Source organism: Streptomyces sp. 3N207, assembly GCF_052246355.1.
Taxonomy (GTDB): domain Bacteria; phylum Actinomycetota; class Actinomycetes; order Streptomycetales; family Streptomycetaceae; genus Streptomyces.
This window is the reverse complement of record NZ_JBQQBV010000025.1, coordinates 57,672-112,507: the sequence shown is the minus strand read 5'-3', so window position 1 is coordinate 112,507 and position 54,836 is coordinate 57,672. Positions and strand designations below refer to the sequence as shown.

At 72.3% G+C, this 54,836-nt stretch carries 50 protein-coding genes and 2 pseudogenes; 30 read left to right on the top strand and 22 right to left on the bottom strand.

Annotation, left to right across the window (positions count from 1 at the left end; translation table 11 throughout):
- Positions 1–93 precede the first annotated feature (93 nt).
- A complete protein-coding gene (locus ACTWP9_RS30240; protein WP_443249498.1) occupies positions 94–1,260 on the top strand; it encodes a glycoside hydrolase family 26 protein in 1,167 nt (388 codons plus the stop codon).
- 167 nt (positions 1,261–1,427) lie between these two features.
- Here the strand turns inward: ACTWP9_RS30240 and ACTWP9_RS30235 are convergent, their stop codons facing one another.
- From ACTWP9_RS30235 to ACTWP9_RS30200, 8 genes are read right to left on the bottom strand one after another with little or no spacing between them, the layout of a single operon-like run.
- Positions 1,428–2,636 (bottom strand): GNAT family N-acetyltransferase, encoded by a 1,209-nt coding sequence (locus tag ACTWP9_RS30235; protein WP_443249497.1) that lies wholly within the window; start codon positions 2,634–2,636, stop codon positions 1,428–1,430.
- The gene (locus tag ACTWP9_RS30230; protein WP_443249496.1) at positions 2,633–3,412 is read right to left on the bottom strand and encodes a hypothetical protein; all 780 of its coding nucleotides are present in this window, start codon (positions 3,410–3,412) and stop codon (positions 2,633–2,635) included. Before ACTWP9_RS30230 ends, ACTWP9_RS30235 begins: the two co-directional genes overlap by 4 nt.
- 5 nt (positions 3,413–3,417) lie before the next feature.
- On the bottom strand, positions 3,418–4,647 hold the full coding sequence (locus ACTWP9_RS30225; protein WP_443249495.1) for a glycosyltransferase: 1,230 nt from the start codon (positions 4,645–4,647) through the stop codon (positions 3,418–3,420).
- The gene (locus ACTWP9_RS30220; RefSeq protein ID WP_443249494.1) at positions 4,644–5,414 is read right to left on the bottom strand and encodes a polysaccharide deacetylase family protein; all 771 of its coding nucleotides are present in this window, start codon (positions 5,412–5,414) and stop codon (positions 4,644–4,646) included. Before ACTWP9_RS30220 ends, ACTWP9_RS30225 begins: the two co-directional genes overlap by 4 nt.
- Entirely contained in the window at positions 5,404–7,143 is a 1,740-nt protein-coding gene (murJ, locus tag ACTWP9_RS30215) for a murein biosynthesis integral membrane protein MurJ (RefSeq protein WP_443249493.1), read from the bottom strand. Before murJ ends, ACTWP9_RS30220 begins: the two co-directional genes overlap by 11 nt.
- Positions 7,140–8,633, bottom strand: a complete 1,494-nt coding sequence (locus tag ACTWP9_RS30210; protein WP_443249492.1) for an O-antigen ligase family protein — start codon at positions 8,631–8,633, stop codon at positions 7,140–7,142. The genes murJ and ACTWP9_RS30210 overlap by 4 nt, the downstream gene beginning before the upstream one ends.
- Positions 8,630–10,264: an exopolysaccharide biosynthesis polyprenyl glycosylphosphotransferase gene (locus ACTWP9_RS30205; RefSeq protein WP_443249491.1), complete on the bottom strand. Its 1,635-nt coding sequence runs from the start codon at positions 10,262–10,264 to the stop codon at positions 8,630–8,632. Before ACTWP9_RS30205 ends, ACTWP9_RS30210 begins: the two co-directional genes overlap by 4 nt.
- Positions 10,261–11,481: a glycosyltransferase gene (locus tag ACTWP9_RS30200; RefSeq protein ID WP_443249490.1), complete on the bottom strand. Its 1,221-nt coding sequence runs from the start codon at positions 11,479–11,481 to the stop codon at positions 10,261–10,263. The genes ACTWP9_RS30205 and ACTWP9_RS30200 overlap by 4 nt, the downstream gene beginning before the upstream one ends.
- Positions 11,482–11,715: 234 nt before the next feature.
- On the opposite strand from ACTWP9_RS30200, the gene ACTWP9_RS30195 reads away from it, so the two are divergent.
- Positions 11,716–12,216 (top strand): anthrone oxygenase family protein, encoded by a 501-nt coding sequence (locus ACTWP9_RS30195; RefSeq protein ID WP_443249489.1) that lies wholly within the window; start codon positions 11,716–11,718, stop codon positions 12,214–12,216.
- 12 nt (positions 12,217–12,228) lie between these two features.
- Here ACTWP9_RS30195 and ACTWP9_RS30190 read toward each other — a convergent pair whose 3' ends face one another.
- Together ACTWP9_RS30190 and ACTWP9_RS30185 are read right to left on the bottom strand one after the other, a co-directional pair.
- Positions 12,229–13,899, bottom strand: coding sequence for a hypothetical protein (locus tag ACTWP9_RS30190; protein WP_443249488.1), 1,671 nt, complete (start codon positions 13,897–13,899; stop codon positions 12,229–12,231).
- A gap of 347 nt (positions 13,900–14,246) precedes the next feature.
- Positions 14,247–14,573 carry a hypothetical protein gene (locus ACTWP9_RS30185; RefSeq protein WP_443249487.1) on the bottom strand — a complete coding sequence of 109 codons (327 nt, stop codon included), beginning with the start codon at positions 14,571–14,573 and terminating at the stop codon, positions 14,247–14,249.
- A 262-nt stretch (positions 14,574–14,835) separates the two neighbouring features.
- Between ACTWP9_RS30185 and ACTWP9_RS30180 the strand changes: the two genes are divergently transcribed.
- The 5 genes from ACTWP9_RS30180 (at position 14,836) to ACTWP9_RS30160 (ending at position 18,643) form a co-directional block, all read left to right on the top strand.
- Positions 14,836–14,961 carry a hypothetical protein gene (locus ACTWP9_RS30180; protein ID WP_443249486.1) on the top strand — a complete coding sequence of 42 codons (126 nt, stop codon included), beginning with the start codon at positions 14,836–14,838 and terminating at the stop codon, positions 14,959–14,961.
- Positions 14,958–15,545 carry an SRPBCC family protein gene (locus ACTWP9_RS30175; RefSeq protein ID WP_443249485.1) on the top strand — a complete coding sequence of 196 codons (588 nt, stop codon included), beginning with the start codon at positions 14,958–14,960 and terminating at the stop codon, positions 15,543–15,545. Before ACTWP9_RS30180 ends, ACTWP9_RS30175 begins: the two co-directional genes overlap by 4 nt.
- A gap of 75 nt (positions 15,546–15,620) precedes the next feature.
- Entirely contained in the window at positions 15,621–16,076 is a 456-nt protein-coding gene (locus ACTWP9_RS30170; protein ID WP_443249484.1) for a MauE/DoxX family redox-associated membrane protein, read from the top strand.
- Positions 16,077–16,235: 159 nt separating this feature from the next.
- Positions 16,236–17,858: a radical SAM protein gene (locus ACTWP9_RS30165; protein WP_443249483.1), complete on the top strand. Its 1,623-nt coding sequence runs from the start codon at positions 16,236–16,238 to the stop codon at positions 17,856–17,858.
- The gene (locus tag ACTWP9_RS30160) at positions 17,855–18,643 is read left to right on the top strand and encodes a class I SAM-dependent methyltransferase (protein WP_443249482.1); all 789 of its coding nucleotides are present in this window, start codon (positions 17,855–17,857) and stop codon (positions 18,641–18,643) included. The genes ACTWP9_RS30165 and ACTWP9_RS30160 overlap by 4 nt, the downstream gene beginning before the upstream one ends.
- 215 nt (positions 18,644–18,858) lie before the next feature.
- Here the strand turns inward: ACTWP9_RS30160 and ACTWP9_RS30155 are convergent, their stop codons facing one another.
- The 3 genes from ACTWP9_RS30155 to ACTWP9_RS30145 all read right to left on the bottom strand — a co-directional run bounded on the left by ACTWP9_RS30155 (position 18,859) and on the right by ACTWP9_RS30145 (position 22,016).
- Complete coding sequence (locus tag ACTWP9_RS30155) at positions 18,859–19,506, bottom strand: class I SAM-dependent DNA methyltransferase (protein WP_443249481.1); 648 nt, start codon at positions 19,504–19,506, stop codon at positions 18,859–18,861.
- A 113-nt stretch (positions 19,507–19,619) separates the two neighbouring features.
- Positions 19,620–21,119, bottom strand: coding sequence for a serine/threonine-protein kinase (locus ACTWP9_RS30150; RefSeq protein ID WP_443249480.1), 1,500 nt, complete (start codon positions 21,117–21,119; stop codon positions 19,620–19,622).
- A 306-nt stretch (positions 21,120–21,425) separates the two neighbouring features.
- A complete protein-coding gene (locus ACTWP9_RS30145; protein ID WP_443249479.1) occupies positions 21,426–22,016 on the bottom strand; it encodes a TetR/AcrR family transcriptional regulator in 591 nt (196 codons plus the stop codon).
- Positions 22,017–22,138: 122 nt separating this feature from the next.
- Here ACTWP9_RS30145 and ACTWP9_RS30140 point away from each other — a divergent pair, with 122 nt between their 5' ends.
- Both ACTWP9_RS30140 and ACTWP9_RS30135 read left to right on the top strand, forming a co-directional pair.
- Complete coding sequence (locus ACTWP9_RS30140) at positions 22,139–23,479, top strand: erythromycin esterase family protein (RefSeq protein ID WP_443249478.1); 1,341 nt, start codon at positions 22,139–22,141, stop codon at positions 23,477–23,479.
- Between the two features lie 317 nt (positions 23,480–23,796).
- Positions 23,797–24,477 (top strand): LuxR C-terminal-related transcriptional regulator, encoded by a 681-nt coding sequence (locus tag ACTWP9_RS30135; RefSeq protein WP_443249477.1) that lies wholly within the window; start codon positions 23,797–23,799, stop codon positions 24,475–24,477.
- A 122-nt stretch (positions 24,478–24,599) separates the two neighbouring features.
- Here the strand turns inward: ACTWP9_RS30135 and ACTWP9_RS30130 are convergent, their stop codons facing one another.
- The gene (locus ACTWP9_RS30130) at positions 24,600–24,791 is read right to left on the bottom strand and encodes a hypothetical protein (protein WP_443249476.1); all 192 of its coding nucleotides are present in this window, start codon (positions 24,789–24,791) and stop codon (positions 24,600–24,602) included.
- Positions 24,792–24,822: 31 nt separating this feature from the next.
- Between ACTWP9_RS30130 and ACTWP9_RS30125 the strand changes: the two genes are divergently transcribed.
- The 10 genes from ACTWP9_RS30125 (at position 24,823) to ACTWP9_RS30080 (ending at position 35,093) form a co-directional block, all read left to right on the top strand.
- Positions 24,823–26,055 (top strand): glycosyltransferase, encoded by a 1,233-nt coding sequence (locus tag ACTWP9_RS30125; RefSeq protein ID WP_443249475.1) that lies wholly within the window; start codon positions 24,823–24,825, stop codon positions 26,053–26,055.
- Positions 26,056–26,090: 35 nt separating this feature from the next.
- Entirely contained in the window at positions 26,091–27,269 is a 1,179-nt protein-coding gene (locus ACTWP9_RS30120) for a class II D-tagatose-bisphosphate aldolase non-catalytic subunit (protein WP_443249474.1), read from the top strand.
- Positions 27,266–28,192, top strand: a complete 927-nt coding sequence (locus ACTWP9_RS30115) for a transglutaminase domain-containing protein (RefSeq protein WP_443249473.1) — start codon at positions 27,266–27,268, stop codon at positions 28,190–28,192. Before ACTWP9_RS30120 ends, ACTWP9_RS30115 begins: the two co-directional genes overlap by 4 nt.
- Positions 28,193–28,246: 54 nt before the next feature.
- Positions 28,247–28,798 carry a cupin domain-containing protein gene (locus ACTWP9_RS30110; RefSeq protein ID WP_443249472.1) on the top strand — a complete coding sequence of 184 codons (552 nt, stop codon included), beginning with the start codon at positions 28,247–28,249 and terminating at the stop codon, positions 28,796–28,798.
- Positions 28,798–29,937, top strand: coding sequence for a DegT/DnrJ/EryC1/StrS family aminotransferase (locus ACTWP9_RS30105; RefSeq protein WP_443249471.1), 1,140 nt, complete (start codon positions 28,798–28,800; stop codon positions 29,935–29,937). Before ACTWP9_RS30110 ends, ACTWP9_RS30105 begins: the two co-directional genes overlap by 1 nt.
- Before the next feature lie 56 nt (positions 29,938–29,993).
- The gene (locus ACTWP9_RS30100) at positions 29,994–31,184 is read left to right on the top strand and encodes a GNAT family N-acetyltransferase (RefSeq protein ID WP_443249470.1); all 1,191 of its coding nucleotides are present in this window, start codon (positions 29,994–29,996) and stop codon (positions 31,182–31,184) included.
- A gap of 57 nt (positions 31,185–31,241) precedes the next feature.
- Entirely contained in the window at positions 31,242–31,961 is a 720-nt protein-coding gene (locus ACTWP9_RS30095; protein ID WP_443249469.1) for a TIGR04282 family arsenosugar biosynthesis glycosyltransferase, read from the top strand.
- The gene (locus tag ACTWP9_RS30090; RefSeq protein ID WP_443249468.1) at positions 31,958–32,617 is read left to right on the top strand and encodes a class I SAM-dependent methyltransferase; all 660 of its coding nucleotides are present in this window, start codon (positions 31,958–31,960) and stop codon (positions 32,615–32,617) included. The genes ACTWP9_RS30095 and ACTWP9_RS30090 overlap by 4 nt, the downstream gene beginning before the upstream one ends.
- A gap of 99 nt (positions 32,618–32,716) precedes the next feature.
- Complete coding sequence (locus ACTWP9_RS30085) at positions 32,717–33,985, top strand: glycoside hydrolase 5 family protein (RefSeq protein ID WP_443249467.1); 1,269 nt, start codon at positions 32,717–32,719, stop codon at positions 33,983–33,985.
- Between the two features lie 58 nt (positions 33,986–34,043).
- The gene (locus ACTWP9_RS30080) at positions 34,044–35,093 is read left to right on the top strand and encodes a zinc-dependent alcohol dehydrogenase (protein ID WP_443249466.1); all 1,050 of its coding nucleotides are present in this window, start codon (positions 34,044–34,046) and stop codon (positions 35,091–35,093) included.
- A gap of 18 nt (positions 35,094–35,111) precedes the next feature.
- Here the strand turns inward: ACTWP9_RS30080 and ACTWP9_RS30075 are convergent, their stop codons facing one another.
- The 3 genes from ACTWP9_RS30075 to ACTWP9_RS30065 form a co-directional block, all read right to left on the bottom strand.
- Positions 35,112–35,231 carry an LPFR motif small protein gene (locus ACTWP9_RS30075; protein WP_443249465.1) on the bottom strand — a complete coding sequence of 40 codons (120 nt, stop codon included), beginning with the start codon at positions 35,229–35,231 and terminating at the stop codon, positions 35,112–35,114.
- Positions 35,232–35,302: 71 nt separating this feature from the next.
- On the bottom strand, positions 35,303–35,824 hold the full coding sequence (locus ACTWP9_RS30070) for a methylated-DNA--[protein]-cysteine S-methyltransferase (RefSeq protein ID WP_443249464.1): 522 nt from the start codon (positions 35,822–35,824) through the stop codon (positions 35,303–35,305).
- A 196-nt stretch (positions 35,825–36,020) separates the two neighbouring features.
- The gene (locus tag ACTWP9_RS30065) at positions 36,021–37,478 is read right to left on the bottom strand and encodes an FGGY family carbohydrate kinase (RefSeq protein WP_443249463.1); all 1,458 of its coding nucleotides are present in this window, start codon (positions 37,476–37,478) and stop codon (positions 36,021–36,023) included.
- Positions 37,479–37,624: 146 nt separating this feature from the next.
- Between ACTWP9_RS30065 and ACTWP9_RS30060 the strand changes: the two genes are divergently transcribed.
- The 3 genes from ACTWP9_RS30060 (at position 37,625) to ACTWP9_RS30050 (ending at position 40,672) form a co-directional block, all read left to right on the top strand.
- Complete coding sequence (locus ACTWP9_RS30060; protein ID WP_443249462.1) at positions 37,625–38,317, top strand: histidine phosphatase family protein; 693 nt, start codon at positions 37,625–37,627, stop codon at positions 38,315–38,317.
- A gap of 56 nt (positions 38,318–38,373) precedes the next feature.
- A complete protein-coding gene (locus ACTWP9_RS30055; RefSeq protein ID WP_443249500.1) occupies positions 38,374–39,114 on the top strand; it encodes a DeoR/GlpR family DNA-binding transcription regulator in 741 nt (246 codons plus the stop codon).
- A 70-nt stretch (positions 39,115–39,184) separates the two neighbouring features.
- The gene (locus ACTWP9_RS30050; RefSeq protein ID WP_443249461.1) at positions 39,185–40,672 is read left to right on the top strand and encodes an FGGY-family carbohydrate kinase; all 1,488 of its coding nucleotides are present in this window, start codon (positions 39,185–39,187) and stop codon (positions 40,670–40,672) included.
- Positions 40,673–40,776: 104 nt separating this feature from the next.
- Here the strand turns inward: ACTWP9_RS30050 and ACTWP9_RS30045 are convergent, their stop codons facing one another.
- Positions 40,777–41,652, bottom strand: coding sequence for a phosphotransferase (locus ACTWP9_RS30045; protein ID WP_443249460.1), 876 nt, complete (start codon positions 41,650–41,652; stop codon positions 40,777–40,779).
- 179 nt (positions 41,653–41,831) lie between these two features.
- Between ACTWP9_RS30045 and ACTWP9_RS30040 the strand changes: the two genes are divergently transcribed.
- Both ACTWP9_RS30040 and ACTWP9_RS30035 read left to right on the top strand, forming a co-directional pair.
- Positions 41,832–42,668, top strand: a complete 837-nt coding sequence (locus tag ACTWP9_RS30040; protein WP_443249459.1) for a polysaccharide deacetylase family protein — start codon at positions 41,832–41,834, stop codon at positions 42,666–42,668.
- Positions 42,669–43,246: 578 nt separating this feature from the next.
- Positions 43,247–44,452 (top strand): annotated as a pseudogene (locus tag ACTWP9_RS30035) (MFS transporter); the annotation flags it as partial.
- Between the two features lie 149 nt (positions 44,453–44,601).
- Here the strand turns inward: ACTWP9_RS30035 and ACTWP9_RS30030 are convergent.
- Entirely contained in the window at positions 44,602–45,744 is a 1,143-nt protein-coding gene (locus ACTWP9_RS30030) for a baeRF2 domain-containing protein (RefSeq protein ID WP_443249458.1), read from the bottom strand.
- A 282-nt stretch (positions 45,745–46,026) separates the two neighbouring features.
- Here ACTWP9_RS30030 and ACTWP9_RS30025 point away from each other — a divergent pair, with 282 nt between their 5' ends.
- The 5 genes from ACTWP9_RS30025 to ACTWP9_RS30005 all read left to right on the top strand — a co-directional run bounded on the left by ACTWP9_RS30025 (position 46,027) and on the right by ACTWP9_RS30005 (position 50,923).
- Positions 46,027–46,800 carry a PTS sugar transporter subunit IIA gene (locus ACTWP9_RS30025; RefSeq protein ID WP_443249457.1) on the top strand — a complete coding sequence of 258 codons (774 nt, stop codon included), beginning with the start codon at positions 46,027–46,029 and terminating at the stop codon, positions 46,798–46,800.
- Between the two features lie 59 nt (positions 46,801–46,859).
- Positions 46,860–48,431 carry a PTS ascorbate transporter subunit IIC gene (locus tag ACTWP9_RS30020; protein WP_443249456.1) on the top strand — a complete coding sequence of 524 codons (1,572 nt, stop codon included), beginning with the start codon at positions 46,860–46,862 and terminating at the stop codon, positions 48,429–48,431.
- Positions 48,432–48,523: 92 nt separating this feature from the next.
- On the top strand, positions 48,524–49,327 hold the full coding sequence (locus ACTWP9_RS30015; protein WP_443249455.1) for an alpha/beta fold hydrolase: 804 nt from the start codon (positions 48,524–48,526) through the stop codon (positions 49,325–49,327).
- A 139-nt stretch (positions 49,328–49,466) separates the two neighbouring features.
- Positions 49,467–49,733: a hypothetical protein gene (locus tag ACTWP9_RS30010; RefSeq protein ID WP_443249454.1), complete on the top strand. Its 267-nt coding sequence runs from the start codon at positions 49,467–49,469 to the stop codon at positions 49,731–49,733.
- A gap of 158 nt (positions 49,734–49,891) precedes the next feature.
- A complete protein-coding gene (locus ACTWP9_RS30005; protein WP_443249453.1) occupies positions 49,892–50,923 on the top strand; it encodes a glutathione S-transferase family protein in 1,032 nt (343 codons plus the stop codon).
- Between the two features lie 182 nt (positions 50,924–51,105).
- Here the strand turns inward: ACTWP9_RS30005 and ACTWP9_RS30000 are convergent, their stop codons facing one another.
- On the bottom strand, positions 51,106–51,474 hold the full coding sequence (locus tag ACTWP9_RS30000; protein ID WP_443249452.1) for a nuclear transport factor 2 family protein: 369 nt from the start codon (positions 51,472–51,474) through the stop codon (positions 51,106–51,108).
- A gap of 170 nt (positions 51,475–51,644) precedes the next feature.
- Between ACTWP9_RS30000 and ACTWP9_RS29995 the strand changes: the two genes are divergently transcribed.
- Entirely contained in the window at positions 51,645–53,105 is a 1,461-nt protein-coding gene (locus ACTWP9_RS29995) for a membrane-associated oxidoreductase (RefSeq protein WP_443249451.1), read from the top strand.
- Positions 53,106–53,114: 9 nt separating this feature from the next.
- Here ACTWP9_RS29995 and ACTWP9_RS29990 read toward each other — a convergent pair.
- Both ACTWP9_RS29990 and ACTWP9_RS29985 read right to left on the bottom strand, forming a co-directional pair.
- Positions 53,115–54,504, bottom strand: a pseudogene (locus ACTWP9_RS29990) (NADP-dependent succinic semialdehyde dehydrogenase).
- A gap of 52 nt (positions 54,505–54,556) precedes the next feature.
- Complete coding sequence (locus tag ACTWP9_RS29985) at positions 54,557–54,751, bottom strand: hypothetical protein (RefSeq protein ID WP_443249450.1); 195 nt, start codon at positions 54,749–54,751, stop codon at positions 54,557–54,559.
- Positions 54,752–54,836: the final 85 nt, after the last annotated feature.

Here is a 54,836-nt window from a genome sequence, read left to right as displayed (position 1 = left end):
CAGGAACGCGGACCGGCGGACCACCGGACAACGGCCCGGGGCGTGGACATCGGCCCGGCGCCGACAACGGCCCGAGGGCGACCAGGAGGAGCCATGCGCACCCACAGACGCGAGCGGATCAGGGCGGTCCTGTGCGGTGGAGCCGTCATCGCCGGGCTGCTGGCCTCCTGCACCGTGCCGCCGAGCGGCCGGCCGGGACCCGGCTCCGTACCGGGCGAGCGCCCCGCCCGCACCCCCGCGTCGGCCGCCACGCCCCGGGCCGAACCCTCCGGCTCCCCCTCCGCTCCGGTGTCCTCCGCCGACCCGCTGGTGGGCGCGTTCCTCGGCTCCGGCCCCGAGGGGGTGCGCCGGGTCCGGGGCATGGAGCGCTGGCTGGGCGGCACCCGGCTGCGCGCCGGGCACACCTACCTGCCCGGCCGCCTGTGGTCCGAGATCGAGGGCCGGCCCCGCCTCCTGGCACCGTGGGCGCGCTGGCGGCACGAGGAACCCGGCCGGCTGCTGGTGCTGAACGTGCCCATGGCGGACCACAACGAGGCCGGACTGTCCGACGAGCGGGTGCGCACACTGCTGCGCGAGGGCGCGGCCGGACACTTCGACGCCCACTACCGCACGCTGGCCGAGCGGCTGGTACGGCAGCGGCTCGCGGACACCGTCCTCGTACTGGGCTGGGAGATGAACGGCACCACCTACACGCACCGCTGCGGTCCCGACCCGGCGGCCTGGAAGGCGTACTGGCGCCGGATCGTCGCCACCATGCGCTCCGTGCCGGGCCAGCGGTTCCGCTTCGACTTCGCCCCCAGCCGCGGCCGGGACGCGATCCCCTGGACCCGCTGCTACCCGGGCGACGACGTGGTCGACGTACTCGGCATGGACGCCTACGACCAGCCCGAGGGCATGTCCTTCGAGGAGCAGGTACGCGAACCGTACGGACTCCAGGCGCACGTCGACTTCGCGGCGCGGCACGGAAAGCCCGTCTCGTACCCGGAGTGGGGACTCTTCCGCAACGGGGACAACGCCGAGTACGTCCGCCGGATGCTGGCCTGGATGGACCGGTACCGGCCGCTCTACCAGACGATCAGCGACTACTGCCCGCACGGCGTGTGGCAGTGCCGCCGGAATGTGGTCTCCTCCGCGATCTACCGCGCGGCGCTGATCGCCCGTCCGCGACCGCAGCCGGAGCCACAGCCGTGGTGGGAGCGGTGCTTCGGCATCGGCGACTACTGCGTACGCCTCGACTGGCTGGGCGCCCTGGCGGATTAGGGCTTGCCCCGCGGATCTCGCATGCCCGGCGCGGGGAACTGCGCGCCAAGCCATGGGGGTAGCTCCCTGCTCGAAGAGCCTGGGGGAGGACCCGCAGTCCGCGGTCGACGGACAGGGGCACGCCCTTGCCGGAACACGCCGGAGCGGGCCTGGCTGCTGTGCCGCCGTCACCGGCGGCCCAGCAGAGCGCGGACCCTGGCGGCAGCAGGCCGCTTCCGCAGCGCACCGGCCGCCAGTTCGCGTGCCGCCACCTGCGCGGCGAGCAGCTCCAGCGCGGGCGCCAGCTCCCGACGGGCCAGCAGATAGCGGCGGTTGACCACGGTCACCGGGCGCCACCGCAGCTTGTACGGCTCGGTGCCGCGCAGCAGGCTCAGCGTGCCCCGGCCGGTGGCGGCCGCGTACTGGGCATCGTGCCGCAGCAGCATGGTCGCGATGTCCACCCGCTGCTCGCGCAGCCGCGGATCGGCGCCGAACAGATAGCCGCACACCAGGTCCGGCGAGGTGAAGGCGACATCGCAGGCGGCGACCAGGCCGCCGATCCGGTACTCGGTCACCGCGGCGTCCCCGCCGGCCACCAACGCCTCGACGGAGCGCACCAGATGCGCCCCGAAACGGGACCGCAGATGCTCCGGCGTGACACCCCTGCCGCGCCACTGCCGCTCGTGCAGCCGCAGCATGGTGCGCACCGCGTCGGGCACCCGCTCTCCTGTCACCTCGTGCGCCTCGATCCCGAGTTCCTCGATACGGCGCAGCTTGCGGCGGGTGCGTTTGGCGCCGGCCGGTGGCAGCCGGCGCAGCATCTCCACCATCGGGATGCCGGGCAGTTCCAGACAGGCCGAGTCGGCAAGACACCTGCTGACCCCCGGCCAGGCCGCGTACAGCCGCTCGGCGGCGCCACCGGGACGCACCTCACGCAGATCGAGCACGGCGCTGCGGGTGGCCGCATAGAGGGCGCGCGCGAGCGCCCCGGCCGCTCGGGGACAGCTGTCGTCCAGCAGCACGTCCTGGTAGTCGGAGATGGTGCCGCCGAGAGTGACCAGCGCGGGCAGCGGCCGGTGCACGAGCATCAGCGGAGCGGCGGCGACCAGCCGGCCGTTCTCCCGGACCAGGACGACGCGCAGCCTGCCGCGGCGCCCGTACGACCGCCACCACGACCACAGCCAGGCGTGGCTCTGGAACGGGGTCGCCGAACGGTTACGGGCACGCAGCCCGTCCCAGTCGGCGGCCAGCGCGGCGAACTGCTCCTCGGCCCGGCACAGCGTCGCCGTCAGCCGGACCGGCGGCTGCCCGGAGGCGTCCCCCTGCCCGCCGCGCCACGGCGAGAGCACGGGACCGGCAAGCCTGCGGCGGGTGGGCGGCCGTAGCGGGGACGTCATCGGGCACCCTCCAACTCCGTTGCCGGCCGGGCCGGTGCGCCGGTCTCGTCCGCCGACCCGGCGACATCACCGGCGGCGGGCCCCGGCACCGTGGCGGTGCCGGCCGGTCCGCGCCGCTGCGGGCGGGCCAGGAGCGCCAGCCCGCCGAGCAGTCCGCCCGCACTCGCCCCCACCGACACGGCGATCGGCATCGACGGGGAGACCGGCCCGGCGGGCGGCGCCGCGTGCGCGACGGCGGTCAGCCGGACACCGGTCCTGTCGGCCGACCTGTGCGCCGTGCCGGTGAGGGAGCGGGCCACGGCGTCGGCGTAGTCGGCCGCCCTGTCCGGCCGAGGCGCGCTGCCGGTGATCCGCACCATCGGTGCGTCGGGCGAGGCCCCGGCACGCACTTGGGACCGCAGCGTGCCGCGTGGCAGCCCGGAGGCGGCCTCCGCGGCGTCCAGCACGAGGGCGTCCGTGGCGATCTTCCCGTACGCCTGCGCATAGCCCAGGGCCGACGCCGCCTCCGCGTGCGCGCCGGGGGAGACGAGCACATAGCTGGTGGCCTCGTAGCGCGGTTCCGCGACGGCCGCGTACACCGCCCCGCCCAGCACGCCCAGCGCCACGCACGCCGGCAGCGGCCACCACCCGGGCACCCGGCGTGGCCCGCGCCGGCGCGGTGCCGTCGGCGTTTCCGCAGGAGCTCTCGCTGTGCCGGCGACGGCCTCTTCCGGCGCGCTCTCGAAGGCCGGTGCCGCCTTTCCCGGTGCGGCCTTTCCCGGTGCGGCCTTGGACATGGAACTCACCTCGTTGTCAGGGGGCTGTGATGGGGGAGGGGCGACGGCACCCGGGAGGGGGCGCGCCGTCCGGTGGTGGGTACGGCCTTGCCGCGCGAGCTGGTGCCGAGGGCGGTGCGGTAGACCCGCACCAGGCGCTCCGCGCAGTGCGCGATGTCGTAGTGGCGGACCGCCGGGGGTACCGGCAGCCGCACCGGTCCGGCGGCCCGTGCCGCCCGCAGCGCGTCGGCCAGACCTTCGTGCGAGGACGGGAACTCACGGGCGCCCGGTGCCTGTTCGCCGGGCAGGTCCGCGACCGCCGGACATGCGGCGTACAGCACGGGCAGCCCGGCGGCGAGCGCTTCGACCACCGCCAGCCCGAAGGACTCCTCCGCGGACGGCGACACGAACACGTCCGCGGCCGCCAGCACCCCGGGCACATCGGGCGCCGGGCCGCCAGGCGCCGGCTGAGCACCGAGTCCTCCCGCGCACTCGCCCAGCAGCAGTACCCGGTCCGCGACGCCCAGCGCCTCGGCGCGGGCGCGCAGGGCCGGGCGCTCCGGGCCGTCACCGGCCAACAGCAGCCGCGCGCCGGGCACCTCGGCCACGGCGTCCACCAGAGCGCCGAAGCGCTTGCCCGGCACCAGCCGGCCGACCCCGGCCACCACGAAAGCGCCAGAGGGCAGGCCCAGTTGCCGCCGCACGGCGGCGCGTACGGAGGCGTCGAAACGGAAGCGGGCCGCGTCGACGCCGTTGGGCACCGTGCACAGCCGTGCCGCGGGTACTCCCCAGCGGCGCAGCCGTCCGGCGACGGTGCCGGAGACGGCGACGGTGGTGCTGCCGAGCCGTTCGGTGGCCAGATAGAGGGCGCGGACCGCGGGGGTGAGGGGGCGGCCCTCCAGCATGCTGTCGCCCAGCGAGTGCTCGGTGGCCACCACTGTGCGCACCCCGGCCAGCCGCGCCGCGATCCTGCCGTACACACAGGCCCGGTACAGATGGGTGTGCACCAGGTCGTAGCCGCCCGAGCGCACCAGCCGCACCAGCCGGGGCAGCGCCGCCAGCTCGCGGTTGCCCGTCATACCCAGGTGGGTCACTCGGGTGCCGTCGGCGCGGATGCCCTCCGCGACGGTGCCCGGTGCGGTGAGGGTGACGACCTCGCTGTGCACGGAGTGCGCCGGCAAGTGGCGTAGCAGCAGCCGCAGTTGCTCCTCCGCGCCGCCGACACCCAGCCCGGTGATGATGTGCAGCACCCTCATCGGCGTACACCGTCCCGGGGGACCGCCGCGGCGGGCGCCGGTGCGGCGGGCAGCGGCCTGCGGCGCAGCGGGTGCAGCACCTTCTTCAGATACAGCCGTACGGAGGTGTCCCGGGCATCGATGTGGGCACGCGGCAGTGCGTACATCCCGGTGAGCGGGCCCGGATCGATGGCGCACGCGTAGTGGTAACCAGCAGCGCGCACTGCCCCGACGGCGCGGCTGTCGAGCGTCCCGTACGGATAGCAGAACCCGGCCGGCGCCGTCCCGGTCAGCTCCACCAGCAGGCTGCGGCTGTGCGCCGTCTCGCTCTCCAGGGTGGCGTCGTCGGCCGTGGTCAGGTCGGTGTGGGCCAGCCCGTGCGAGCCGACCTCGATACCGGCTGCGGCCACCGCCCGGATGCCGTCGGCGTCCAGCAGCGGCTTGCGCGGGCCCAGTTCGTCCCAGACGTTGTCGTCGCCGAGCCGCCCCGGCAGCACGAACACGGTCGCAGAGCACTCGTACCTGCGCAGCAGCGGCAGGGCAGCGGTCAGGAAGTCGGCGTAACCGTCGTCGAAGGTGAGCCCCACCAGCCCGCCGCCCCGCCCCGCCGCGCGGGCCCGCAGCAACTGCCCCACACCCACCCCTCTCAGCCCCCGGTCCCGCAGCCAGCGCAGCTGCCGCTCCAGCCGCGCGGGCGAGACGGTGATGCGGTACGGGTCGTCGGCGCACTCGGCGACCGAGTGGTACATCAGCAGCCAGGGAGTTCGGACACGGGTGTCAGCGGCCATGAGTGACCCTCCGTTCGACGGCGGTGATCGTTCGGTTGACGGCGGCGAGCAGCTGCGGCAGCTCCGGCGCTCCCACCAGCAGCCCGACTGCCAGGAAGACGGCCGGCACGACCGCCCCGCCCGCGACGGCCCCGGCGAGAGGGGCCGAGAAGAGCGCGGCGGCGGCCCAGCCCGCGGTGGCAGCCGTGCCGGTGGCCACCAGCAGCCGCAGCAGCCCGGCCGCCACCCGCGGTACGTCGACGGCCACCACCCGGGCGCCGAGCCCGTGCAGCAGCAGCGCCGCGGTGACGGTGATGCCCAGCGCGTTGGCCGCCGCGATGCCCAGGACCCCCCAACTGCCCGCCGCCGCAACCCCGGTGCCCACGGTCACGGCGAGCCCGGCAGCCATCGCGGCGGCCGGGTACCAGGGCGGACGGCTGCCGGAGAAGAACGGGCGCACCAGGGCGCCGACCATGCTGTGCCCCAGCAGCCCGCAGCTGTAGACCCGCATCACCGCGGCGGTCGCGGCGGTGTCCCGCGTGTCGAAGGCACCGCGTTCGAAGAGCAGGCCGACGAGCTGCGGCGCGCAGGCCATCACGTACGCGGCGCCCAGCAGCACCACGATCCCCGCCAGTGTCAGATCCCGCTCCACCCGCCGCCGGGCCGCGGCCGCGTCGCCGTCGGCCATGGCACGCGCCACGACGGGGAAGGTGACGGTGCACACCATCAGCGAGAGCACCATCGGCAGTTGGGCCACCTTCTGCGCGTAGTTGAGGTGCGAGATGGCGCCCGCGGGCAGCGAGGACGCCATGAAGCGCTCGAAGAACACCTGCGCCTGCCGGCTCACCGTGAACGTGACGACCGGCGCCAGCACCCCGATGCCGACGAGCGCGCCGGTAGGTGAGTGCTCCCGCCCCCCGCGCGCCGCTCGCCAGGACCGGTCCCGAGCGGCACCCTCCGCCCGGGCGGCGGCCTTTCCGGGGGCGGCGTCCCTGGTGGGCAGTCGGCGCAGGAACGCGGGCAGCTGGACGAGCACCATCAGCGCTCCGCCGACGGCGACGCCCAGCGCCGCGGCCCGCACGCCCCACCGGCCGTGCCCGGCGAACATCACCGCGATGACGCCCGCGTTGTAGACCAGGTAGATCGCGGCAGGCGCCACGAAGTGCCGGTGCGCCCGCAGCGCCGCACTGAAATACCCCGCGAGACCGAAGGTGAGCACCGTCAGTGCCGTCAGCCGCAGACAGTCCACCGCGGTGCCGGTGTCGGGCAGGCCCGGCGCGAGCAGCCGTACCGCATACGGCGCGGCCAGCATCAGCAGCCCGGCGGCGCAGACCAGCAGCAGCGCGAGCCGGGTCAGGGTGGCTGCCACCAGCGCCCGTACGGGGTCGGTCTCCTCCGCCGTCCTGCCCCGCGCCTCCGCCTCCCGGGCCGCCCTGCGGGAGAGGGCGAGGCTGAAGGCGGGCACGAGAACCAGCGCCATGGCGTCCTCGATCAGCAGGGTGGCGGCCAGTTCGGGCACGGTCCAGGCGACGAGGAACGCGTCGGTGCCGGCATCCGCGCCGAAGAGCTGGGCGATGGCCTGGTCCCGCAGCAGCCCGCACAGCGATCCGGCTGCGGTGAGTCCCGCGGTCACGGCCGCTGCCCGGGCCAGGAACCGCCCGAGCCGCGGCGACTCCTCGCCGCCGGCTGCCACGGGCCCGGCGACCGGAGGGTCGGCCTCCGTGGCGGGAGCGGGACGGGGGCCGGTCATCGCGCGGGGCTCCCGTCCGTGTCCGGCTCCACCACCGGCGGCGGGCTCCCGTCCGTGTCCCGTTCCACCACCGGGGACGGGCTCCCGTCCGTGTCCCGTTCCACCACCGGCGACAGCGCCCACCAGGTGGCCAGCCCCAGCACCAGGGCGGTGAGGACGGTCGAGGGGCCGCCGATGTCTCCGTACAGGAATTCCACGCCCTGCCACACCAGCAGACCCGCGGCAACCGCGCCGCAGTCGGCAGCGCGGGAGGCCGGAGGGTCGCGCCGGGTGCCGCGCAGCCGCCGCAGGGAGCACACCAGCAGTGCGCCCCAGGAGCCCAGAAGCGCCACCGTGCCCACCAGACCCTGTTCGCTGAGCACCAGCAGATACATGTTGTGCGGTGACAGCAGCGGCTCGCGCTGGAAGGGCGTTCCGGCACCCGCTGCGTCACCGCCGGAGGAGAGCTCCAACGCGGCGTGTGCGTCGCGGTGTTCGGGAAAGCCCTTGGGGCCGACTCCGGTGGCGGGCGCCTGCCGCCAGATGTCCACGGCAGCACCCCACAGGGAGTACCGGTCCGTCACCGAGCGGTCCGGCGAGTTGGACACCTCGGTGATGCTCCGGGCCCGTTGGGTCAACTCCTGGGTGGCCACCCCGAAGCCCCCCACCAGCACCACACCGGCGGCCACCACCGCGGCCAGCACACACACCGTCGTACGGGCCCCGCGCAGCACGAGCAGCAGCAGGGCCGCCAGGGCCGTGGCGATCCACGCGCCCCGGCTGTAGGAGAGGGCGAGAGGGACGACGAGTACGGCGGCGCAGCCCAGCGCGCAAGGGCGCAGCCACCGGGGGGCGCCCGTCGGCGGGTGGAGGCCGCACGCCAGCGCCGTCACCAGTCCGTACGAGACGGCCGTGGCCATGCCCATCACGTCCAGCGCGCCGAAGGTGCCCACCGCGCGGACGTTCTCGCCCTGGTAGGAGGCACCGGTACCGGTGAGGGCCTGCACCACGCCGACCGCGCCCTCGATCAGTGCCAGCAGCACCACCGCCGCGCACACCAGCCGGGCGTCCCGCGCATTCCGCAGCGACAGCAGCACCGCGCCGGGCACCAGGACGAAGAGCTGGAGGTAGCGCACGAAGCCGGGCAGGCTCGCCGCAGGGTCGGCCGAGGCGATGGTCGTCACGGCGAACGCCGCGGCGGGCGCGCCCAGCACCAGCGCGGCGAGCGGCGTCAGCGCGCGGGGCGAAGAGCGGCCTGCCGTACGCCGGATGGCCCGGTCCCGCAGCAGCCCCAGCGCGCACCAGACCACCAGCACGCCCGAGCAGATGTCCGCGAGGGTCATACCGCTGTGCGCGCCCGGACTCGTACGGTCCGCCGGGGCGCACAGCAGCAGCACCGTCACCACGACCGGCACCGCCGGTCCGCTCGGCCCGATCCGCGCCAACCGGCCGACCGGCGTCCTTCCGCCGGTCCGCGACGGCAGTGCCGCACTGCCGGTCGCCGCGCTCACCGGCCCTCCAGGCGGAAGAAGGAGGTCGCCGTGTGGCAGATGATGCGGATGTCCTGCCACAGCGACCAGGTCTCGATGTAGTGGTTGTCGAACCGCGCCCGGTCCGCGATGGAGGTGTCGCCGCGCAGCCCGTGGATCTGCGCCAGTCCGGTGAGGCCGACCGGGGTGCGGTGCCGCTGCGCGTAGCCGGGGTGGAGCCGGCTGAACTGCTTGACGAAATAGGGGCGTTCCGGCCGTGGCCCGACCAGGCTCATATCGCCCCGGAGGACGTTCCACAGCTGCGGCAGCTCGTCGAGCGAGGTACGGCGCAGCAGCCGACCGACGCGGCTGGTGCCCGCATCGCCGGCAACGGTCCACCTGGTCGCCGCCTCGTGCTCGTCGGCGGGTCGTACGGTACGGAACTTCAGCAGGGTGAACGGGCGTCCGGCCCGACCGATGCGCTCCTGCCGGAAGAGCACGTCCGGGCCGTCGAGTACGCGTACCGCCAGCGCGCAGCCGGCCATCACCGGTGTCGCCAACAGCAGCGCGGGCACGCTCAGTGCGAGATCCAGCAGTCGTTTGCGCAGGCCGGTGCGCGGCCGGGGGCAGCCCAGGGCCAGCCGGTGGTAGGAGAACCCCCACAGATGGTGCTCGGCGGACCGCCTGCTGCCCGGCAGGGCGTGCCCGCCGTGTGCCCCCAGCGCGCAGCCGGGCCGTACCAGCCAGCCGGTCACTCCGCGCTCGCCCAGCAGCCGGGCCAGCGCCGCGGTGTGCGGGTCGTCCCAGGGCGACCGTACGAAGACGGCATCCTGCACCGCGCCGCGAGCGACCTCCCGCGACACCTCCTCCAGGGTGGCGACGACGGGGAGCGGGGGCCGGCCGGCGGCGTCACCCGTCGCCCCTTCGTGCCCCGTACCGAACCCACCCGGGTCCGCCAGCGCCACGGGCCGCAGTCCGTACCGAGGCCGTTCGGCGAGCGCGGCGGTCACCGCCCGTGCCGTTTCTCCCCGCCCCACGACCAGCGTGGCGCGCGGTCTGCGGCGGTTCCGGTGGCGGCGCACCCCGTGCACCAGGGCGCGGGCCGCGCACACCAGTACCGCGTTCGCGGCGATACCCGCCAGCAGTGTGGTGAGGCTCAGCGCCCCGGTGCCTCCGCACGCCGCGAGCACCGTGACCCCGACGCACCAGGCGACGGCGACGCGCCTGCTGAGCGCGGGGAGTTCGGCCAGCGCCTGCGGATCGAGCCCCGGCCGGTAGAGGCCCGCTCGCGCGCACAGCGCGGCCAGGCTCGCACAGGTGGGGGCCAGCAGCTGCGGTGCCACGTCCGGGCCCGCGCAGCTCAGCACGGCGACGGCGGTCGCCGCCACGTCGGCGGCGGCCAGCGGCAGAGCCGCACCGCGGCAGCGTGGGGTGGCGGCGCGGGGCGGCGGCGCCGCAACAGGTCCGCGCGCCGACGGTACCGAAGGCGTCGGCGACCGCCTGCCGTACGCGGCCGGCTCACGAACGTCGGTCCCCGCTGCTTCGGTACCCGCGCCTGAGGTCGGGCGGGGCAGGACGGGCGCGCTGCGGACCGGCCGCCCGACAGCAGCGTCCACCGGGCCGGTCGCCGCACCCGGCGGGCCCTGGCCGCTGTCGGTGCTGTCCGCGGTCATCGCGTACCCGCCCACTCCGCGACCGGGACAGCCACCGTCGCGCCCCGTTGCCGTAGCACCTCCCGGTACAGCTCCAGCACGGCGGCTGCCGTGGTGCGCACGTCGAACCGGGCCCGTACGTGCTCGCCGGCCGCCTGCGCCAACTCGGCGCGCAGCCCGGGGTCGAGCGTGAGCCGTACCACGGCGTCCGCGAGCGCGTCCGGGTCGGCGGGCGGCACCAGACAGCTGGTCTCCTGGCCGGGGGGCAGCAGCTCACGGGACCCGGCCACGTCGGTGACGACCACGGGGCGACCGCAGGCCATCGCCTCCAGCGGGGTCAGCGCCATGCCTTCCCACCGCGACGGCAGCACCACCAGGTCGGCAGCCGCGTACCAGTCGCACACCGCGTCGGCCGCGCCCGCGAAGACCACCCCGGGCGGGGCAGCGCGGCGCAACTCCTCCCGGTCGGGGCCGTCGCCGACCAGCACCAGCCGCGCCTCCGGGACCCTGGCCGCCACCCGCGACCAGGCGGCCAACAGAGTGCGCTGTCCCTTCTGTTCGCACAGCCGCCCGACGCACACCACCCGCACCGCCGACGGCGGCAGCTCCCGCAGCGCCGCGTGCCGCGCCATGCCGCCCTCCGCCTGCCGCGTGTCGGGAGCGGTGAAGCGCGCCGTGTCGACCCCGTTGTGCACCACGGCCCACCGGGCGCGCACCCCGGCCGCTGCACCGGCCTCCCGCTCGGCCTCGCTCACACACAGCACCCGGTCCGCCCACCGGGCCGCGTACCGCTCCCAGGCGCGGGCCAGCCGCGCGGTGCCTCCCGTGGCGGCCTCGAAGGACCAGGCGTGCGGCTGGTGGACGGTGGGCAGCCTGCCGCGCAGCGCCAGCCGTGCGGCGAGCCCGGCCTTGGCGCTGTGCGCGTGCACCAGGTCGGGGCGTACGGCACGGAGCAGCCGCTGTACGCCGTACACCTCGGCCGCGAGGTACGCCCCCGGCTCCCGGACGGCGGACCAGCGCACAGTGCGGGCACCCGCTGCCGCCGCCGCTTGTGTCAGCCGGCCGCCCGCGGGGCACGCCACGACGACGTGCAGCCCCGCGGCGACCTGGGACTCCGCGAGATCGGCGACAACGCGCGCCACCCCGCCCTCGACGGGCTGGGCGAGGTGCAGGACGGTCATCAGCCCCCGAGGCTCGCTGCCGCATGGTGCAGTGCGCTGTGCCGGCAATTCAGGCATGGACGACTCCGCCTCCCGAGATGAAGCAGAGTGACCTTGACAAAATCCGACTGTCGAACCTGAGCGGCGCGCCGGTTATCTTCTGGTTTTCACCGACTGATCCCACGCGTGGCGGGTGCGACGCCGGCACATCCCGCTGAGCGCCTCGACCATGGGGTGCCGCGCCCGTCCCCGGTTGACTGGACGTACTGCCCGCCGTCCGACTGGAGCGGGCACGACAGAGAGGGGACGGATGTGCGAGTGCTGCAAGGGTTGTCGCTGATGGGCGCCGTACTGCTGACCGGGTTGAGCGCGGGCGTCTACTACGGCTTCGCCTGTGCGGTGATGCCGGGACTGCGGCGCTCCGGGGACAGGTCGTTCGTGGAGGGGATGCAGCGCATCAACACGGCCATCCTGAACGGCTGGTTCCTGCTGCTGTTCGCCGGTTCGCTGCTGCTGATCGTCGCCGCCGGTTCGCTGCATCTGTGGGGCGGTGGCAGCAGGGGTGCGGTGCCGTGGATCGTGGCGGGGGCCGTGCTGTACCTCGCCGTCCTCGTGATCACCATGGCGTTCAACGTCCCGCTGAACGATGCGCTCGACGCCGGTGGCCTGCCGGACAGCGCGGAACGGCTGGCCGAGCTGCGCGAGCGCTTCGAGGGCGCGTGGAACCGGTGGAACCTGCTCCGCACCCTCTGCAACACGGCCGCATTCGGGTGTCTGGCCTGGGCCCTGGTGCGGTACGGGAACGGGAGCTGAGCCCGTGCCGTCCTACTTTCCTCGGCGGCGGCCGAACCGCAGCGCCCGGGCCAGCACGTCCAGCGCCTCGTCGGCCCAGCCGATGGAGTGCAGACCCGAGGTGACATTGTTCGGCGGGCGGTTGATGAGGGTGTCGCGGCGTACCAGCCGGGTGAAGTCGACCCGCACCGCTTCGCTGCGCGGCCGGCCCCCGTACGGCGTACGGAACTCCACCCCGGCCCGCCGCATCACGTCGATCAGCTCCTGGGCGAGGATGCCGTAGGCGACCGTCGTGGGATGGACGCCGTCCAGCGAGAAGAGTCCGCCGTCGCTGCGCCGGTCGCCGTCGCTCAGCAGGAACCGCGAGTTGGGCACCGGGTCGAGCGCGGCCAGCTCACGGGGGAGCGGATACGGCGTCCACCAGTCGGGCCGCGCCCGCTCGTCCTCGAAGTAGCGGCGGCAGGCCAGCCGGTCCAGCAGCCCCGCGGCGTCCAGCAGATACCAGTCCCGCCCGGCGCGCCGCGCCGTGCGCACGGCCTCGGCCATGGCGTCGTTGTACTGGTCTATCGCTGCGTCTATCGCGCGCGCCTGCTCGCCGGTCAGATGCGGATCGCGCTCCACGTCGAAGTCGCTGTCGCTGATCCAGGGGCGGGTGTAGTACGGGAAGTAGCGCGACCCGGGTTCCTGCTTGCCGCGCACTCCCCGCGCGATCGGGGCGATGGTGACGTGCGGGACGGTGCACCAGATCACGTGCCGGGCCTTGATCTGCCCGACCGCGTGGGCCAGTTGCTCCAGTTCGGCCGCGAAGTGCTCGGGCCGCCACACCGTGAACCGCGCCTTCTCGTGCAGATCGTCGTAGCCCTCCTCGCTCCAGGCGACCTTGAGCTCGATGACGGAAGACAGCGCGTTGTTGGCGCCCAGGAAGACGATCAGCGTCTCGATGCCGTGGTCCGGGTCCGCTTCCCGCTCGCCGTCCTCGGTGGCCTCGCCGTGCCGGGCGCCGCCGGTCTGCTCGCCCAGTGCCGCTGCCGCACCCACCTGGCTGAGCGCGCCGGAGGCCGGGGGCCGGGTGGGGAGGGTGCGCAGCGCGGCGCGCTCACCCGGGCTGTCCACCACCTGCCGCACCAGGTTGTCGCTCGGGGCGTCGATCATCTTGCGGCACACGTCCGCCGACTTGTCCAGCGCGTCCCGCAGATCCCAGCTGAATACGGCCAGGTTGTGGTTGATGGCCGTGTTGGTCACCGGAGTGCAGCCGCCGCCGCGCTCCCAGTAGTCCTCCACCTTGTCCATGAAGCGGCGAGCCCGGAAGAGCGCCGAGGGGGTGTCCCACCAGTCGAGCGTCGGACCGCAGTGGTCCTCGATGTCGCGGAGCAGCATCTCCAGGTTGAGCGGGAGCCCGCCGCAGCCGTCGAAGGAGGGGTACCGGAAGTGCTCGGCCCAGCCCAGCTCGTGCGCGATGATCGCCGGATACGACAGCTGGGTCTGGAAGGCCGCGCAGCTCTGGAAGCCCTGGGTGAGGGAGTCGCCGATGGTCACCAGCCTGTTGCGGGGCTCGCCGCGCCAGGAGGTGGCGACAGGGATGCCCAGGGTGGGGTCGGTGTAGGGCGCCCCCGGACCGGCCCGGCCGGTGGCGGGCTGCGGTGCTGCGCCGGGGGTCGGTGCGGAGGGGGGTTCCGGTGCGGAGGGGGATTCCTGTGCCGTCATGTCACGCCCCTATATGCCTATCGCTGCCGTCTGATTCGCGAACTGGCCTGTCCGACCAGTATCGATGCCGAGTCAAGCGAGCCTCGACCTGCACGAACCGGCCGTCGTCCGCCCGGACCTCTGCGAACTCCTGGAGCAGTACTGGGAACTGGCCATCAGACCGACATGGCCGCAGATGTAGCTCGTACTGGAAGCCGCGTCCGCTCTCGCCTCGCTGCTCGGTACGCTCAGGGCGACACCGAGTGCCGTGTCCCAACACCTTCGCGTGCTGTACGACACGGGCATCGATGCGTACGCCCCGGTGGAACAACGCAGGCCGGGGTGCACGGCTCTCGGCCGGCTGAGGTCTACCGATCGTCGGGACCGAGCGGTTGTCGTGTCCCGAAGGTCGCGGTGTCCTCGAAAACGGCTTCCAGCTGTGTCGACTCGACGATCTCGGCCAGTCGGGCGGCCGAATCCGGGTGAACCAGGGAGCCGAGCACCTCAGGAAAGTCCTGCCGGGTGGCGTCCACCTCGAAGATCGAGATGATCTGCCGTTCGTCGGTGATGCTGTGGCTGATGCTCACCCCTGAGGGATAGGAATCCTTGGTCAGGCCAGGCGGAAGCCAGGCTTGGATGAACTCCTCATCAGTGACGCCGGGCTTCAAGGTGCGGACGAACACGGCACGCAGCATGCGCTCTCCTCTGGTCGGCTGACGGTCGGGCAGGCGCCCTGCCAGGTGATTCACGGTACGTGTCGACGGTGACAGTGAGTCCAGGCGTCACGTAACTCAGCGACACACCATGCGGAGTGCGGCAGTTCGCCGACCTCAGCTTGTACGGCACTCCCGATCTGCTCAGTACGGAGAATCGTGCGCGCGCTGACCGAACCGGTGCCGGGTCCGGGCCTAGCGTGGCAGTCGGCGGAACGTCTTCATTGCGACAAGGGGCGAGATCATGGTGCGGGCTGTAGGGAACGGCGCGGTCCTCGCGGAAGCGGACCTGACCGTGGTCGTCGAGGGCAACCCTGTCGCCTTCGGGCAGGGGATCACGGTCGTGGGTGAGCCGGAGGCCGCGTCATGACCATCCGTCCGGCCCGTGCCGCGGCCTGGGCCGCAGGTTCCGCTGCCACCGTCGCAGCCGTCGCCGCGGGCGGGTATGCCGGGCTGGTCAGTGGTGCACTGCCGCTCGATGTGGGGCTGGGGCGACGGGTGCGGCCCCTCGGCCCGCAGACGCTCGACATCGCCGCGCCCCGGGAGGTCGTGTTCGATGTGATCGCTCAGCCGTATCTGGGGCGGACGACGCGGGCGATGCGGGAGAAGGTACAGGTACTTGAGCGGGGCAGCGACATGGTGCTGGCCGCGCACGTCACGCCGCTGGCCGACGGCCGGTTCCGGGCCGTGACGGTGGAGACGGTTCGTTTCACTCGGCCCGAACGCGTCGACTTCCGGCTGGTGCGAGGGCCGGTGCCGCACGTGACTGAAGCGTTCGTCCTGACCGAGCAGCCGACCGGTACGCGCCTGGTGTACGACGGAGAACTGGGCACGGACCTGTGGCGGGCCGGAGCCCGCTGGGGCCGGACGGTCGCCGCCCACTGGGAGCGGACCGTCGCGGCCTCCCTCGCCTCGGTCAAGGACGAAGCCGAGCGCAGCGCCGACCACCGGTAGCCCATACCGGCCGGTCGGTCCTTCGGTGAGCGCGCTTCCATCCCGCGGGCAGCCACGGCTTCTAGCATCGGCCCCATGGTGCTGCGGATCGTACTCGGCACGGTGCTCACGGCGATGGCAGCCGGTCAGCTCGCCTCGCTCGGCGAGATGCCGGGCATCCTCGCTGCCTACGGGCTGGTCACCGGTGCCGGGGCGGCGGCCCTCGCCGGCATCCTGATCACCGGGGAACTGGTGTGCGGGGGCTGGTTCCTGGGCCGCCCCCGCTCGGTGGTCCGCACGCCTGTGTGGGCGTACACCGCGGTGGCGCTCATGTGGAGCGCGCTGGCATTGCAGGCGTACGTCCGCGGGCTCGAAGTGGACAACTGCGGCTGCTTCGGCAGCTATCTGACCCAGTCGCTGAGCTGGATCGTCCTCGTTCAGGACGCGCTGATGCTGCTCTATGCCGGGCTGCTGCTGCGCGTCTCTCAGCGGGCGCCGCCCCCACCCGGGCCCCGCGAAGCCGACGAGCGGTGCCCCGAGAACGCGGAGTAGTGGCAATCGCGTGCGGAGCCGTCGCCTACGCGTCGCGGCGCCTGCCCGCTCGACGTTCTCGCCGTTCACCCCAGCGCCCGTGGCGTGGCGCCTTCCGGCCGGGAGCCGATCCCGGTCACCGCCGGCGAACCCGGCCACTGCCGAGTGGAGGAATCCCCCATGACCCAAACCCCGACACCACGACGCAAGGTGGACCGGGACGAGGTGTTCGTCGAGTTCACCAAGTCGATCTGCCCGCTGTGCAAGACCCCGATCGATGCTCAGGTCAACATCCGCGAGGACAAGGTGTACCTGCGGAAACGCTGCTCCGAGCATGGCGAGTTCGAGGCCCTGGTCTACGGCGATGCCGAGGAATACCTGTCCTCGGCGCGCTACAACAAGCCCGGCACCATCCCCCTCTCCTTCCAGACAGAGGTACGGGATGGCTGCCCCAGCGACTGCGGGCTGTGCCCGGAGCACAAGCAGCACGCCTGCCTCGGCATCATCGAGGTCAACACCGGCTGCAACCTGGACTGCCCGATCTGCTTCGCCGATTCCGGCCACCAGCCCGGGGGCGGCTCCCTGGGGGCATCTCCCGGCCGAAGGCTGGGGGAAGAGCCGGCGGGAAGCTACTCCCTCACCCACGAGCAGTGCGCGCGGATGCTCGACGTCTTCGTCGAGAGCGAGGGCGAGGCGGAGGTGGTGATGTTCTCCGGCGGTGAGCCCACCATCCACAAGCACATCCTCGACTTCATCGACCTGGCCCTGGACCGTCCGATCAGGAACGTCACCCTCAACACCAATGGCATCCGCCTTGCCACCGACCAGAACTTCGTCGCCGAGCTGGGCAAGCGCAACCAGACCCCCGGCAGGTCGGTGAACATCTACTTGCAGTTCGACGGCTTCGAGGAGCGAACCCACCGGGAGATCCGCGGGCGGGACCTGCGGACCTTCAAGCAGCGCGCGTTGGACAACTGCGCCGACGCCGGACTGACCGTCACCCTTGTCGCGGCCGTGGAGCGTGGACTGAACGAACACGAACTCGGCGCGATCGTCGAGTTCGGCGTCGACCATGCCGCTGTCCGCTCGGTGGCCTTCCAGCCCGTCACCCACTCCGGCCGGCACGTCCCCTTCGACCCGCTGAACCGGCTCACCAACCCCGACGTGATCAAGCTGATCAATGAGCAGCTGCCGGGCTGGTTCCAGAAGGGCGATTTCTTCCCCGTCCCCTGCTGCTTCCCGACCTGCCGCTCCATCACCTACCTGCTGGTGGACGGAGAGCCGGGCAACCGCACCGTCGTACCCATCCCGCGCCTCCTCGACGTGGAGGACCACCTCGACTACGTCACCAACCGGGTCATGCCCGACAGCGGCATCCGGGAGGCGCTGGAGAGGCTGTGGTCCGCCTCCGCGTTCATGGGCACCGCCACCACCGAGGAGAAACTCCGCGCCACCGCCGAGGCGCTGGACTGCGGGGAGAGCTGCGGTATCGACCTGCCGCAGGCCGTGAAGGACCTGCACGACAAGGCGTTCATGGTCGTGGTGCAGGACTTCCAGGACCCGTACACCCTCAACGTCAAACAGCTGATGAAGTGCTGCGTCGAGGAGATCACCCCGGACGGACGTCTGATCCCGTTCTGCGCCTACAACTCCGTCGGCTACCGCGAGCAGGTACGGGCCCGGATGTCCGGCGTGCCGGTCGCGGACGTGGTGCCCAACGCGCTGCCGCTCGTGGACCGGCTCACGCCGACACCGTACGGCTCGCAGACCGCCCGCACGGATACGGAGGAACAGCAGTCATGAACAGCGACGAGGTCAAAGCCTGCTGCGCCGACGCCTACACCAAGGACGTCGTCGCTCTCCTGCTCGGCGACTCCTACCACCCCGGCGGTACCGCCCTGACCCGCCGTCTCGCCGACAAACTCCAACTGGCCGAGAACAGCCGCGTCCTGGACGTGGCGTCGGGCCGCGGCACCACCGCTCTCCTGCTCGCCGACTCCTACCGAGCGCGGGTGGACGGCGTGGACTACGCGGCGGCCAACACCACCCTCGCCCAAGGGGCCGCGCACGCGGCGGGGCTTGCCGAGCGGGCTGTGTTCGTCACCGGCGATGCCGAGCGCCTGCCTTACCCGGAGGGCGTGTTCGATGCGGTGGTGTGCGAGTGCGCCCTGTGCACCTTCCCCGGGAAGGCACAAGCCGCCGCCGAGTTCGCCCGCGTCCTCAAGCCCGGCGGCCGGATCGGTATCACCGACGTCACCGCCGCCCCCGACCAGCTGCCCGCCGAGCTGACCGGTCTGGGAGCCCGGATCGCCTGCGTCGCCGACGCCCGCCCCCTGCCGGAGTACGCCGACATCCTGGCCGCCGCGGGACTGCGCATCCTGACCACCGAACGTCACGACGCGGCCCTGCTCCGGATGATCGACCAGATCGAGGCACGGCTGAACCTGCTGCGCATCACCGCCCCGGCCCGGCTCACCGAAGCGGGCGTCGACCTGACGGCGGCCCCCGCAGTCCTCGACGCCGCCCGCGCCGCCGTCGCGGACGGCACCCTCGGCTACGCCCTGCTGATCGCCGCGCGGCCGGCCTGATGTCCCCCTACCGCCGGGCACGAAGCACCCTCACATATCTCCACGTCTCTGCGTCCTGGAGTCGGAAACAAGTCGCGCAGGCGGTTCGGCACCGGAGGGTAGAGCCGCACCGCGAGATCCCCGCTCGTACGTGCGGGAACAGTACGCCCTCTGGCTCGACGGCACGCTCTGACAGCGTTGAGGGCGCAGGCACAGGCCGGCGGCGGATCATGTGACTACTGCGCTGCGACTGTGCGCATCAGCAGATGCCCCCGGCGGAACCGTTCCCCCTCAAAGGGCTCACGCAGCATCCGGCCGACCTCGGTGAAGCCGGCCTCACCGGCCAGCCCCGCGAGATCGTCGATCGGCCATCGGTAGGCCGTCGCCACCTTGTGGTCGAAGGCTGTGGTCGGCTCACCTTCCGACTCGAAGAAGGCGAGCAGGAGAGTTCCGTCGGCCGCGAGTACCCGACGGAACTCGGCGAGGTACGCGGGCACGTCCTGCGGTGGGATGTGAATGACCGAATACCAGGACACGATGCCCTGCAGCTGGCCGTCGGCCAGGTCCAGGGCGTCCATGGAGCCGACCTCGAACCGCAGGTCCGGGTATGTCTCGCAGGCCAGACCGATCATCGCGGGCGACAGGTCGACGCCGAAGACGTCCAGCCCCAGATCCCGCAGGTGTGCAGTGACATGGCCAGGGCCGCATCCCAGCTCGGCGACGGGCCCGGAGCCGGCGGCTCGCACGGTCTCGGCGAACACGGCGAGCACCGCGCGATCCAGCGGAGCACCGTCGAGTGCATTGCGGGCGAGCTCGTCATAGAGGACAGCGACGGCATCGTAGGCATCAGCTGTCGCACGGTGATACGAGGAAAGTTCAGTCACAAGCGAGAACCCTAGAGTCTCCCTGACGCTGACGACTGACTCGGGAGGCCCGTCCCTGGACCCCTCGTCGTACGCCTGGCCGGCAGGCACCGAACGGGCCCGCCGCAGGAAGGTCAGTGATCGGTCACGGCGAACCCGTCCCTGAACGTGTCGAAAACGGGGCGGTGGGTGTCCCACTGGGCGTTGGGGGCCGAGAGGTAGAGGTCGTACTCGCGGCCGCCCGCGCGGCCGAAGCCCAGGTCGATGGCGCGGTACGTGCGGGCCCGTCCCTGGACGGTGAACTCCCAGATCGCGGCCGGCTGTTCCCGGAAGGTGGTCTTCTGCATGCGCAGCCTGCGGTACACGGAGTAGTTCTTCTTGGTGTTCGCTTCTATGTCCTTGAAGTGCGCCACGGGGTGCGAACCTGCGGGGTGCACCATCCCGAGCGTGATGCCGACCCGGCGGGACTTGTCGCCGTAGGTGACGGAATCGCTCGTCCGATCGATGACCTTCCAGCCGTCCGGCACGGGGAAGGAAGCGTCGAACTTCTTCTCGGTGACCTTGTGGAAGCCCTTGGGCACGGGGGGTGGTGTGTAAGACGGTGCGGTGCTGGGGCGGCTTTTCCCGGCGTCCGTGTCACGATCGGATGTCGCGTGGATCGCGCCTGTGACGGCCGCAGCCGCGGCCGCAACGGCGACGACGGCCGTGAGGACGACGCGGCGCTTCTTGCGGCCTCGGCGCCGTTCGGGTCCCTCGTCGGGTCGGACGGGTCCCGCGGTCTGTGCGGGCGCTGCCTGAAGCAGCACCTCGGTCGATCCGCCGGACCGGGCTGCCCGCAGTGCCTGCTCGGTCAGCTCCGCCGACGGCCGCTGGTCCGGATCCTTGAGCAGCAGCGATTCGATGAGCGGTGCCAGCGGTCCGGCGCGCTTCACAGGCTCCAGCGGATCGACGGCGATGGCGTACGCGACCTCCATCGCGGTGTCCCGGTGGAACGGCGGCCGGCCCTCCACCGCCTGGTACAGCGTCGCGCCCAGCGCCCACAGATCCGAGGCAGGTCCGGGCTTCTGCCCGCGTATCCGCTCCGGCGCCATGTAAGGGAGGGAGCCGACCGTTTCGCCGGTCTTGGTCAGCGTGGAGGCGTCGGCGGTCATGGCGATGCCGAAGTCGGTGAGCACCACCCGTCCCTCGGCGCCGAGCATGACATTGCCGGGCTTGACGTCGCGGTGCAGCACTCCGGCGGCGTGCGCGGCCCGCAGCGCGGCGACCATGCCGAGGCCGATGCGAGCCGCCTCCTCGGGCGGAAGGGTGCCCTTCTCCTTGAGGAGATCGCCGAGTGTGACCGCCGGAACGTACTCCATGACGATGCAGGGCTGACCGCTGTCGTCCACCACGTCGTGGACCACGACCACGTTGGGGTGCACGATGCAGGCGGCGCTGCGCGCCTCGCGGCGCATGCGTTCGTAGAGCGTGGCGAGGTCGGCGTCGGACAGTTGCGGCTGCGAGTGCAGCCGCTTCAGCGCGACCTGGCGGCCCAGGACCTCGTCCTGGACGCGCCACACCGTGCCCATGCCGCCTCGGCCGATCTGCTCGGTCAGCCGGTAGCGCCCGCCGATGAGCCGCCCCTCGTCCGACACGACCCACCTCCGCTTCCGGCCGTTCGAATTGCCTCGTCACAATAGCTGCCAGGTGTTACGGCCGACCGGACCGTCTGCTCTGCGAGCACGCTGATGAAGTCGGCGAGGCCCGGGATCGCCACGCACCGGCTCCTGCACCGTCCGCAGCACATCGAGGGTGCTACCGATGTGCTCGCCGGCCTCGGCGGTCAGCCGGCGGCGCCTGCGAGCCCAGCGCGGTTCCCTCTTGTCGCCCCGGCATCCGACGCTCGACATTCCGGGCCGCCCGTCGGTGCCGACGGCCTGGTGGATCGGGCGGTGTCCGGGCTACTCGCGTGTCTCGACGATGCCGGTGAGGGCGCGTAGGCCCGCGACAACTTCCGAGGCGTCGGGAGCCTGGCCGGGATCGGTGAGCCACTGTGTCATCAGGCCGGTGAACAGGGCCATCTGCGCGGCGCCCAGGGTGCGGGCGGCGGCATCGCCGACCTCGTCCTCGGGTGCGCTGAGCAACAGCGCAGCCAGACCTTGGCGGCCCTGGGCCTGACTGCCGGCCAGATAGCGGCGCAGATCGTCGGAGTGTTCGGCCTGGAGCAGCGCTTCGAGCGTGGCCAGCCACAGCGTCCGGTCGTCCTGGAAGGACTTGATGATCGCGGCCCACATCGCCTCATAGCGCGCGGCCGGACTGCTTCCGGCTTCGCCGAAGGAGGCCAGCGTGCGACCGAGCCGTGTGCCCCACTCGTCGATCGCCTCGATGAGAGCGGCGTTCAGGAGCGCCTCGCGGGAGCCGAAGTGGTAGCCGATGGCCGCCATGCTCACGCCGTCGGCGGCCGTCACGATGTCGCGCACCGTGGTCCGGGCCCAGCCCTTCTCCTCCAGGCAGCGCCTGGCCCCCGCCAGTAGATCCTCGCGATTTCCCATGCCGAGAACGCTACCCGATCTATTGCGCGTAAGCATGAGGCAAACGAATAAGACGGCCGTCTTGCGCAAGCGCCCAAATCCTGACTACTGTCGCGCCGTACTCACCGTTCGAGGGAGATGCCATGAGCCACGCCCGCCCCGTCAACCGCCGCCGTCTGCTCGGCCTGACCGCCGCCGTCCTCGCTCCGGCGGCCCTCGGCACCGGCGCCATCACAGCGAGGACCTCCTCGGCCGCCGAGCCGGTCGACGCGCTGAATCGCGGCGCTCGGCCACTGAGCGACCTGGATGCGCTCGGCCGCATGGTCGGCGACGCACACGTCGTGGGCCTGGGCGAGGCCAGCCACAGCGCCCACGAGTTCTTCACGCTCAAGCAGCGTCTCTTCCGCCATCTCGTCACCACCAAGAGCTTCACCACCTTCGTGCTGGAGGCGAGTTGGAGCACCGGCCTGCGCCTGGACGCCTACGTCACCCGCGGCATCGGCGATCCCGCGCAAATCATGCGGAGGGAGTTCCAAGGCCAATACGTCTTCTGGAACACCCAGGAGTACCTCGACCTGATCCGGTGGATGCGCCGCTACAACATCACCCACCCCCACCGGCCGCAGCTGCGGTTCGTGGGCAACGACCTCGGCTACGCCGGACGCGACGCCTTCCGCCACGTCACCGACTACCTCGCCGCGCACCGCCCCGACCTGGCCGAGCGCATCGGCAACCACTACGCGGGGCTGAAGCCGGCGGCCGGGACGCAGGCGGGGCCGTGGATGGCCGGCCAGTTGGCCAAAGAACTCCCGGCACGCCGAGCCGAGTCCGACCAGGCCGACGCCGCCCTGGCAGTGCTCCGCGACCACGGCCGCCCCCGCACCGCCGACCGCGACGCCGAGCGGGCGCACACCTGGGCCGTACAGAACGCCACCGCCATCGCCCAGAGCTACACCGCCTACGCCTTCCCCGAGGATCAGTTCCCCGAGCGTATGCGCTACCGCGACCGGGTCATGGCCGCCAACACAGCCTGGTGGCTGCGGCACAAGGGCGGCCGCATCCTGCTCGCCTCCAACAACGGCCACGTCGCCTACACCAGCGACAACCCGGACGAGTTCCCGGAACCCACCGGCGCCTTCCTGCACGAACAACTCGGCGCGGACTACGTCAACATCGGCCTGACCTTCGACAAGGGCACCGTCAACGCCCTGCCCGACCCCACCGCCCAGCAGCCCAAGGAATACACCGTCACGCCGGCCCCGAAGGGGCACAACGAGTACACCCTCGACAAAGTCCGCTACCGCGACTTCAGCATCGACCTGCGCACCGCGCCCCAAGCAGCCCGCACCTGGCTCGCCGCAGCCCGCCCCACCCGCTCCTACGGCCTGTACTGGTCGACCGACGACCCGGCAACCGCCCTCGGCCGCTCCTACGACATCCTCATCCACCTCCACCAGGTCGAAGCCGCCCATATCCTCAGGTGACTCAACCGGGATGGCGAACTACGCGCACCTCTATGCCCGGTCTACGTCAACGCAACGCGCCCGGCAAGGAGTTGAGGGCGGGACGTCGGCCCCGGGGCTCGGCCGGGAACGAGTGAGGGCGGGAAGAGGGCCGGGGCGGGGTCGGCGTGGGGCGGGTGGGCAACAGGGGTCACAATGGTGGAGCGGAACACCAGCGATCGCTCGGTCAACTCGCTTCCCTGGGGCCCGAGTCTGCGGGATCATCGCTCGCGGCAATCAGGACTAGACCACTACCGTGCGTGCGGCAAGTGGCCTCACACGGGGATTGGGTGAACCGCATGACCGAGATCCAGGAAAAGCCGGATACCAGCGATCGCACCGAGGCCCGGCTGGCCGTCGCCGTCTACGTCGAGGCCGAACTCCTCCGCCTCGGGCTCCAGGCAATGCTGCCCGGCCTGGCGACCGTCGAGCGCGCCGAACAGTTCTCACACCTCGCGGTACTCGAGCGGGCGTTGGCCGACAACAGGTTCCATGTGCTCATCCTCTCCAGCTCCAACAGCGCCCCCGGCTCCGTCAACAGATTGCGCCACAGCCAGCAGGGGCTCCGTACCCTCGTCCTCCTCGATCCCGCCGACGCGCAGTCCGACTCGGCGCTCGCCCGGCTGCCGGCCGACGGCTATCTGCTGCGGGAGGAGCTGACCGCGGCGGCCCTGGACCGGGCGCTGCGGCAGCTCGCCGCGGACGAGATGCCGATGCCGCTGCGCCTGGGCCGCCAACTGCTCAGCCAGGCAGGCGAGTCCGCGCATCTGCTGCCGGCCCGCACGGTGCGGCTGACGGCGCGCGAGCACGAAGTGCTCGCCCACCTCGTGGCCGGGCTCAGCAACAAGCAGATCGCCCGCCATCTGCGGATCTCCGAGCACGGCGTCAAACGGCTGGTGAGCAGCGTGCTGCTGAAGCTGGGTGCTGCCAACCGCACCGCGGCCGTGGTCACCGCGATCAAGCTGGGCCTCATCGACTGAACCGCCCGCCACGGGGGTCGGCGGCGGAGCGGAACCGGAATGCCTTGGCCGGGCAGGGCATCGGTCGACCCTGCCCGACCAGGCGGTTCTCAATGCCCTGACCACCAGGGCTACCCGATCGGTCAGCCCCGTTCGCCCAGCTCAGTGTGGGCGGTCGTACGGGGCTGTCGGCGTTCCGAAGCGGAGTGCAGGATCAGCGAGGCGTCCTGGTCGCGGCCGTCGAAGGCCCGCCGGACTCCCGCCGCCGTGGCTCGTCGCCGTTGCGGCGGAGGGAAGTGCGCCGCAACGACACGTTCGGCTCGGTCGCCGGACACGGATTCCGCACCTGTTGAGAGGACCGCCCAGATGAGCTGGAGGCACCAGGACCCCGCAACCCTCGCGGATGCCGCCGTCAGCAGCGTGGCCCTCGTCGCCGACCCGTTCGCGCAGTCGGCGGCTCCCGGCTTCTGGGTCTGGTCCCGCGACGCCCACCGGGCGGTCACCGAAGCGGTGCTCGCGCTGCCCGACGCACGCATCGGCACCCTGGCCGAGACCGTCGGCAAGGACCCCGCCGACATCACGGCCTGCCGCCGGCTGACGGCGCTGCTGGACGACCGGCTCACCCACGCTGCCGACGAGCCGGAGACCGAGCGCCTCGCGGCCCTCGCCTGGGACGCGGAGACCCGCTCCCGGCTGCGGATGCAGCACGGCACCGAGCGGCCCGCCGGGCTCGGCACGCCGGACGCGGGGGAGATCCTGCGTACCTCGCGGCCTCCGGCCAAGCCGACCGGGCCGGTTGACGCGGCACTGGTGATCCCGTTCCGGGAGCGCGGTGAGGAGGGGGACCGCACCCGCAATCTGGCCGCGGTGCTGCAGGCGCTCAACGACCAGAGCCATCCGCGGGACCGCTACCGCGTCGTCGTGGTGGAGGCCGACTCCCGGCCGCGCTGGGAAAGCGTGTACGCGCCCTGGTGCGACACCTACCTGTTCGCGGAGAACGACGGCCCGTTCAACTACTCGTGGACCATCAACGCGGGCGTGGTGCACGGCGCCCGTCCCGCCGAGCTGATCTGCGTACTGGAAGCCGACATCCTCGTCGACCGCGGTTTCGTGGAGCGTGCCGTCGAGCGGTTCCGGGTGCCGGGCACCCAGGCGCACTGGCCGTTCGAGGACATGCTGTATCTCGACGCCGCCTCCAGCCACCAGGCCGTCACCGAACGCTGCCTGGAAGGGCGCTCGGCCACGGACAGGGATGCGCTGCGTGGGGTCTTCCTGCGCCGTACTCCCGGGGCCTGCGTATGGCTGCGCGAGAGCCTCTTCACCCGGATCGGCGGCTACGACGAGCGGTTCACCGCCGGCTGGGGCGGTGCCGACAACGACTTCACCTGGCGGGCCGATCTGCACGGCGGGCTCGACCGGTACCGCGACCGCATGGTCCACCTGCACCATGCACGCGCCACCGACTGGTACGACGCCGAGGGCGCGGGGGCCGGAGCCTACGAGACGTTCCCCTGGTGCACCTGGCCGCCGGACGCCGAGATCGGCGACCTGACCAAGTTCACGCAGTGCCGTTCCCAGCAGCCCCAGCAGCCGCGTTGAGCGCTCAAACCCTCGAGAAACAGGGGAAGACACCCATGGAACCTGTGGTCGGCATCGGCCCGGTCTCACGCTGTACCGTCGACGCGGCCCTCGCCGTCGCGCGGCGCACCCGCACCCCGCTCATGCTCATCCCCAGCCGCCGCCAGGTGGACGCCGCCGAGTTCGGCGGCGGCTATCTGGGCTGGACCACCCAGGAGTTCGCCGACTACGTCAAGGAGCGCGACCCGGACGGGCTGCTGCTTCTGTGCCGGGACCACGGCGGCCCCTGGATGCACACCGCCGAGGCCGACATCACCGAGCCCACCGACGCGCTGGACTCGTGCGTCCGCTCCTTCACCGCCGACCTCGACGCCGGATTCGGACTGCTGCACATCGACACCTCCGAGGGCCGCCCCGGCACCGGTCCCGTCCCCGCGCAGACCGCCGCGGCACGGCTGGTGGAGCTGTACGCGCGCTGCCACGCGGAGGCCACAGCGCGCGGTGCCGAGGTCGCGTACGAGATCGGCTTCGAACCGCAGGACGTCTCCACCAACGACCCCGACGAGTTCAAGGCCGCCCTCCGGCTCGTACTCGAAGGCATCGAGGCGGCCGGCGCGCCGCGGCCGCGCTACGTCGTCGCACAGACCGGCACCAAGGTCGCCGAACTGCGCAACGTCGGCCGCTTCCACGAGCCGCAGGCCCGCGACGAGACGCTGCGCCAGGTCTCCACCCTGGCCGCCACCTGTCACCAGGAAGGCGTCCAGCTCAAGGCGCACAACTGCGACTACCTCACCACCGAGGAGACGGCGCTGCTGCTGCGGGCCGGCGTGGACGCGTTCAACGTCGCACCGGAGTACGGCGTCGCCGAGACCCGCGCTCTGCTGCGCGTCCTGGACGAGATGGCGCTGACCCGCGCCAAGGAGAACTTCCTGCGGCTCGCCTACGACAGCGGCAAGTGGCGCAAGTGGATGCTGGACCCGACCACCGCGACCGACGTCGAGCGCGCCGTCATCGCCGGCCACTATGTCTTCCGCAGCGACGCGGGCCTGCGCATCCGCGAGGAGGCCGCGCTCGCCCTCTCCGCACGCGGCAGGCCACCGCTTGATGCGGTGCTGCGGGACGCCGTGGCCGAACGTATCGAGTCCGCGCTGCGGGCCGTGGCGCAGACTGCGGGCCAGGCAGCGGAGCCGGCCGACGTGCGGGCCGCCGCGCGTACCGCCGAGGCGGTACGGTGAGCGCCCCCGTGCCCGACGTCTACGCACCCGGCACGCTTCAGGAAGCCGTCGACCGCATCCTGCGGGTCCCCGACGAGCACCGTACGTTCGCCAAGGACGCCGCCTTCGCCGAGCAGACCTGGGCCATCGGTCCTGCGCTGCTCGAAGCCCTCCTCGACCATGGACTGCCGCACCGGGGCGAGGGGGACCAGCGGCGCTTCGAGCGCACCGACCTGCACAACATCAGCACCTATCTGAACCTGCCCTCGCCCTACTTCCAGGCCCTCACCCGCAAGGCCCAGTCCATGGACGAGGTGGCCCGTAAGGGCGAGCAGCACATCCACGAGCTGGAGCTGCGTGCCGACTGTGCCGAGCAGGGCCACACCGGGGAGTGCGCGTTCACCACCATCCCCGGGCTGAGCCGCTACAGCGAGCCCGGCAGCCTGCGGGAAACCTCCCCAGGGGTGTTCACCGTACGGGCCCAGCTGCCGTCCAACAGCCTGGTGTTCGACGAGGACCGCTCCGACCTGCTGTCCCTCGTCGCCGACTGGGAGCTGTACGTACTGCCCGACGGGGTCATCGAGGACGAGGGCTTCTCCCGTGAGACCCGGCTGGCCAACTGCCTGATCCCCGCCCGGCTGCTTCTGCGGGAGGCCGAGCGGCGCGGCATCCGGGCCCGGCACGGGGCCGGGCTGCTGGTCGCTCCGCCGTTCACCACGCTGCACCACTGGGTGGAGTTCGAGCTGGACGGCGACTGGGTGCCGGCCGACCCGGTACTGCTGACCGCGTTCTCGCGCTGGGGCATGACCGACCCCGCCGACTGGCCGTACAACCGCTCGGTCGCCGGCAGCGTCTGGCACCTGCTCACCTGGCCGCCCGAGGTGTTCTTCCCCGTCGTCCGCGACCGCGGCGTCCAGGCGCCCGTGCACATCTCCTCGCGCTGACCCCGAACCCTCCTGCCACCCTGACGCACCACCACCCTCATGGAAGGACCGCACATGGGCAGCCCCGCGACCGAAGCCGGCTTCACCGCCATCAGCGAGCCCGAGGGCGGCACCGGCGCCCACGAGGCACGCGCGGCGCGCGAAGTGGCCCCCGGCGTACGGGTCATCGAGTTCGCCGACACCAAGAAGGTCGTCAAACTGTGGGGCCAGGAGCGCTGGCTGCACGAGGAGGAGCCGGACGGCCCGTACGGCTTCAAGTTCATCCGCATCAAGGCGGGCCACCGCACCTCCCTCCAATACCACGAGCACAAGCGGGAGAGCTACTTCATCCTGGAGGGCGAGGCGGTGATGCACTACCGCGAGACCCGTGACGGGGAGACGCTGCAGCTGCCGATGCCCGCCGGGACGCTGGCGCATGTGGACCCCGGAGCGGTGCACCGGGTCGAGGGCGTCACCGACATCGTGCTGGTCGAGGTCTCCACCTACGACGACGGCTCCGACAACGTCCGGCTGGAGGACGACTACGGGCGCGGTGACGGCCGAATCGCGGACGAGCACGACGAGCACGACGAGCACGACGGGCACGACGACCGCGGCGAGCGCTGATGGGCGGCTCCAGAGATTTCCGTGTTCCCAAGTACCGCTACCCCGCCCAGTTCGAGGGCGGCGAGCGGGAGCTGCTGGCCCGGATCGAGGAGCTGCTGCTGCGCGGCGGCTATGTGCTGGGCCAGGAGGTCGCCGAGTTCGAGGAGCGGCTGGCCGGCTACCTGGGCGCCGCGCACACCGTCGGCGTCAACTCCGGTACGGACGCGCTGATCCTCGCCCTCGACGCGCTCGGGATCGGCCCGGGCGACGAGGTCGTCACCGTCGCCAACTCCTTCCACGCCACCGCGCAGGCCGTCGCCCGGCGCGGCGCCACCCCGGTGTACGTGGACTGCCGCGACGACGACTTCCTGATGGACCTCGACCAGCTTCCGGCCGCGTTCACCGAGCGCACCCGCGCCGTCATCCTCGTCCACATGTTCGGCAAGGCGGCGGACGTGCCCCGCGCCCGGCGCCTTGCGGCCGACGCCGGTGTCGTCCTCGTCGAGGACTGCGCCCAGGCCATCGGCGCACGCAGCCACGGGGTGCGCGTCGGCACCGCCTCCGCCGCCGGCTGCTGGAGCTTCGCGCCGTCGAAGAACCTGGCCGCTGCCGGGGACGCCGGAGCGATCAGCGTCCAGGACGACGAGCTGGCCGAACGGCTCCGGCTGCTGCGGCACTTCGGGCAGCCGCAGCAGAACCAGCACGAGATCCTCGGCTACAACTCGCGCCTCGACACCCTCCAGGCCCTCGTCCTGCTGCACAAGCTCGACCGGCTCGACTCCTGGAACGCCCGCCGCGCCGAGGTGGCCGCCACCTACCGCGAGCGGCTGGCCGGGCTCCCGCTGCGCTTCCAGCAGCCCGGCGAGGACGGCGAGCACGTCTACCACCTCTTCCAGGTGCGCACCGAGACCGAACAGGCCCGCGACGGGCTGCTGGAGCATCTGATCGCCTCCGGCATCGACGCGGTCGTCCGCTATCCCGTGCCGCTGCCGCACCAGCCGGCGCTCGCCGGACCTGCCGCACAGCGCCACTCCTGCCCGGTCGCGGAGGAGCTGTCCCGGCAGACCCTCTGCCTGCCCATCCGGCCCGACCTCGAAGCGCAGGAGATCAACCAGGTGTGCGACGCGGTCGCCGGCTACTTCACCGGTCGGGCGAGCTGAGGGCGGCAGCAGATGAGTCAGACAGCGGGCCCCTGGGCGAGAGGGACGGCCGACTGATGGAGACCCGCGTCCGCACGGCCGCCGACGACGCCGAGTTCCAGGGCTACCTCGCCCAGACCCGGCACGCCTTCGGCAAGGTGCCCTACGACCACGCCACCCTGCGCACCCACGGCGTCACGGCGGTGGCCGTCCGCGGAGCGGAAGTGCTGGGCGGCGGGCTGTTCCTGCCGTTCGCCCAGCACTTCGGCGGTCGCGCGGTGCCCTCCGGCGGTGTGGCCTGGCTCGCCGTCGCACCCTGGAAACGGGGCGCCGGACTCGCCCGCCGCCTCACCGAGGAGGGCACCGACCGGCTGTGCCATGAGCACGGTGCGGCGGTGGCCTGCGCCTGGACCCCGGCGCCCGGAATGTACCGGCGGTGGGGCTGGGAGGCCGCCGCGGTCGCCTCCAGCTACGCCCTGAACCCGGCCGAACTCCCCGCTTCGGCCCCCGACTTCGAGACGGTCCTGCCGGACGAGGTGGCCTGCGCCCGGCTGCGGCGGCGCCTCGCTCCCGGCTGGAACGGGCCCTTGCACAGGCCCGCCTGGTGGCAAGGCTGGAAACAGCGCGTCACTCAGGGAACGTTGACCCTCGGCGTCCGCCGCGAGGGAGCCCCGGACGGGGCAGAGCCGGGAGACCTGGCCGGATATGCGACCGTCACCGTCGAGCCGCACCAGCCCTGGGGCGTGGCCGCCGTCGTCCACGACTTCTGGCACGACGGGCTCGACGCGCTGCCCGCGCTGCTTGCAGCCGTCAGCGCCCGCTCGCCCCAGGTGCGCGAGATCCGTTTCCGCCGCTCCGTACTGCCCCGCCCCAGCGCCCTCCAGTGGGCGCTGGACCAGTACGCGGTCCGCGAGGACGGCTGGTACCCGTGGGTGCTGCGGCTGCTCGACGTAAGCCGCGCACTGGAGGCCCGCGGCTGGGATCCGCAGCCGCGCGGAGGCGTCGGGCTCGAAGTCGTCTCTCCGGAGGGCAAGAGTGCCCCGTACGCGCTCACCTTCGAGGAGGGCCTGATGCACGCCCAGCGCGGCAGCCACCCCTCGGCCCGCACCGTGCGGCTGCCCTCCGCGACGCTGGCCGCCTGGTACGCGGGTGGTCTGCCGCTGCGTCAGGCTGCGCGGCTGGGCATGGCAGAGGGCGACGGACGCGATCTCGCCCTGCTGGACGCGCTCGCCGCGGGCCCCGCGCCCTGGCTGCCCGAGAGCTTCTGACGTGACAGCCCACCACTTCACCGTGACCGCCCCCCACCCCACGACCGAGGACGCGTGATGCCGGTGCCGGAGCCCACCACGCTGCTCGTCATAGCCAAGGAGCCCCGCGCGGGCCGCGCCAAGACCCGACTCGCGCCCGCCTTCACCCCGCACGGGGCCGCCGCGCTCGCCGCCGCCGCGCTCACCGACACCCTGGGCGCCGTACTGGCAACGCCCGCGCGCCGCCGCATCCTGGTGCTGGACGGCAGCCCCGGGCCCTGGCTCCCAGCTCCCGAAGAGGGCGGCGACCGCTTCGAGATCGTGCCGCAGGCGGACGGTGGTCTGGACGAGCGGCTGGCCGCGGCGTTCGGACTGTGCGAAGGGCCGGCGCTGCTCGTCGGCATGGATACCCCGCAACTCACTCCCGCGTTACTCGCGCCCGCGACCCGGCCGGACGCCTGGCAGCACCACGACGCCTGCTTCGGCCCCGCCGCCGACGGCGGTTTCTGGGCGCTGGGCCTGGCCGCACCCGATCCCGCACTGCTGCGCGGCGTCCCCATGTCCACCGCCACCACCGGCGCGGTGCAGCGTGCCCGGCTCCTCGACGCCGGGCTGCGCGTATGCGACCTGCCGCAACTGCGGGACGTGGACGAGCCGGCCGACGCGGACACGGTCGCCGCCGAGGCCCCCGAGAGTCTCTTCGCCGCCGAACACGCCCGGCTGCGGCGGCTGTTGGGCTCCGGCCACGCGATGACCGGGCCCGCCGTCCAGGGCACGCCAGGGGTGGGGGCGACGTGAGAGGGCGGACGGGCGCTGACAGCGGCTCCTGGACCGAGGACCCCTACACCGAGGCGCTCGACCTCGGCTGCGGCCCGCTCTATCTGCGCGCCCACGACGGCTGGTCGCTCACCCTCGACGTGGAGCGCTGGTGCGCCGTCGCCGACGCGGCCGATATGACCGTCCTCGACCGCTGCCAAGGCACCGTGCTCGACATCGGCTGCGGGCCGGGCCGGCTCGTGGCCGCGCTGGGCGAGTACGGACACCCCTCGCTCGGCATCGACATCAATGCCGCCGCCGTCTCCCGCACCGTACTGCGCGGCGGGCGCGCCCTGCGCCGCTCCGTTTTCGACCCGCTGCCCCCGCCCGGCACCTGGGACACCGCGCTCCTCGTCGACGGCAACGTCGGTATCGGCGGCGACCCCGCGCTGCTGCTGCGCCGCATCGCCCATCTGGTGCGCTCCGGCGGCCTGTTGCTGGTGGAGGTCGCGGGGGAGGACGTTGACGAGCGGCTCCAGGTATGGATGGAGAACTCCCGCGGGACCACGGGAACCCCGTTCCCCTGGGCGCGACTTGGCATTGCGGCCCTGCACCGAGTGGCCCGCGGCGCCGGCTGGTCGCCGGTGGACAGCTGGTCGAAGGATGCCCGCGACTTTGTGGCGCTGCGCCGCGATTGAGTGAACCCTCGCACTGTGCGGGCTCCGCACCGGGGGCTGCGCTTGCCCACCCTGCGCACTGGGGGGGTACCCCCTCACCGGAACAACGGAAGGAAGACCGTGCGGTTCGGTGTCAACTACACGCCCAGCAAGGGCTGGTTCCATCACTGGCTGGACTTCGATCTGGACGAGGTGCGCGCCGACCTGGACTCGGTGGCGGCGCTGGGGCTCGACCACATCCGGGTCTTCCCGCTCTGGCCGCTCTTCCAGCCCAACCGGGCGTTGATCCGGCCGAAGGCCGTGGAGCAACTCGTCGCACTGGTGGACGCGGCGGGGGAGCGCGAGCTGGATGTGAACGTGGACGGCTTGCAGGGCCATCTGTCCAGCTTCGACTTCCTGCCGTCCTGGGTGACGACGTGGCACCGGCGCAACCTGTTCACCGACCCGGAGGTGGTGGACGCACAGGCGGAGTATCTGGGGACGCTCGCCGAAGCGCTGCGCGACAGGCCGAACTTCCTCGGCATGACGCTCGGCAACGAGATCAACCAGTTCGCGGACAGCCCCCACCCGGACCCCCACCGGGTCACCCCGCCCCAGGCGGAGGAGTGGCTGAAGCGGATGCTCGCGGCGTGCGAGGAGGGCGCGCCCGGCCGTACGCAGCTGCACGCGGGCGACGACGCCACCTGGTATCTGTCCGGGCACCCCTTCACGCCCGGTCACGCGGCGAACCTGGGCGCCATGACGGCCGTCCACTCGTGGGTGTTCAACGGTACGGCGCAGCGGCACGGGGCCACCGGCACAGCGACCGAGCAGCACGCTGCGTATCTGATCGAGCTGTCCAAGGCGTGGGCCGAGGACCTGGAGCGGCCCGTATGGCTCCAGGAGGTGGGCGCACCCGCCCCGCACATTCCGGCGTCCGGGGCGGGGGCGTTCCTGGAGGCGACCGCGCGTGCCGCACTGGACTGCACCCGGTTGTGGGGCATCACCTGGTGGTGCTCGCACGACGTGGACCGCGCGCTGGCGGACTTCCCCGAGCTGGAGTACGGCCTGGGGCTGCTCACCAACGACCGCACACCCAAGCCCGCCGCACAAGCGCTCGCCCGGATCGCGGCCGAGTGGCGCGGGCGGGCGCACCGGCCCCAGCGGCGTACGACGGCCCTCGTGCTGGAAAGCGGCGGAGGGGGCGGCCCGGACCCGCAGCGCACGGCCTGCGCACCCGGCGGCGACTTCTTCGAGGCGTGGGCAGCGCTGGCCGCCGAGGGGGTACGCCCCGCCGTCGTCCGCGCCGCCCACGCCGCGGACCCCGCCCGACTGGCGGCCCGCGGTATCACCGAGACCGTGCACCCTCATGAGGTGCCGCGCCCGCACCGTGCCATGATCCAGGGGTGACCGGAGGCGGAGGCAGCGCAGCACCGCCCGCACCGCGCCCCTCGCGAAAGGACACCCGTTGAAGGGGAACTGGCCCGGTGGCACGATGCGTGCCGCCCGCATCACCGGCATCTCCGAGACCGACCTGGCCACCGTCCCGGTGCCCGAACCGGAGCCGGGCACCGTCCTGGTGCGCACCCGGCAGGTAGGGATCTGCGGCACCGATCTGGAGATCCTGCACGGCACGTCGGCGTTCCTCCAGGACGGCCGTATCACCTTCCCGCACGTCTTCGGCCACGAGTGGTACGGCGAGGTGGTCGCGTACGCCGACGAGCCCCCGGCGGACGCCCCGGCGGTCGGTTCACTCGTCGTCGGCCGCACGATGGTGCCGTGCGGTCACTGCGCCCAGTGCCATGCGGGGCGCGCCCAGATGTGCACCGCGCTGCGCGAGACCGGGCTGTACGGATTGCAGGGCGGCGCCGCCGGCTATGTACGGGTGCCCACACACGCCCTCACCCCGCTGCCCCCGGGGCTGCCCGAGCCGGCGGGCGCGCTGATCGAACCGGCCGTCTCGGTGGTGGAGGCGTTCGAGCGGGCGCGGCTGCGGTTCGACGACCAGGTGGCCGTCATCGGCACCGGCACCATGGGCCTGCTCGCGGTGCAGTTCGCGCACCGGCACGCCGCCAAGGTGCACGCGATCGGCATCGACAGGGCCGGACTCGACCTGGCACTGCAGTGCGGGGCCGATGCGGCCCTGCACGCCGACGAGGCGCCGCAGAACGCCTACTCGCTGGTCGTGGAGGCGTCCGGTGCGGCTTCGGCCTTCACGGGGGCACTCGCGATGGCCGAGCGTGGCGGACGTGTGGCGCTGGTGGGAGTCGCCAGGGAGCCCGTCTCCTTCGTGCCCGGCGAACTCTCCCTCCAAGGCGTGGACGTGCTCGGCATCCAGCACGGCATCTCCCACTACGACCGCACGGTGGCGCTCTTCGAGCGGGGCACCCTGGACGCGGGCCCGCTGGTCGCCGAGGTCTTGCCCGCCGACTCCGCGGAGTCGGTGAGCGCGGCCTTCGCACTGCTGGAACAGGGCAGAAGCGGACCGCCGAAGGTCCTGCTGACCTTCGGCGGCTGAGGTCCGCTCACCGTGCGCTCAGTGCGCCGAGCGGGACGCCCCGGTGAACAGCCGGGCAACCGCCCGGAACGGCAGCGTGACGACTGTGGCGATGGCGCCGCCTATTGCACGCAGCACATCGGCGATGGCGCGGAGCATGGTGTCCTCCTTGCCGTGAAGCGGTCTCTGTCCGCCTCACGGGTGGCCGCCACGGCCGGAACCAAACCGCCTCACCACAGCGTCGCCCCGCCACTCCCTCCCAGCGGTGCCAGAGCGCCACGCTCGAAGTCCAGCAGGTGCCGCTTGCGTTCGATACCGCCGCCGTACCCGGTCAGCTGCCCGGTGGACCCGATGACCCGATGGCAGGGGACGACGATGCTGATCGGGTTCCGCCCGTTGGCCAGCCCGACCGCCCGCGCGGCCCCCGGCCGCCCGATCCGCTCGGCGAGCTGCCCGTAGGAGAGCGTCTCGCCGTACGGGATGTCGCACAGCGCATCCCATACGGTGCGCTGAAAGGCGGTACCCCGCGGTGCGAGGGGGAGCGTGAATTCGGTACGTTCCCCCGCGAAGTATTCACCGAGCTGCTCAGCCACCTGCCCGAAGACGAGCGGGCTCGGATCCCGTTCCCCGAACGTCTCCTCCGCCGGCCGGTGCCGCTGCTGCTCCATATAGACGGCAGTCAACGTCCCGCCGTCGGCGACCAGCGTCAGCGGTCCGACAGGGCTGTCGATAACGGTGTGCGTGCGGTGCATGGCGCGTCCCCTCTCCGTTCCCCTCCAGTCTCACCGCCGACCATGCGAAGGACTGGCGGAAAAACGACATGAGGGTCGGAGGTCCCGGTCCCCCGCTGGGAACGGGGTGCCCCTGTCCGATGTCCGCAGACTGCGGGCACGTCCTGGCTTATCGCGCCGTTCCCCGCGCCCCTTCGGGGCGCCCCCCAACGTCCGGTCACACCCCCCAGCGGGCAGCGACCCGGTCGCGGTATTCCGCGTAGCCGCGTTCGTAGCGGTCGAGGTCGGCGTCGTCCGGCTGCACCAGCCGGTATCCGGCGTGCCACCGCTCCTCGTCGACGGGGTCGCCCAGCGCGGCGCGGGCCACGACGGCGGCGCCCTTGGCGCCGACCTCCGTCTCGGTCGGCACCCGCACCGGGCGGCCGAGGATACCGGCGAAGGCCCGCATCCAGCCGTGGGAGCGGGTGCCGCCGCCGCACGCGGCCAGCGTCCGGGACAGGTCGGCGCTCTCCAGGCAGTGCCGGGCCGCGTAGCCGACCGCCTCGCACATGGCACGCACCAGGTCGGCACGGTCGTGCGCCAAGGACATGCCCTCGAACGAGGCCCGTGCGGCGGGCGCCACGAACGGCGCGCGCTCGCCCGCCTCGGACAGGAACGGCAGCGCCACCACCCCGCGGGCTCCGGCCGGGCTCTTGTCCAGCAGCGCCTCCAGATCGTCGGTGGAGGCGCCGACCACGCCGAGCGCCCAGTCGATCCCCGCCGTACCGACCATCGCGGGCATGGCGCGCAGCCAGCGGTCGGTCTCCGGGGTGCACAGCCACATCCCGGCCGGTTCTCCGTCCGGGTCGCGGTCCGTGCGGTCGGTGAGCACCTGGCAGGCCAGCGTCGTGCCCACCGTCAGCAGTCCGTCACCGATCTCCCGTACGCCGCTGCCGATGGCGCAGGCGGGCAGATCGTAGGGCCCCGAGGTGACCGGCAGTCCGGCGGGAAGGCCGAGCAGCGCGGCTCCCTCCCGGTCGAGGGAGAGGACGGCGCGCGGTGCGGCGGGGGCCGGCAGCAGGTGGGCCAGCTCTGCCACGCCGCAGGCGGCCAGCGCGGCGGGGGAGTAGCTGCGGGTGGCCGGGTCGAGGAAGGGCAGGGTGGCGTCGGAGGCGTCCACGCTGACCGTGCCGGTCAGCCGCTGCGCTATGGCGTCGACGCAGTAGCCGGCGACCGCCGCGCGCTCCAGTGTCTCGGGCTCGTGCTCGCGCAGCCACGCCAGCAGCGGTGCGTGACAGCCGGGGAACATGCCCGAGCCGGTGTGCCGGAAGACCTCACCCACGGTGCCGTCCCGCTGCCAGCGGCCGACCAGCGACGCCGCGCGGCCGTCCATCCAGGAGATCATGCGCCGTACCGGCCGGCCCTCCGCATCGCGCAGCCACAGCCCGTCGCCCTGCCCGGTCAGGGCGAGTGCGGCCGGGGGTGCGGGCAGAGCGGCGCCGACTTCCCCGACCACCTCGGCGACGCCGGCCAGCACCTCTTCCAGGTCCTGTTCGACGACGCCACCGGTCTCGCGCAGCAGCGTGGAGCGGCGTGCCGCGGCGTGCAGGCGGTTGCCGTCGCGATCGAAGGCGACGGCCTTGGTGACGGAGGTGCCGATGTCGACACCGATGATCGCCCCAGCGGTTTCAGTCATGGCCGTTCGCCTTCCAGTCCCGGCAGTTCGCACTGCTCTCCACATCGAGATTGTTATATTTATAGCGCTCCACGTGAAGAAGCCCAATGGGCTGGGAGTGTGCGCCGCGCCGCACCCGCCCGCCGCACCGAAGTCCTGGAGGACGTATGACCGCCCGGCTCCTGCTCGTACGCCACGGCCAGACCGTCTGGCACGCGGAGAACCGCTATGCCGGGATCTCCGACATCGCGCTGACCGACGCGGGCCGGCAGCAGGCCGAGCAGCTGGCGGAGTGGGCCGTGGCGCGGTGCAGGCAGCAGCCCATCGGTGCCGTCGTCAGCTCGCCGCTGGAGCGTGCGCGGCGCACGGCCGAGCCCGCGGCCCGGGCGCTCGGTGTGGTGCCCGGCGTGCACGAGGGGCTGCGCGAGGCCGACTTCGGCTGGGGCGAGGGCCGCACCATCGGGGAGATGACCGCCGACGACCCGGAGCTGGTGCGCGCCTTTCACCAGGACGCGGAGACCGGCGCCTTCCCCGGCTCCGAGCCACCCACCGCCGTCGCGCCGCGGGTGTGCGGGGCGCTGCGCGAGGTGGCGGCGGCGCACGACGGGCAGACGGTGCTGGTGGTCGCGCACAACACCGCCTTCCGTATCGCCCTGTGCGCGATGCTCGGCATTCCCGTGGGCCGGTACCGACTCGTCCTGCCCCGGCTCGACAACGCCGCAGTCACCGAGATCGAGGTGGCCGGCGACCGCACGGCGCTACGGTCGCTGAACGTACCGACGGGCACCGGCAGGGCTGCCGCCGGACAGGCGCCGCTCGCGGCCCCCACGGCCGCCGGCCGAGCGGGGGAGGCGCCGTGAAGAACCCGGGTACGCCCGTCGGCTCCGCCCGCTCGCAGGAGAGCCGCAGACAGCGCATGGCCGAGCACGTCGTCCGGCACGGGACGGTGACCGTCAGCTGGCTCGCCGAGACGATGGGCGTCAGCGTGATGACCGTCCACCGCGATCTCGACGCGCTGGCCAGACGCGGTGTGCTGCGGCGCTTCCGGGGCGGCGTCTCCGCGCTGCCCACCAGCGTCTTCGAGAGCAATCTCGACTACCGGCTGGGCGTCCATGTGGCGCAGAAGGAAGCCGTGGCGCAGGCCGCCGCCGAGCTGGTCGAGCCCGGTATGTCGGTGATGCTGGACGACTCCACCTCTGTGCTGGCGCTTGCGGCGCTGCTGCGCGAGAAGACACCGCTGACCGTGCTGACCAATGCGCGCCGGGTGCTGGACGTTTTCGCCGGGTGCGAGGAGATCCGGCTCATCGCTCTGGGCGGGGAGTACTCCCACACCCATGACTCCTTCCTCGGCGTCCCCTGTGTGGAGGCCATCGAGTCGATGTCCGTGGACCTGGTGCTGGTGAGCACCTCCGCGATGAACGGGCACATGACCTTCCACCAGGAGCAGGACGTGGTGCTCGTCAAGCGCGCCATGCTCGCCTCCGGGGCGCGTGCTGCGCTGCTGATGGACCACTCCAAGGTGGCCCGTACCGCGCTGCACCGGCTGTGCCCGGTGGCCGACTTCGACCACGTCGTGGTGGACGACGGGGTGCCCGGCGAGCTGCTGACCGAGCTGCGCGAGCACACCGACGTCCGGGTCGCGGCGGTGACCGGCTGACCGGCGCCCCTCGCACGCGCCGATATCACACGGAGCGTGTGAAATTAACACTCCTACTGAAAGGGATGCCATGCCCAGCCCAGCCCCGGCGCCCGGAGACCAGCACTTCGCTACCGCCGCCACCCCCCTCGTCGCCGGGATCGACGTCGCCACGGCCGCCGTCCGCGTCGTCTGCCTGGATGCCCGCGGCACGGTGTACGCCGAGGGCCGGGCCGCGCTGCCGCAGCCGGTCCGCGACGGCGGCGGCCGCAGCGAGCAGGACGCCACCCGCTGGTGGCCCGCCGCGGCCGAGGCGCTGCGCCAGGCCACCGCGGCGCTGCCGGCCCGCGGCGCCGAAGTGACCGCCGTCGCCGTCTCCGCCACTTCCGGCACTCTCGTACTCGCCGACGGGGACGGGCGGCCACTCGGCCCCGCGCTGATGTACGACGACCGCAGGGCCGCGGACCTCAACGCCGAAGCCCAGCACCGGGGTTCGTCCCGGTGGCAGGCGCTCGGCCTCACCGTCGGGCCGACCGCAGCGCTGGGCAGGGCCGCCTGGTACGCACGGCACGCGGCCGACCGCCCCGGCGCCGCGCGGCTCGTCCACACCCCCGACCTGCTCGGCCGCCGGCTCACCGGGGAACCCGTCGCCACCGACTGGAGCCACGCCCTCAAGACCGGCTACGACCCGCGCGCGGGTGAGTGGCCCGGCGAGGTCCTCGACGCGCTCGGCATCCCGGCGCACTGGCTGCCCCCCGTGCAGCCGCCGGCGACCTCTGTCGGCACCGTCTGCGCCGAGGCGGCGGCCGAGACGGGGCTGCCGGTGGGCTGTGACGTACGGCTCGGCATGACGGACGGCTGCGCCGGTCAGCTCGCCACCGGCGCGGTGGCACCCGGCCAGTTCGTAGGAGTCCTCGGCACCACCTACGTTCTCAAGGGCGTCACCCGCGACCTGGTCACCGACCCGGCCGGCGCCCTCTACAGCCATCGGCACCCGGACGGCTGGTGGCTGCCGGGCGGCGCCTCCAACACCGGCGGCGAAGCCCTCGCCCACCGCGCCGTCGAACGGCTGCCCGCGCTCGATGAGGCAGCAGCCGCGCGGGGCCCCGCGTCGTGCGTCAGCTATCCGCTGCGCCGCGAGGGCGAACGCTTCCCGTTCGTGGCGGGCGCGGCCCGCGGCTTCACCCTCGGCACCCCGGCCGACGACGCCGACCGGCACCGCGCTGACCTGGAGGGCGTCGCCTTCCTCGAACGGCTCGCCCTGGAACGGGTCGCGGCGCTCGGCGTGCCCGTCGACGCTCCGCTGTACGCGGCGGGCGGCGGCAGCCGCAGCCCACTGTGGACCCGTATCCGCGCCACCGTGCTCGGCGTGCCCCTGCGGGTGGCCGACCGCGCGGAGACCGCATTCGGCGCCGCGCTGCTGGCCGCCACCGGGACGTTGTACGACGGTGTCGAGGAGGCCGCCGCCGCGATGACCGGTGAGGGCCGGCTGGTCGAGCCGGTGCCGGAGGAGAAGGCCGCACTGGACGACTCCTATGCGCGCTTCACGGAGGAGTTGACGGCGCGGGGGTGGGTGTAGCCGGACGTACGGGTTGCGGACGCCGCCTGGTCCGCCGGTCTGGGGGCAGCTCCCGCCCGGAGGCTGGGGGAGGTACAAGCGACGCCCGCAACCAGCACGTTCGGTCAGAACGGGTGCCAGCGGACCGTCGGGTCCGACTCGCGCAGCGAGGCAACCCGCCGCAGGAACTCCGCGCGCGCGGCGGGGTTGCCCGGCGCGTGCTGCGACACCCACGCGCAGCTCGCGGTCTCGCGCGCCCCCCGGAGCACCGCGCACCCCTCCCATTCGCGCACATCCCAGCCATAGGTGGCGCAGAACGCCTCGTACTCCGCCTCCGGCAGCCCGTAGCGGTCATGGCTGAGCGCCATCACGACCAGGTCGTGCTCGCGCAGGTCCGAGGAGAACGTCTCCAGGTCCACCAGCAGCGGCCCCTGCGGGGTGACGTGGACGTTGCGAGGCAGCGCGTCCCCGTGCACCGGACCGGGCCGCAGCCGCGGGACGAGGCCGGGCAGCGCGGCGAGGATGTCGTCCCGGCGCGCCCTCAGGAACGCCGCGTCCTCACGCGGCACCGCGTCCCCGGCCAGCCGCAACCAACGCTCCACGCCGCCCAGCAGCTCCCGCGCGGGCAGCGCGAACGGCGGCTCGGGCAACGAGTGGACCAGCCGCAGCAGACCGGCCAGGTCCGCGGCGCCCGCGGGCCGCACCGCGGCGGGCAGCCGCTGCCAGAAGGTGACCGGGTGGTCTCCCACCAACCGGGCCTCCGGTTCGGCAGCCCGGACCGCGGGCACGCCCTCGCTCTCCAGCCAGGTCGCCACCCGCAGCTCGTGCTCGGCGCGCGTCAACAGCTGTGGGTCGCGGCCGACCCGCACCACGGTCCCGTCCAGCCCGAAGACGGCGTTCTCGCCGAGCGACAGCAGCTCCGCCGTACCGCCGGGGCCGCCCGTCGCAGCGGCCAGCACCTCCCGCGCCAGATCCTCGGTGAATGCCACGCTGGTCGCCATCGCCTGTGCTCTCCCTGCTCTCGGTCGATCTGTCACCAGGCTGTCAGGGTGCCCCGGCCGCCGTTGCCCAGCCCCGCCCCGAATGCGGCGTATCTCTCATCTCGGCGACGCAACCGCTGTACCTCCCGAGTGGTCTGCATCATTGCAAGTTCGGTGAAAACGGGCAGTTGGGAGCAGAAGTGCACAGCAAGCGGGGCAGCAGGCCGGGGACCGTGGCGATATCCGCCGCGGCGGGAACCGTGGCGGTCGGTCTGCTGACGGCGTTCATCGGGACGGGTTCGGGGGCTGCCGCGTCGAGTCGGCATCCGGGCTGGGAGCAGAGTGTGCGCGCCGCGCGCGTGCAGCAGGGCGCCCCGGCCCCGGCCGAGAAGCAGTCCCACGCCAAGCCCGCGAAGCCGAAGGCCCCCCGGAAGGTCAGCCGGAAGATAAGCCACCGCACCGCCGCCGGCGGTCACTCGGTCTCGATGACACTGGACGACGGTCCGCACCCGGAGTGGACACCCAAGATGCTCGACCTGCTGAGCCAGTACCACGTCAAGGCCACCTTCTGTCTGATAGGCCCCAACGCCGAGCGCTACCCGAAGCTCGTCAAGCGGATCGTCGCCGAGGGGCACCGGCTGTGCAACCACTCGGTCGACCACGACACGGACATGGACCACAAGTCGGTGGCCTATCAGAAGCGGCAGATACGCGACGCCAAGCGCATGATCGACAAAGCGTCGGGCGGCGCGCCTCTCCACTACTACCGCGCACCCGGCGGAGCCTTCACCCCCGCCAGCCGCCGGACGGCGGCCGAGCACGGGATGCGGTCGCTCGGCTGGGTCGTCGACCCCGGGGACTGGCAGCTTCCCGGTACGGATGCGATAGTCCGGCACGCCAAGGAGCAGATGGAGGACGGCGCGGTGGTCCTCCTCCACGACGGCGGCGGTGACCGCTCCGAGTCCTACCAGGCGCTCCAGCGGCTGCTGCCCTGGCTGAAGGAACAGGGCTACAGCTTCAGCTTCCCGAAGGCGTGACCGCCAAGCGTGACCACCAGGCGTGACGCTTTGTCCCGGCTCACCGCGACCCCGGCCGACGCGCACGGCTGGATCACCGACCCCGCGAGCCGGCAGGCCCGCTGCGCCACCGGCGTCGTCTCCTGCGGCGAGATCAAGTGGGAGCCGCAGAGCGTCGAGGGTCCAACCGCCCGAGGGTGGCCGTGGTCACGACCCGGGCCGCGTGCCACCCCGGCCCGATCGTCCCCCGGTGAAGCGCGAGCGGCCGTCGGTGAAGCGCGAGCGGCCGTCAGGGAAGACCGGGCGGCCGTCAGGGGAGGCCGATCGGCCGTTTTCTTCCGGTGTTCCGGTCCGCCGTGATCCGCACCGATCGGGTTTCGCCATTCGGTTACCATCCGCTACTCACTCACCGGGTATAAGCAATTCCTGTGTCACAGCCGCCGCTGTCGTCACCGGCAACTCTCTTTGCCCGTAAGGTGATCGGCGAAGTGGGTGGCGACACGCCGAATCACGCGCCTTCCACGGATGGCTTCTTGGTGACTTTGCTTCTCGACTGCCTTGATTCCAGGGGGAGTTCAGAAAATTCTCGGAATCCTATTATGGGCAGCCTTATGGGGAAACCGTTTGCTCGAATCCGGTATTGCGGCACGCTTCTTTTCAAGGAACGGCCCGCCGAGGCGAGCCGGGCAGTCCCAACACCCCACTCCCGCAAGGAGGTCCCGTTGCCCCTTGCCCTCCTGGCTCTGGCCATTGCAACGTTCGGTGCGGCCACGGCCGAGTTCGTGATGATAGGTCTACTGCCCGAAGCCGCCTCCGACATGGGAGTGAGCATCTCCGATGCCGGTGGCTATGTCTCCTCCTACTCACTCGGTGTCGTGATCGGGGCACCGCTTCTCACCATCGCGGGTATGCGGGTCCGCCGTAAGACAATCCTGCTCGTGATGACCGGACTGTTCATTTTCGGGAACACAGCGTCAGCCTTTGTCCCGAACCATGAGCTGCTGCTGACAGCACGCTTTACAGCCGGACTCCCGCACGGTGTGTTCTTCGGAATCGGGGCCGTTGTCGCGGTCGGACTCGTCGCACCCGAAAAGCGTGGCAGAGCACTCTCGGTGGTTCTGGTCGGCGTGCCGATGGCCAACATCGTCGGGTCACCGCTGGGCACTCTGCTCGGGCAGACGGTGGGCTGGCGCTGGACCTTCATCGTCGTCGCGGGGATCGGCCTCCTCGCCCTCGTCTCCCTCGCGGCGCTGATCCCCGTACAGCGAGAACCCGGCAGGGGGACCGTGCGCGGCGAACTCGGCATATTCAAGAGACCACAGGTGTGGCTCGCCTATGCCGTGGTGGTGTTCGGCTTCGCCGGCACCTCGTCGTTCTACACCTACATCCAGCCGCTGGTCACCCAGGTCAGCGGCTACACTCCCACGGCCGCTACAGCACTGCTGGCCCTGGCAGGGGCGGGAATGACGGTGGGCACCATGCTCGGCGGCCGACTCGCCGACTGGCCGGTACGCACTATCTGCTGCGCCCTGCTGGCCCTCGCGCTCTCGCTGGTCATGATCCAGGTGACGGCGCAGAACACCGTCCTGGTCGCCGTCAACGTGTTCCTCACCGGCATCGCCGGCATGGCCGCCATCCCCAGCGTCCAGGCGCGCATTCTCGACCACGGAAGGGACGCGCCCGAACTCGGCTCCGCCAGCGTGCAGTCCGCCTTCAACATCGCCAACTCGCTGGGTGCCTCGCTCGGCGGCATGGTCATCGCCGCAGGCTTCGGCCTCACCTCACCGAGCTGGCTCGGCGCACTCCTGGCACTGGCGGGCGCCTGCTTCGGCCTGCTGTCCGGCTGGCTGGACCGCAGCTCCGGCTCCTGGGAAGTCGCTCCTTCCGCCCCTTGGAAGAGCATCAAGTCGGAGGCGTTATGTGCCCGGGGCGCGCGGAGCGCCCCTTCACGCAGCTATGCAGACGCCCTCTCATCGGTGTGCGTCCATCGCAGCAGGGCTCCGAGCCCACCGACCGGCAGCTCCTCCAGCGGGTCGGCGACCAGCACCTCCGCGTCGGTCGCCAGCGCGGACCGCAGCAGCGCGTCGTCGGCGCGCGCGGGCGCGGGGTCAGGGGCCCCAAGGTACTGGAGCTCGGAGCGCCGCACGGCCACCTGGTCGTAGCCGTCGCCCACCCAGACCTCGCGCTCCCGGTCCGGACCGCCGGGCCGCATCAGCAGGGTGTCGACCCGGTGCTCCCGTGCCGCCTCCACCAGGGAGGGCACCGTCTCCGCCGTGGCCGAACCCGCGGGCGCCGGACCCGGGGTGTGCGCGGCCCGCATCGCGGCGAGCGCCTGAGCGGTGTGCCGGGCGGCGAACTCCTCGCGGGCCCGCGCCGTCTCCCGGTCCAGCAGCTCGGAGGAGGAGCCCGCCGCGCGGCCACCGTGCGAGGTCTCCACGGCGATGGCCCGCAGCTGTTCGGGCAGCCGCTCATGGACGGCACGCCGCTCCCGTGGGTCGCCGCTGAGGACGAGCACGTCGGCACCGGTCTCCTGGAAGCGGCGGGCGACGGCCTCCGCGACCAGCCCCGCGTTGCTCTCCCAGGTGTTCTCCACGCGCAGCTGGAAGTGCTTCTCCGACAGCTCTCCGGTGGCTGTACGGTGCACCGGCCACTCCTCGCCGGTTGCCTGCCCGGCGCTGTGCGTCCCGTGCGCGTCCACCAGCTCGAAGTCGGCGCCCGTACGGTCGATGCGCGCCGTAAGACAGCGCGGGTTCTCCCCCAGGAGTTCGGGCAGCGGTCCCAGGTGCGGCAGCGCCGACCAGCTGACGCGACTGCGGTCGGGCGCCAGATTCAGTGGCAGGTCGAGCACGATGTTGCCGTTGGCCGCGAACACCACGCTGCCCCGGGGCCGGGTCCTGGGCGAGAGCGCGGCCAGCTGCTCGGCGACGGCGTCCACGGTTGACGCGTCGGCCCCCTGCCGCGCCAGCTCGTCCCCCGCGGCGCGGGCCGCCAGCCGGCGCTCGTCACCGGCGGACTCGGTGGCCCGTGCCGTACTCGTGTAGACGGTGGCCCACGGCCCGTTCCGGTCGAGAAGGGGTGCGAGGGAATCGAGGCGCATGGTTCCTCCCTGCTTCGTGCGGGGGCGCCTGCTTCGTGCGGGGCGCGTTGTGCATCTGTCCACGGAGTGCTGCGGCGGCGCCGGTGCGCTCGGTGGCGACCGTGACCATCCACAGACCGCGCGAGTACCCCTTGCTCTCCGCCCCGACACGGGGCCTGTCCGTAAGGGGGCGCGCACCGCTCCGGCCCCGGCGGCGGTGTCCGGGCCCGTCCCCGGCCCGCCTACGGGTTCTTGCAGGGAGGCGCCCCGGGGCCGCGCAGAGCGGCGTGTCAGTATCCGGGCATGGCGTCACTGAGCGAACTCCTGCCGCGCGAGGCGATCCGGCTCGACGTGTCCGCAGCGGACTGGCGCTCCGCGGTCCGCGTGGCGGGCGAACTGCTGGTCACGCGGGGTACCACTACCGATGCGTACACCGACGAGATGATCCGCAACGTCGAGGAGAACGGGCCGTACATCGTCATCGCGCCCGGTTTCGCCTTCGCGCACGCGCGCCCCTCGCCCGCGGTGCGCCGCACGGGCATGTCGTGGGTGCGGCTGGCGGAGCCCGTCAGCTTCGGGCACGGGACGAACGACCCGGTCGGCCTGGTCGTCGCGCTGGCGGCACAGGACTCCGGCGCGCACACGGCGGCCATGGCGGCTCTCGCCCGGCTGCTGGGCGACCCGGACACCGAGGCGGCGCTTCGCGACGCGGCGACACCCGGGGATCTGCACCGGGTGCTCCAGCAGCAGGAGTCCGACGGCGAGCGTCCGGCGCGGGCGAGCGGACCGGCCGTGCAGAAGATCCTCACCGTCTGCGGCAACGGCGTCGGCACCAGCCTCTTCCTCAAGAACACCCTGGAGCAGGTCCTCGACCGCTGGGGCTGGGAGCGGCACATCACCGTCGAGGCCACGGACACCATCTCCGCGAAGGGCAAGGCGGCCGAGGCCGCGGCCATCCTCACCTCCCGCGAGATCGCCAGGACCCTCGGTGACGTGGGCATCCCGGTGCGGGTCGTGGAGGACTTCACCAGCGCGAAGGAAGTGGACGCCGCGCTGCGCGAGACCTACGACGTCTGAACCCGCCACCCCCCACACCTCCTACGAGCTACGAGCACGGCACGAAAGCGGAAGGCGCCATGGACTGGCTGGTCACCATCGCGAAGTTTCTCGTCACCGAGATCCTCAGCGTTCCCGCGTATCTCATCGGTCTCATCACGGCGGCCGGCCTGATCGCGCTGAAGAAGTCGGCGGGGCAGATCGTCGGCGGCGCCATCAAGGCGACGCTGGGCTTTCTGCTGATCGGCGCCGGTGCGGGGCTGGTCGTCAGCTCACTGGCGCCGCTCGGCGAGATGATCCAGGGCGCCACCGGAGCGCACGGGGTGATCCCCACCAACGAGGCCATCGTCGGTATCGCGCAGAACCAGTTCGGCGCGCGGGTTGCCTGGCTGATGATCGTCGGGTTCGGCCTCGGCCTGCTGCTGGCCCGGTTCACGCCGTTGCGCTACGTCTTCCTGACCGGCCACCACATGCTCTTCATGGCGACGCTGCTGACCATGGTGCTGGCGACAGCGGGGCTGTCCGCGTGGGTCGTGGTGACGGTCGGCGGCGTACTGCTGGGCATCCTGCTCGTCTCGATGCCCGCCTTCGCCCACCCGTGGACCAAGCGCATCACCGGCAACAACAGTATCGCCATCGGCCACTTCGGAACGGCCGGCTATGTGACGGCCGGTGCCGTCGGCCAGCTCGTGGGCAAGCGCAGCCGCAGTACGGAGGACATGAAGCTGCCCGAGGGGCTGCGCTTCCTGCGCGACTCGATGGTCGCCACCGCCCTGTCCATGCTGCTCATCTATGTGGTCATGGCGATCCTCTACGTCGTCAAGGCCGGCGAGAAGACGGCCTTCAAGGCGTTCGCCGCCGACAGCGGGACAGCCGCCACCAGCCTGGGCAACTATCTGATGCAGGCCATCATGCAGGGCCTCCAGTTCGGCATCGCGGTCGCCGTCATCCTCTTCGGCGTCCGGACGATCCTCGGCGAACTCGTCCCGGCCTTCCAGGGCATAGCCCAGAAGGTCGTGCCCGGCGCCGTGCCCGCGCTGGACGCGCCCATCGTCTTCCCGTACGCACAGAACGCGGTACTCGTCGGCTTCCTCTCCAGCTTCGTCGGCGGTCTGTGCACCCTCGCCCTGCTCGCCTGGGTGCTCAACCCGGCGTTCGGTCTCGCGCTGGTGCTGCCTGGACTGGTGCCGCACTTCTTCACCGGCGGCGCGGCGGGTGTGTACGGGAACGCGACCGGCGGCAGGCGCGGCGCGGTGCTCGGCGCCTTCGCCAACGGCGTCCTCATCACGCTGCTGCCCGCCGTGCTGCTGAAGGTCCTGGGCGCCTTCGGGGACGAGAACACCACGTTCGGCGACGCCGACTTCGGCTGGTTCGGCTCCCTCATCGGCTTCGCGGACAAGGTGGGCGAGACGGGCGGCATCGCCTTGATGCTCGCCACCGGGGGCGCGGTGCTGGCGGGCGCCATCCTGGTCCAGAAGCGTGTCGTCGAACCCGGCTGGGACCCCGGAGCACGCCGCGACGCGCTGCTGCCGGCAGAGGCGGTCGGTGCCGGCGCACCCTCCGACGCCGCGACCGGCACGCCGCCTGGCAGCTACCCCAAGCTGCCGCCGCCCGCCGGTGCGCCCACGCCGCCTCCGCCGCCCGAGGGCTGAACCGGCCGCGTTGCGCACCGCGTGCAGCGCCTGGTCGTCGGCGGCTGCTGATAGAAGTCTCAGCACAACGCCACAGCCAGGAAGGGCCCGCCATGACCGTGCGCTTCGCCACCTCGTCCGACGGCACCGAGCTCGCCTACGAGCAGTTCGGCGACGGCCCGCCCGTCGTCCTGACCGGCGGCGCGCTCGCCACCCGCACCGCAGGCGTGCCACTCGCCGGTGAGCTGGCGGCCCTGGGGCTGTCCGGGGTGGTCTACGACCGCCGGGGCAGGGGCGACAGCGGCGACACCGAGCCCTACGCGCCCGCGCAGGAGGGCGCGGACCTGACCGCCGTCGCCGAGGCGCTCGGCGGGGGAGCGGCGGGAGCGGAGGTGTTCGCCTTCGGGATGTCGTCCGGCGGCCTCGTCGTGCTCGAAGCGGCGGCGCGTACGGGGGGCACACTGAGCAGGCTCGTACTCTTCGAACCGCCCTTCACCGGCGCCGCGGGCCAGCTGCAGGATCCCGTCCGCGTGGCCCGGCTGACCGAGCTCATCGGGCAGGAGGACCGCTCGGAGGCGGTTGCGTACTTCCTGGCGGAGATCATCGGACTGCCCCCGCAGGCCGTCGAAGGCGCCCGCCAGTCCCCAGGGTGGGACGACATGAAGAAGATCGCCCACACACTCTGCTACGACACCACGCTGCTCGGCGACGGGACGCTGCCGACCGGAACGCTGGCCGCTGTGCGGGTTCCCACTCTCGTGCTGTCCAGCGACGCCAGTACGCCGGTGCTCCAGGAAGCCGCCCGCGCAACGGCGGAGGCACTGCCGTACGGCGAGCACCGCACCCTGCCCGGCGCCTTCCACCAGGTGCCCCCCGAGGACCTGGCGCCGGTGGTGCGGGACTTCCTCACCGGCTGAGCCGACGGCCCGCGACCCGTGCTGCGCGTCCGACCGTCAAGAGTTGCCCATGGCTTCCCCAACTACGTCATGTCCGGGGGCAGTTGGGGGAAGCCACTGGCTGTCGCGGGGAGCGGCGCGAGCAAGACGGGGGTGGCACATGGACGCGGCGACAGCGGGCGGGGCCCGGCGGTGCGCGGCGGCGGACGAGGCGGACCCGACGCCGTGCGAGGGCAGGCGCAGGGCGGTCAGCGTCATCGAAGGGAACGGCACCCAGCACACCGGCTGTATCCACCACACGGCCCGGCTGCTGGCCAGCCTCGAAGGCGCCCGCCTGCATCCGTCGGCCGCCGCCCTCCCCTGGGCGTGCGAGGTCTACTGCCGGGCCGCCCAACTCCCGCCCTGCGCCTGGCAGGTCGGGCGCTGAGCAGCCGTTCGGCAGGCCGCACGGAATCGGCCCGTATCACCGTCCTCACGCGTCGGTACTCGGCACGGACGGCGCCGGAGTGATGAGATGCGCTCGGGCGGCGAACAACCGCTCGGGCGAGCAAGGACTCCGCCCCGACCTGCCAGAAGGAGACCGGAATGAGCACCGCTGAGGCCGCCGACGGCGCCGGGAACACCGAGTACGGCCGGAAGCCGTTCAAGAGGTCCAAGAGCCACTTCGCGGACCGGATCACGGCCGACGGCCGGGACGGCTGGCCCGTCGAGGCGGGCCGCTACCGGCTCGTCGTCAGCCGCGCCTGCCCATGGGCCAGCCGCGCCCTGGTCTCGCGGCGGCTGCTCGGCCTGGAGAGTGCGCTCTCGCTGGGCGTCACCGACCCGATCCAGGACGACCGCAGCTGGCGCTTCACCCTGGACCCCGACGACCGCGACCCGGTGCTCGGCATCCACTTCCTGCACGAGGCGTACGACAAACGGGAGACGGACTACCCGGGCGGGGTCAGCGTGCCCGCCGTCGTGGACGTGCCCAGCGGCAAACTGGTCACCAACGACTTCCAGCAGATCACCCTCGACCTGGCGACCGAGTGGCGGGACCTGCACCGGCCGGGCGCGCCCGACCTCTACCCCGAGGCGCTGCGTGCCGAGATCGACGAGGTGGCCGAGGGCATCTACCGGGACGTCAACAACGGGGTCTACCGGGCCGGTTTCGCCACCACGCAGCAGGACTACGAGGCGGCGTACGCAGATGTCTTCCGCCGGCTGGACCTGGTGTCGGAGCGGCTGCGGGACCGGCGTTACCTGGTGGGCGACACCATCACCGAGGCGGACATCCGGCTGTTCACCACGCTGGTGCGCTTCGACGCCGTCTACCACGGTCACTTCAAGTGCAACCGCAACAAGCTGGAGCAGGACCCGGTGCTGTGGGCGTACGTACGGGACCTGTACCAGACGCCGGGGTTCGGCGACACGGTCGACTTCGATCACATCAAGCGGCACTACTACGTCGTGCACACCGGCATCAACCCCACCTCGATCGTGCCGGCCGGACCCGGGCTGTCCGGCTGGCTGACCCCGCACCACCGTGAGCAGCTCGGTGGCCGCCCCTTCGGGGACGGCACTGCGCCGGGTCCCGTTCCGGAGGGGGAGGAGATCCCCACGGGCCACCGCCCCTGAGCGGGGCGCCCCTCAAGGGCGCGGGGAACTGCGCGCGCAACCACGACGGCGGCTGTGTCGCCGGCGGTCCGCACCACCCGAGCTCCGTCGCACACGCTGCGCGGTCCCGCTCGGTCGGTGCGGCCGTCGCGCGTCCGCGGCCCGTGCCGGCCGCGCCGTTCCCCGCGCCTCTGACGGGGCGCTCAGGCGCCCGGCACCCGGTCCAGGAAGCCCTTGACCGAGGAGATCCGGCCGTCCTCGGCCAGCGTGAGCACATCCGAGCCCGCGGCGGGGGAGGAGCCGTCAGCGGTGACGACCAGCTCCCAGGAGAAGCGGGCGATGTCGTGGTGCCCGTCGACGGCTCCGTCCAGCTGGAACTCGCAGCCGGGGAACTGCTCCCGCGCCGCACCGATCGCGGCGGCCAGCTCGTCGTGGCCCGACACCTGCGCCAGCGGGTCGGTGTAGCTGCCGTCCTCGGTCCACGCCGCGGCGACGGCCTTCGCGCGGCTCTCGGCGTCCGGCGCGTTCCAGGCGGCGAAGTAGCGCTCGACAGCGGCTTCGTAGGTGTTCATGGCGTACGTCCCCTCGCTCTGGTGGAGGCCCGCCGACGATTGCCCGCGGGCCGATGCCCTGACGATGCCGTCCGGGCAGGGGCCGGGTCGATTACCCGCGGGGTAAGCGCCGATGCGGGCGACACCGTGCGGAGTTGACGCCTTCGCGACGTACGGGAAGAGTCGCGCGCGTGGAGATCAACGAACTGACGGAGCCCGAGCGGCGGGTGTGGGAGGCGTTTCCGCTGGGTGCGCCGGTCGACCTCACGACGGCGGACGAGCGGACCGTGCGGGCCCGGGTGCTGCGCTCGCTGCTGCTGACCCCGCCCGAGGAGAACGGAGAGATACCGGCCCTGCGGCTGCGGGGCGCCCAGGTGACCGGGGAACTCAATGTGCGCTCCGGCGTGGTCCGCTGCCCGGTGTCGCTGCGGGACTGCGACTTCGAGGAGACGGTCGTGCTCTACGGCGCCGAGTTCCGGCAGCTCACCCTGAGCGAGTGCCGGATGCCGGGGCTGTGGGCGACCACACTGCGCGTGGACGGGGTGCTGCGGCTGAACGACTGCCGTATCCCGGGCGCTGTGGCACTGTCCGGAGCGCGGATAGCAGGAGCTCTCTTCCTGAGCCGCGCCGTACTGGGTACTCCGGCCGGGGCCGATGACGACAGCGAAGGCTCGGCCGAACGTCCCGAATCTCCCCTGAAGTTGGACCATGCGACCGTCGGCGAGGACCTGCGGGCCACCCGGCTGACCGTGCACGGCCGGGCCCGGCTCGAAGGGGTGACCGTGGCGGGCCTCGTCCGGCTCGACGACGCCCGTCTCCTGCAGCCCGGCGGCACCGCGCTCCATGCCGAGACCCTCACCGTCGGAACGGATCTGCACGCCATGCGGCTGCACGCCGAGGGCCGCGTCAATCTGCGCGGTGTCACCGTTCCCGGCCAGCTCAACTTCGGCTACGCGCGGCTGTCCAACCCGGGCGGCGTCGCCCTACGGGCCAGCAGTTGTACCGCGGGCGAGTTCTGGCTGCGCGAGGTGCCGCCCATAGAGGGGGATGTCAACTTGCGCCGGGCCCGGGTCGACATGCTGTACGCGGAGCCCGGGGTATGGCCAGGGGGCGTGCGTTTCGATGGCCTGTCGTACACCACTCTCGCCCCGGCCCTCCCGGCCCCCGAGCGGCTGGAGGTGCTCACTCGCGACGGCGACGGCTATGTGCCCTTCGCGTACGAACAGCTGACCGCCGCCTACCGGCACATCGGCGATGACGCCGCCGCCCGCGCCGTCCAGCTCGCCAAGCATCGCAGACACCGCACGACCCTGCCCCTTTACGGACGGCTGTGGGGGCATCTGCAGGATGTGACCGTCGGATACGGCTTCCGCCCCATGCGGGCGGCCGGATGGCTGGCCGGGCTGCTCCTGCTGGGGGCGCTCGCCTACGGACTGCATCCGCCGCGGCCCCTCAAGGCGGAAGAGGCGCCCGACTTCAACGCCTTCGCCTACGCCCTCGATCTGCTGCTGCCCATCATCGACTTCGGCCAGGAGAAGGCGTACGCGCCACAGGGCTGGTACCAATGGCTGGCGTATCTGCTCATCGTCGCGGGCTGGGTGCTGGCGACCACGTTCGTGACGGGCGTCAACCGCACGGTGACCCGGTACTGAGCGGAAGGATCACGCGCGCCAGACCGTCGTCGCGTTGCAGAACTCGCGGATACCGTGCCCGGACAGCTCCCGCCCGTACCCGGAGCGCTTGACACCGCCGAACGGCAGGGCCGGGTGCGAGGCGGTCATACCGTTGAAGTAGATGCCGCCGGCTTCCAGGTCCTGGACGAAGCGGTCCGTCTCGCACTCGTCCTGGGTCCAGACGTTGGAACTGAGCCCGAACGGGCTGTCGTTGGCCAGCTCGATCGCCTCGTCCACGTCCCGTACCCGGTAGAGCGAGGCCACCGGGCCGAACGCCTCCTCGCGGTGGATACGCATCTGTTCGGTGACGCCGGTGAGCACCGTCGGCTCGTAGTAGTAGCCCCGCTCCAGGCCCTCGGGCCGACGGCCTCCGCACAGTGCCTGCGCGCCCAGGGTGAGTGCGTCGGTGACCAGTTCCTCCAGGTCGTCCCGGCCCTGCTTGCTGGAGAGCAGGGCCGACATCCGTTTCCGGCTGCATCGGGTCGCCGACGGTAAGCCCCTGCATGCCTGCCGTGAACCGTTCGGCGAACGCGTCGTAGACGTCGGTATGGACGATGAAGCGCTTCGCGGCGATGCACGACTGGCCGTTGTTCTGCACGCGCGCGGTCACCGCCGTCCGTGCAGCGGCATCGATGTCGGCCGAGGGCATCACGACAAAGGGGTCGCTGCCGCCGAGTTCGAGAACCGTCTTCTTGACCTCGTCGCCCGCCACCGAGGCGACCGAACGCCCCGCGCCCTCGCTGCCCGTGAGGGTCGCCGCGACCACCCGCGGGTCGCGCAGCACCGACTCGACGGCGCGGGAGGGCACCAGCAGGGTCTGGAAGCAGCCCGGCGCGAACCCTGCCCGGTGGAACAGATCGCCCAGATAGAGCGCGGTCTGCGGCACGTTCGACGCGTGCTTGAGCAGCCCCACATTGCCCGCCATCAGCGCGGGCGCCGCGAACCTGATGACCTGCCAGAGCGGGAAGTTCCACGGCATGACGGCCAGTACGGGACCCAGCGGGCGGTAGCGCACCCTGGCCCGTACGGCGCCCGAGTCCTCGACGTCATCGGCGGCCGGGTACTCGGGTGCCAGCAGCGCCTCGGCGTTCCTCGCGTACCAGCGCATCGCCTTGACGCACTTGGCGGCCTCCGCCTCCGCGGCGGCCAGCGTCTTGCCCATCTCCGTCGTGATGACGCGCGCGACGCCGGTCGACTCCCGCTCCAGGAGATCGGCCGCCCCGTTCAGCAGCCGGGCCCGCTCCTCGAACGTGGTGGTGCGGTAGGCACGGAAGGCGGCGTCGGCGTCCGCGAGGCGCTGTTCGATCTCCTCCTCGGACAGCGGATCGAACGTCTGGAGGGTCTCGCCGTCAGCAGGGTTCACCGTGGCGATTGACATGGCTGCGGCCTCTCAGCGGTGCGGGCCGGCCGTGGCCGGCCCTTGGGGGTCTTCAGGGTTCCGTCGCGGGCGGCACGTCCTCGGGGTCGTAGTCGTCCACTCCGGCGTCGACCCGCTCCTGCTCCGTGCGCTTGGCCAGCGCCTCGTCGTCGGGCTTCTCCGGCATGCCGCCGTGGATCCGCCGTTCCTCGGGCCCACGGATCTGGTCGGGCTCGCTTCCTGCCTGGTCCGGCTGGCGCTTGGGCATTTCCAGCTCCTCACCTCAGGTAGGGGCATTCAGGTCTGTTCGGGGCATCCCTTTTATCCAGGGAACACCCATACGCGCGGTCGCA

Bases quoted from the DNA above. Each gene is read 5' to 3' on its own strand.
- ACTWP9_RS30005 (WP_443249453.1), top strand. From the start codon at position 49,892: ATGAGCACCGCTGAGGCCGCCGACGGCGCCGGGAACACCGAGTACGGC.
- ACTWP9_RS30220 (WP_443249494.1), bottom strand. From the start codon at position 5,414: ATGGCCGCTGACACCCGTGTCCGAACTCCCTGGCTGCTGATGTACCAC.
- ACTWP9_RS30175 (WP_443249485.1), top strand. From the start codon at position 14,958: ATGACCATCCGTCCGGCCCGTGCCGCGGCCTGGGCCGCAGGTTCCGCT.
- ACTWP9_RS30000 (WP_443249452.1), bottom strand. From the start codon at position 51,474: ATGAACACCTACGAAGCCGCTGTCGAGCGCTACTTCGCCGCCTGGAAC.
- ACTWP9_RS30190 (WP_443249488.1), bottom strand. From the start codon at position 13,899: ATGACGGCACAGGAATCCCCCTCCGCACCGGAACCCCCCTCCGCACCG.
- ACTWP9_RS30225 (WP_443249495.1), bottom strand. From the start codon at position 4,647: ATGAGGGTGCTGCACATCATCACCGGGCTGGGTGTCGGCGGCGCGGAG.
- ACTWP9_RS30160 (WP_443249482.1), top strand. From the start codon at position 17,855: ATGAACAGCGACGAGGTCAAAGCCTGCTGCGCCGACGCCTACACCAAG.
- ACTWP9_RS30025 (WP_443249457.1), top strand. From the start codon at position 46,027: ATGGCGTCACTGAGCGAACTCCTGCCGCGCGAGGCGATCCGGCTCGAC.
- ACTWP9_RS30110 (WP_443249472.1), top strand. From the start codon at position 28,247: ATGGGCAGCCCCGCGACCGAAGCCGGCTTCACCGCCATCAGCGAGCCC.
- ACTWP9_RS30235 (WP_443249497.1), bottom strand. From the start codon at position 2,636: ATGACGTCCCCGCTACGGCCGCCCACCCGCCGCAGGCTTGCCGGTCCC.
- ACTWP9_RS30020 (WP_443249456.1), top strand. From the start codon at position 46,860: ATGGACTGGCTGGTCACCATCGCGAAGTTTCTCGTCACCGAGATCCTC.
- ACTWP9_RS30230 (WP_443249496.1), bottom strand. From the start codon at position 3,412: ATGTCCAAGGCCGCACCGGGAAAGGCCGCACCGGGAAAGGCGGCACCG.
- ACTWP9_RS30095 (WP_443249469.1), top strand. From the start codon at position 31,242: ATGCCGGTGCCGGAGCCCACCACGCTGCTCGTCATAGCCAAGGAGCCC.
- ACTWP9_RS30045 (WP_443249460.1), bottom strand. From the start codon at position 41,652: ATGGCGACCAGCGTGGCATTCACCGAGGATCTGGCGCGGGAGGTGCTG.
- ACTWP9_RS30140 (WP_443249478.1), top strand. From the start codon at position 22,139: ATGAGCCACGCCCGCCCCGTCAACCGCCGCCGTCTGCTCGGCCTGACC.
- ACTWP9_RS30100 (WP_443249470.1), top strand. From the start codon at position 29,994: ATGGAGACCCGCGTCCGCACGGCCGCCGACGACGCCGAGTTCCAGGGC.
- ACTWP9_RS30240 (WP_443249498.1), top strand. From the start codon at position 94: ATGCGCACCCACAGACGCGAGCGGATCAGGGCGGTCCTGTGCGGTGGA.
- ACTWP9_RS30060 (WP_443249462.1), top strand. From the start codon at position 37,625: ATGACCGCCCGGCTCCTGCTCGTACGCCACGGCCAGACCGTCTGGCAC.
- ACTWP9_RS30050 (WP_443249461.1), top strand. From the start codon at position 39,185: ATGCCCAGCCCAGCCCCGGCGCCCGGAGACCAGCACTTCGCTACCGCC.
- ACTWP9_RS30065 (WP_443249463.1), bottom strand. From the start codon at position 37,478: ATGACTGAAACCGCTGGGGCGATCATCGGTGTCGACATCGGCACCTCC.
- ACTWP9_RS30185 (WP_443249487.1), bottom strand. From the start codon at position 14,573: ATGCTGCGTGCCGTGTTCGTCCGCACCTTGAAGCCCGGCGTCACTGAT.
- ACTWP9_RS30075 (WP_443249465.1), bottom strand. From the start codon at position 35,231: ATGCTCCGCGCCATCGCCGATGTGCTGCGTGCAATAGGCGGCGCCATC.
- ACTWP9_RS30205 (WP_443249491.1), bottom strand. From the start codon at position 10,264: ATGACCGCGGACAGCACCGACAGCGGCCAGGGCCCGCCGGGTGCGGCG.
- ACTWP9_RS30015 (WP_443249455.1), top strand. From the start codon at position 48,524: ATGACCGTGCGCTTCGCCACCTCGTCCGACGGCACCGAGCTCGCCTAC.
- ACTWP9_RS30105 (WP_443249471.1), top strand. From the start codon at position 28,798: ATGGGCGGCTCCAGAGATTTCCGTGTTCCCAAGTACCGCTACCCCGCC.
- murJ (WP_443249493.1), bottom strand. From the start codon at position 7,143: ATGACCGGCCCCCGTCCCGCTCCCGCCACGGAGGCCGACCCTCCGGTC.
- ACTWP9_RS30145 (WP_443249479.1), bottom strand. From the start codon at position 22,016: ATGGGAAATCGCGAGGATCTACTGGCGGGGGCCAGGCGCTGCCTGGAG.
- ACTWP9_RS30030 (WP_443249458.1), bottom strand. From the start codon at position 45,744: ATGCGCCTCGATTCCCTCGCACCCCTTCTCGACCGGAACGGGCCGTGG.
- ACTWP9_RS30135 (WP_443249477.1), top strand. From the start codon at position 23,797: ATGACCGAGATCCAGGAAAAGCCGGATACCAGCGATCGCACCGAGGCC.
- ACTWP9_RS30070 (WP_443249464.1), bottom strand. From the start codon at position 35,824: ATGCACCGCACGCACACCGTTATCGACAGCCCTGTCGGACCGCTGACG.
- ACTWP9_RS30200 (WP_443249490.1), bottom strand. From the start codon at position 11,481: ATGCCTGAATTGCCGGCACAGCGCACTGCACCATGCGGCAGCGAGCCT.
- ACTWP9_RS30165 (WP_443249483.1), top strand. From the start codon at position 16,236: ATGACCCAAACCCCGACACCACGACGCAAGGTGGACCGGGACGAGGTG.
- ACTWP9_RS30010 (WP_443249454.1), top strand. From the start codon at position 49,467: ATGGACGCGGCGACAGCGGGCGGGGCCCGGCGGTGCGCGGCGGCGGAC.
- ACTWP9_RS30055 (WP_443249500.1), top strand. From the start codon at position 38,374: ATGGCCGAGCACGTCGTCCGGCACGGGACGGTGACCGTCAGCTGGCTC.
- ACTWP9_RS30170 (WP_443249484.1), top strand. From the start codon at position 15,621: ATGGTGCTGCGGATCGTACTCGGCACGGTGCTCACGGCGATGGCAGCC.
- ACTWP9_RS29985 (WP_443249450.1), bottom strand. From the start codon at position 54,751: ATGCCCAAGCGCCAGCCGGACCAGGCAGGAAGCGAGCCCGACCAGATC.
- ACTWP9_RS30120 (WP_443249474.1), top strand. From the start codon at position 26,091: ATGGAACCTGTGGTCGGCATCGGCCCGGTCTCACGCTGTACCGTCGAC.
- ACTWP9_RS30180 (WP_443249486.1), top strand. From the start codon at position 14,836: ATGGTGCGGGCTGTAGGGAACGGCGCGGTCCTCGCGGAAGCGGACCTG.
- ACTWP9_RS30125 (WP_443249475.1), top strand. From the start codon at position 24,823: ATGAGCTGGAGGCACCAGGACCCCGCAACCCTCGCGGATGCCGCCGTC.